This window comes from Microcystis sp. LE19-41.2A (genome assembly GCF_027530405.1).
GTDB classification, from domain to species: Bacteria; Cyanobacteriota; Cyanobacteriia; order Cyanobacteriales; family Microcystaceae; genus Microcystis; species Microcystis aeruginosa.
Window position 1 is genome coordinate 1 of record NZ_JAPZQJ010000175.1, and the last position, 47,835, is coordinate 47,835.

Annotated in this window: 35 protein-coding genes and 4 pseudogenes; 20 read left to right on the forward strand and 19 right to left on the reverse strand. The window is 43.8% G+C overall.

Going from position 1 to position 47,835, the window contains the following annotated elements; genetic code table 11:
- Positions 1-218: 218 nt before the first annotated feature.
- Positions 219-512: pseudogene (locus O9290_RS07570) on the reverse strand (DUF29 domain-containing protein); the annotation flags it as partial.
- A gap of 106 nt (positions 513-618) precedes the next feature.
- Here O9290_RS07570 and O9290_RS07575 point away from each other — a divergent pair.
- A complete protein-coding gene (locus O9290_RS07575; protein ID WP_288086853.1) occupies positions 619-1,767 on the forward strand; it encodes an IS4 family transposase in 1,149 nt (382 codons plus the stop codon).
- A gap of 12 nt (positions 1,768-1,779) precedes the next feature.
- On the opposite strand, the pseudogene O9290_RS07580 reads toward O9290_RS07575, so the two are convergent.
- A pseudogene (locus O9290_RS07580) lies at positions 1,780-2,532 on the reverse strand (ISL3 family transposase); the annotation flags it as partial.
- A gap of 413 nt (positions 2,533-2,945) precedes the next feature.
- Here O9290_RS07580 and O9290_RS07585 point away from each other — a divergent pair.
- From O9290_RS07585 to O9290_RS07595, 3 genes are all read left to right on the forward strand, one after another.
- Positions 2,946-4,190, forward strand: a complete 1,245-nt coding sequence (locus tag O9290_RS07585; protein WP_288058847.1) for a serine hydrolase domain-containing protein — start codon at positions 2,946-2,948, stop codon at positions 4,188-4,190.
- A gap of 97 nt (positions 4,191-4,287) precedes the next feature.
- On the forward strand, positions 4,288-6,402 hold the full coding sequence (locus tag O9290_RS07590; protein WP_288058849.1) for a PPC domain-containing protein: 2,115 nt from the start codon (positions 4,288-4,290) through the stop codon (positions 6,400-6,402).
- A gap of 91 nt (positions 6,403-6,493) precedes the next feature.
- Positions 6,494-7,243, forward strand: a complete 750-nt coding sequence (locus O9290_RS07595) for a hypothetical protein (protein ID WP_045357567.1) — start codon at positions 6,494-6,496, stop codon at positions 7,241-7,243.
- Positions 7,244-7,297: 54 nt separating this feature from the next.
- On the opposite strand, the gene O9290_RS07600 is transcribed toward O9290_RS07595, so the two are convergent.
- Positions 7,298-8,803 (reverse strand): IS5 family transposase, encoded by a 1,506-nt coding sequence (locus O9290_RS07600; protein WP_288058852.1) that lies wholly within the window; start codon positions 8,801-8,803, stop codon positions 7,298-7,300.
- A gap of 169 nt (positions 8,804-8,972) precedes the next feature.
- A complete protein-coding gene (locus O9290_RS07605; RefSeq protein ID WP_045357573.1) occupies positions 8,973-9,938 on the reverse strand; it encodes a sulfotransferase family protein in 966 nt (321 codons plus the stop codon).
- A 293-nt stretch (positions 9,939-10,231) separates the two neighbouring features.
- Here O9290_RS07605 and O9290_RS07610 point away from each other — a divergent pair, with 293 nt between their 5' ends.
- Complete coding sequence (locus O9290_RS07610; protein ID WP_288058854.1) at positions 10,232-11,722, forward strand: hypothetical protein; 1,491 nt, start codon at positions 10,232-10,234, stop codon at positions 11,720-11,722.
- 70 nt (positions 11,723-11,792) lie between these two features.
- On the opposite strand, the gene O9290_RS07615 is transcribed toward O9290_RS07610, so the two are convergent.
- The 6 genes from O9290_RS07615 to O9290_RS07640 all read right to left on the reverse strand — a co-directional run bounded on the left by O9290_RS07615 (position 11,793) and on the right by O9290_RS07640 (position 21,072).
- Positions 11,793-12,566 (reverse strand): SDR family oxidoreductase, encoded by a 774-nt coding sequence (locus O9290_RS07615; protein WP_288058856.1) that lies wholly within the window; start codon positions 12,564-12,566, stop codon positions 11,793-11,795.
- 31 nt (positions 12,567-12,597) lie between these two features.
- Positions 12,598-13,356 (reverse strand): SDR family oxidoreductase, encoded by a 759-nt coding sequence (locus O9290_RS07620; protein ID WP_002751234.1) that lies wholly within the window; start codon positions 13,354-13,356, stop codon positions 12,598-12,600.
- A gap of 67 nt (positions 13,357-13,423) precedes the next feature.
- On the reverse strand, positions 13,424-14,308 hold the full coding sequence (locus tag O9290_RS07625; RefSeq protein ID WP_108936703.1) for an alpha/beta fold hydrolase: 885 nt from the start codon (positions 14,306-14,308) through the stop codon (positions 13,424-13,426).
- Positions 14,309-14,419: 111 nt separating this feature from the next.
- Positions 14,420-16,018, reverse strand: a complete 1,599-nt coding sequence (locus tag O9290_RS07630; RefSeq protein WP_002760561.1) for an alkaline phosphatase family protein — start codon at positions 16,016-16,018, stop codon at positions 14,420-14,422.
- A gap of 69 nt (positions 16,019-16,087) precedes the next feature.
- Positions 16,088-16,390, reverse strand: a complete 303-nt coding sequence (locus tag O9290_RS07635) for an acyl carrier protein (RefSeq protein WP_002751229.1) — start codon at positions 16,388-16,390, stop codon at positions 16,088-16,090.
- A gap of 98 nt (positions 16,391-16,488) precedes the next feature.
- The gene (locus O9290_RS07640; protein WP_288058859.1) at positions 16,489-21,072 is read right to left on the reverse strand and encodes a type I polyketide synthase; all 4,584 of its coding nucleotides are present in this window, start codon (positions 21,070-21,072) and stop codon (positions 16,489-16,491) included.
- A 539-nt stretch (positions 21,073-21,611) separates the two neighbouring features.
- On the opposite strand from O9290_RS07640, the pseudogene O9290_RS07645 reads away from it, so the two are divergent.
- A pseudogene (locus O9290_RS07645) lies at positions 21,612-21,792 on the forward strand (hypothetical protein).
- Here O9290_RS07645 and dgt read toward each other — a convergent pair.
- Complete coding sequence (gene dgt, locus O9290_RS07650) at positions 21,752-22,315, reverse strand: dGTP triphosphohydrolase (RefSeq protein ID WP_288086855.1); 564 nt, start codon at positions 22,313-22,315, stop codon at positions 21,752-21,754. The pseudogene O9290_RS07645 and the gene dgt overlap by 41 nt on opposite strands.
- Before the next feature lie 6 nt (positions 22,316-22,321).
- Positions 22,322-25,606, reverse strand: coding sequence for an Eco57I restriction-modification methylase domain-containing protein (locus O9290_RS07655; RefSeq protein WP_288086857.1), 3,285 nt, complete (start codon positions 25,604-25,606; stop codon positions 22,322-22,324).
- 259 nt (positions 25,607-25,865) lie between these two features.
- Here O9290_RS07655 and O9290_RS07660 point away from each other — a divergent pair, with 259 nt between their 5' ends.
- Together O9290_RS07660 and O9290_RS07665 are read left to right on the forward strand one after the other, a co-directional pair.
- Entirely contained in the window at positions 25,866-26,798 is a 933-nt protein-coding gene (locus O9290_RS07660) for an ATP-binding protein (RefSeq protein WP_288086859.1), read from the forward strand.
- A 78-nt stretch (positions 26,799-26,876) separates the two neighbouring features.
- Positions 26,877-27,527 (forward strand): Uma2 family endonuclease, encoded by a 651-nt coding sequence (locus tag O9290_RS07665; RefSeq protein ID WP_288086860.1) that lies wholly within the window; start codon positions 26,877-26,879, stop codon positions 27,525-27,527.
- Between the two features lie 175 nt (positions 27,528-27,702).
- On the opposite strand, the gene O9290_RS07670 is transcribed toward O9290_RS07665, so the two are convergent.
- Positions 27,703-30,585 carry a plasmid replication protein, CyRepA1 family gene (locus O9290_RS07670; protein ID WP_288086862.1) on the reverse strand — a complete coding sequence of 961 codons (2,883 nt, stop codon included), beginning with the start codon at positions 30,583-30,585 and terminating at the stop codon, positions 27,703-27,705.
- An 857-nt stretch (positions 30,586-31,442) separates the two neighbouring features.
- Between O9290_RS07670 and O9290_RS07675 the strand changes: the two genes are divergently transcribed.
- The 6 genes from O9290_RS07675 (at position 31,443) to O9290_RS07700 (ending at position 38,440) form a co-directional block, all read left to right on the forward strand.
- Complete coding sequence (locus tag O9290_RS07675) at positions 31,443-32,474, forward strand: metal-dependent hydrolase (RefSeq protein ID WP_288086863.1); 1,032 nt, start codon at positions 31,443-31,445, stop codon at positions 32,472-32,474.
- Positions 32,464-33,561 carry an ATP-binding protein gene (locus O9290_RS07680; protein ID WP_288086865.1) on the forward strand — a complete coding sequence of 366 codons (1,098 nt, stop codon included), beginning with the start codon at positions 32,464-32,466 and terminating at the stop codon, positions 33,559-33,561. The genes O9290_RS07675 and O9290_RS07680 overlap by 11 nt, the downstream gene beginning before the upstream one ends.
- Positions 33,554-35,059: a hypothetical protein gene (locus tag O9290_RS07685; RefSeq protein WP_288086867.1), complete on the forward strand. Its 1,506-nt coding sequence runs from the start codon at positions 33,554-33,556 to the stop codon at positions 35,057-35,059. Before O9290_RS07680 ends, O9290_RS07685 begins: the two co-directional genes overlap by 8 nt.
- The gene (locus tag O9290_RS07690) at positions 34,992-35,645 is read left to right on the forward strand and encodes a TolC family protein (protein WP_288086868.1); all 654 of its coding nucleotides are present in this window, start codon (positions 34,992-34,994) and stop codon (positions 35,643-35,645) included. The genes O9290_RS07685 and O9290_RS07690 overlap by 68 nt, the downstream gene beginning before the upstream one ends.
- Positions 35,646-35,962: 317 nt before the next feature.
- Complete coding sequence (locus O9290_RS07695) at positions 35,963-37,699, forward strand: IS1634 family transposase (protein WP_288086869.1); 1,737 nt, start codon at positions 35,963-35,965, stop codon at positions 37,697-37,699.
- Between the two features lie 564 nt (positions 37,700-38,263).
- Positions 38,264-38,440 carry a hypothetical protein gene (locus O9290_RS07700; RefSeq protein ID WP_184891208.1) on the forward strand — a complete coding sequence of 59 codons (177 nt, stop codon included), beginning with the start codon at positions 38,264-38,266 and terminating at the stop codon, positions 38,438-38,440.
- Positions 38,441-38,792: 352 nt separating this feature from the next.
- On the opposite strand, the gene O9290_RS07705 is transcribed toward O9290_RS07700, so the two are convergent.
- From O9290_RS07705 to O9290_RS07720, 4 genes are all read right to left on the reverse strand, one after another.
- On the reverse strand, positions 38,793-39,500 hold the full coding sequence (locus tag O9290_RS07705) for a matrixin family metalloprotease (RefSeq protein ID WP_287768043.1): 708 nt from the start codon (positions 39,498-39,500) through the stop codon (positions 38,793-38,795).
- Positions 39,501-39,512: 12 nt separating this feature from the next.
- Positions 39,513-40,115 carry a TerD family protein gene (locus O9290_RS07710; protein WP_002760097.1) on the reverse strand — a complete coding sequence of 201 codons (603 nt, stop codon included), beginning with the start codon at positions 40,113-40,115 and terminating at the stop codon, positions 39,513-39,515.
- A 14-nt stretch (positions 40,116-40,129) separates the two neighbouring features.
- Positions 40,130-40,705 (reverse strand): TerD family protein, encoded by a 576-nt coding sequence (locus O9290_RS07715; RefSeq protein ID WP_002760098.1) that lies wholly within the window; start codon positions 40,703-40,705, stop codon positions 40,130-40,132.
- A 526-nt stretch (positions 40,706-41,231) separates the two neighbouring features.
- Positions 41,232-42,311, reverse strand: a complete 1,080-nt coding sequence (locus O9290_RS07720) for a hypothetical protein (protein ID WP_288086871.1) — start codon at positions 42,309-42,311, stop codon at positions 41,232-41,234.
- Positions 42,312-42,436: 125 nt separating this feature from the next.
- On the opposite strand from O9290_RS07720, the gene O9290_RS07725 reads away from it, so the two are divergent.
- The 3 genes from O9290_RS07725 to O9290_RS07735 all read left to right on the forward strand — a co-directional run bounded on the left by O9290_RS07725 (position 42,437) and on the right by O9290_RS07735 (position 43,760).
- Positions 42,437-42,748 (forward strand): helix-turn-helix domain-containing protein, encoded by a 312-nt coding sequence (locus O9290_RS07725; RefSeq protein ID WP_288086873.1) that lies wholly within the window; start codon positions 42,437-42,439, stop codon positions 42,746-42,748.
- Between the two features lie 197 nt (positions 42,749-42,945).
- Positions 42,946-43,560 carry a hypothetical protein gene (locus O9290_RS07730; protein ID WP_288086874.1) on the forward strand — a complete coding sequence of 205 codons (615 nt, stop codon included), beginning with the start codon at positions 42,946-42,948 and terminating at the stop codon, positions 43,558-43,560.
- A 2-nt stretch (positions 43,561-43,562) separates the two neighbouring features.
- The gene (locus O9290_RS07735) at positions 43,563-43,760 is read left to right on the forward strand and encodes a hypothetical protein (RefSeq protein WP_288086876.1); all 198 of its coding nucleotides are present in this window, start codon (positions 43,563-43,565) and stop codon (positions 43,758-43,760) included.
- Between the two features lie 94 nt (positions 43,761-43,854).
- Here O9290_RS07735 and O9290_RS07740 read toward each other — a convergent pair whose 3' ends face one another.
- Positions 43,855-44,046: a hypothetical protein gene (locus tag O9290_RS07740; protein WP_045356703.1), complete on the reverse strand. Its 192-nt coding sequence runs from the start codon at positions 44,044-44,046 to the stop codon at positions 43,855-43,857.
- Between the two features lie 322 nt (positions 44,047-44,368).
- Here O9290_RS07740 and O9290_RS07745 point away from each other — a divergent pair, with 322 nt between their 5' ends.
- On the forward strand, positions 44,369-44,719 hold the full coding sequence (locus tag O9290_RS07745; protein ID WP_288086877.1) for a hypothetical protein: 351 nt from the start codon (positions 44,369-44,371) through the stop codon (positions 44,717-44,719).
- A gap of 114 nt (positions 44,720-44,833) precedes the next feature.
- On the opposite strand, the gene O9290_RS07750 is transcribed toward O9290_RS07745, so the two are convergent.
- Positions 44,834-45,052: a hypothetical protein gene (locus tag O9290_RS07750; protein WP_288086878.1), complete on the reverse strand. Its 219-nt coding sequence runs from the start codon at positions 45,050-45,052 to the stop codon at positions 44,834-44,836.
- A 479-nt stretch (positions 45,053-45,531) separates the two neighbouring features.
- Here O9290_RS07750 and O9290_RS07755 point away from each other — a divergent pair.
- Positions 45,532-45,711, forward strand: a pseudogene (locus tag O9290_RS07755) (DUF433 domain-containing protein); the annotation flags it as partial.
- A 234-nt stretch (positions 45,712-45,945) separates the two neighbouring features.
- Positions 45,946-47,454 (forward strand): serine/threonine-protein kinase, encoded by a 1,509-nt coding sequence (locus O9290_RS07760; RefSeq protein WP_288026851.1) that lies wholly within the window; start codon positions 45,946-45,948, stop codon positions 47,452-47,454.
- Positions 47,455-47,835: the final 381 nt, after the last annotated feature.

A 47,835-nucleotide genomic window follows, 5' to 3' on the forward strand; every position in this document is an offset into this window, starting at 1 on the left:
TTTGGGGTGTTTGGGTGTTTGGGTTGGGGGTGGGGGGGTGGTTTTTGGGGTTTAGGGGGGTTTGGGGTGGGGGGTGGGGGGGTGGGGGTTGGGGGGTGTGGGGTGTGGGGAGAATAAATAAAATAATCTCCTGCCTCCCGACGACCGGCTACTGACGACCGGCTACTGACTCCTAACTCCTATATCCTAACCCCACTGACAAACTTTTAAAGATAATTTTATCGCCAAACTTTTTTCTGTAAAATCTGACTAATTTCTTGGGAAAAAGGACAATCATCGGGAAAGTTAAAGGATTGATAATCGGGGTTATCTCGCAAGCTTTTTAAAGCCGTGGCATAGCAATCTAAAAATACTTGATCCCAGTAGGGTTTTAAACTAGGAGAATCCCTCAAAAGTTCTTCTAGTTCCCGTTGACTGCGCCTAATAGTTTCTTGCCAACCTCGATAATCCTCAACGTAATCAGTATAGCAAAGTTTGAGGCATTGTTCTAAGATGGTGGTTAACCGGTTGCGCTGACAGGGGGACAAACAAGCTGAAAAGCTTATGTAGCATAAAATACAGACACAGACTCCAAAAAAAGATAAGTCATATTTACCATATATGACCTAAATAACGAAAATGATAAGTGAACTATACCAGAAAGTGCTAGAAAATGAACTGGGACGAGCCAGATATCTACTGTTGTTAATGATAGTTGGAACCTTGCAAATACTAAAGCAAGCTAAGTTAGAGATATTAGCTGAAGCCTTACCAATACCAATCCTGTTTGAGAGTCGGAGAAAAAAACTAAAAAGATTTTTAAAGCTGGAAATTCTGAATATTGAAAAAATCTGGTTTCTCTGCCTAAAAGAGATGTTAAAACAGCAGCAGAGATTCACAACAAAAGGATTAGCGTATATTGCCATAGACCGGACAAGTTGGGGAGCAATAAATATCTTGATGGTGAGTCTAATTTATGACAAGAGAGCCATCCCAATCTATTGGGAGATATTGGATAAAAAAGGAAGTAGTAATCTCGAAGAACAGCAGCGAGTATTGGGGAAAATATTGAAGGTGCTATCAGGTCATAAAATCGTGGTGTTAGGAGATAGAGAATTTTGCTCGGTCAGTCTTGGAAAGTGGCTTCAGAAGCAGAGTTTATACTTTTGCTTAAGACAAAAAAAAAGTACAAATGTCAAGACAAAAGAAGGAATTTATCAAGAAATGAGAGAGTTAGGTTTAAGTCCAGGAACTCAACTATTTTTGAATGATGTCAATATTACAAAAGAGCAGGGATTTGGACAGTTTAACTTAGCTGGTAAGTGGAAAAAAACCTATCGGGGTTTTCAAACAAAAGAACCTTGGTATATTCTGACAAATTTTGGGGATTTAGAGACGGCAATAATTGCCTATCAAAAAAGATTTGATATTGAGGAGATGTTCCGAGATTTTAAGTCGGGAGGCTATAGCTTAGAAGGTTCTCAATTAGCACCGCAATACTTATCAAAGCTGATAATTGTTATAGCTATCGCCTATACAAGTGCCACACTGCAAGGTAAAAAAATTAAGGATATGGGAATCCAAAAATATGTCACAAGACCTGAAAAAAGATATAAAGGTCAACGCAGACACAGTAGTTTTTATGTGGGTCAACATCTCTATCATTGGCTCCAGCTACATCAAATGTTCCAAAAAAATATAGAAGAGTTAATGCAAATTAGCCGCTATCGGTTGAAGGATTACATCAAAGGACAAAGAGCGATATCGCTTGCCCTATCTACCTTCTAGCTCGCTTGTCCCCCTCTCAGGAATGTACCTCTTGTGAATCAGAAACGCTATAATTTGTTTCATTACATGGAATCTATCGGCGACTACCTCGGCCGATGGCATCAATTCTTTCACCAAATTTTTATAGGGCAACCAAAGGTCTATGCTCACTTCTTCAATTTGCTCTAACACCTCTTTTCCCCACCCTGTAAGCGTTTTACTCAATTCTTCTTGTGTTCGCTTCTCTAGAATAGCTATTAGTTTTCCCGTATCTAAATTTACTAAAACCGCACAGTAATTTTTTTGTCCTTTGACTAGAGCGATTTCGTCAATTCCTAGTCTTTTTAATTTCGATAAGTCTGGCTCTGTAATTTCTTCGGCGATGTCCTCTATCATTCTTTGAATCTCTTCTTCCGTTACGTCATTTCTTCGACTAACATTTAAAATATCTCCTTCTTTTAATTGTTCGAGTATATTCTCGGCTAGTCTTTTCGTATAGGTTCGTTTCTTGGCGACAAAATCTAACTCTTCGCTAAAGGGTTTCTGACAATTACCGCACTTAAATTGACGACGATTAACTTGTAGGTACACTGGTTGACCTGAGATTGGTAAATCTTTGACTAAATGTCGATGATTTTGGTGGAGTTTATCGCTCTCTAACCCACAACGAGGACAGGTTGCTTTTTTATTTTTCGATTCGATTCGGCAAACTATACCGATATTTTCTAGGTGTAGATAGCCTTGAATAGACGTTCCTTTTAGGTTCAAAAATTTGTCAAGCATCATAAGTAAAATACTCGGGTTTTTGGCTATTATATCAAATCTTAACTCAATTGTCTATCTTTTGGTATTAACCCTTTTGTGCCTCAAGTCCCTCCCTGTATGAATTTCAGCTACTTTTGAGCTTAGGTACTCTCATCGAATTTTATTTTAAGTTAATTATTTGCATAACAATTCCCGAAGAGCCAGAGTTGTTTTGGTTGTTGCAGGATTGGCTTTTTTAGTTCTTCCGTACTTTTCGATTTTCTAAGCTAAGACTGAGTAGGGACGAGTCGGGGAGACTTCTCCCACAAAACCAATGCTACTAGCTGCTTGACAACCATCCTGAAAGGTACTGAACGGTTACTTGACGTTTTTGAGTAATGTGGAGTACAATTGAAATGCCGCAAAACCAAGGAGACTAAAAGGAGACTAAATTGATGCTGCCTTTATTTTCATTTCCGTCGGCAGTTAAAATCACCGCTAACGACGGACAAGCATATAGTGCTTTTCTGTCTCGCTTCACAAGACGGCAACACACTCTTGCTAAGAAAGTTAAGGAAGACAGCCGTTTCGATGATACCATCAGGCTCAATAGCAGCACAGATGTGGCAAGCTCTGAAAATAGAGGTTATGGTTCTATAAAAAAGAACACATTAATCAGCATATTGTTTAGTCTTCTATTCTATCACTGTTTAGAATTGGCATTGCTTCAACCAGTATATGCTGGCTGTCAGGAAGCAAGAGAATACAGTCGAAAATATCAAGGCACTTCTTTGCTCGTGATGTATGATGGGAAAATTGTCTGTGAAGCCTACGATAATGGCGGCGCAGCCAACCAGCCTGTTGAATTAGCGAGCGGAACGAAAAGTTTTACAGGCATTATTGCCGCATCCGCTGTTCAAGATGGCTTGCTTCAATTCGATGAGAAAGTAGCTCGGACTATTAAAGAATGGCAAGGTAATCGGCTCAAAGAAAAGGTAACTATCAGACAATTGCTCAACCTAACGAGCGGCATTCAGACTCCTAAAGCAGCAGGGAACCGCGCCTCTATTAACATTAGTTATCAGCAGTCTATAGCCATGCCTGTATTAGATGAACCAGGTACTAAATTTGCTTACGGACAAGTACCATTCCAAATATTTGGAGCAGTGATGTTGCGAAAACTGAAGGGGGAAGACCCGGTTTCTTACCTCAAGCGTCGAATTTTAAGCCCTATTGGTATTAAAATAGGAGGTTGGAGAAAAGCTGCTGATGGTCATTCATTTATGGCTCATGGGGCGCAACTAACTGCTAGGAATTGGGCGTTGTATGGTGAATTTATCAGACAGATGGGAGTCTGGCGAGGACAGAAATATTTAGAAAGTTCTTTGTTAAAAGAATGCTTTGAGGGAAGTAAGGTCAATCCTGCATATGGATTAAGTTGGTGGTTAAATAGGGATATGCCTGATAGTATGAGAGCAATGATTACCCCTTTAATAAGAGGAACGGATGTTCGTCCTATATCTGGACTCTTTCCACCAGATTTAGTGTTTGCAGCGGGAGTAGGAGCTCAACGTTTGTATATTAGCCGACTTGAAAAATTAGTCGTAGTCCGCCAATCAAAAGGAATTCGAGATTCTTTACTCAATAGAAGAAGATCTGGTTTTTCTGACAGAAAATTTTGGCAAGCTTTAAAATCTTAAGAATCACCTTAGATCCTTCAACTAAGTTATTCTTAGATTTAGTTGAAATTCACTTAATCACTTTACCCACTAGCTTAGTTTGATGAGGTTAAATTTTATGATTAAACCAAGAATTGATCTACTTGATACCACTCCTTTCTCTCAAGTTTTTTCCAATTTGCTGAGTCAGGGAGATGAACTAGATTTTGACAACTTTGATTTACTATCAAATAGTCAATTTCAATTAAAGCTCGGTGAAACGACGGCGGAGGTTAATGTCTTCTTGCTAAATTCTCTAGGTCAGGTAATTAATTTTTCTGTCAACGAGGGGAATGAAGAGGAATCCCTAGCTCAAAGCTTAGATTCAGGAACTTACTCTATCTTGGTTCGACCCAATCGAAATCTATCAATCTCCACTGATTATAATGTAGCCGTTTCTCCTACCTACATCGTCGAGCCAAAAGTTGTTCTTCCTGGGTCAGAATTCGATTTTTTAAGTTCTCAAGCAATTTGGCAAACCAATGGTGTGGTAAAAGACCAAGAAATTCTCCAGGTGGCTTCCATCGAGCCTAAAACTGGTTTTCTGGTTTTAGATAACCCACAAGCTATCAATAATAGTTTATCCTCATCGGGAAAAATTGGAAATAACTCTACATGGGGTTACGGAAACAGTAATATAGATAAATACAGTTCTGATGATACGCCAGAAACTGCAAAAAAAATTGGTTTACTTGATGCCACTCCCTTTTCTCAAAGTTTTTCCGATTCGGTTAGTCAGCAAGATCAACTAGATTTTTACAACTTTGATTTACTATCAAATAGTCAACTTCAATTAAAGCTCAGTGGAATGACCGCTGATGCTAATGTTTTCTTGCTAAATTCTCTAGGTCAGACAATTAATTTTTCTGTCAACAAGGGGAATGAAGACGAATCTCTAACTCAAAGTTTAGATCCAGGAACTTACTATATCTTGGTTCGATCCAATCGAAACCTATCAATTTCCACTAATTATAATCTAACCGTTTCTGCCACCTACATCGTTGATGATGTCCTTGTTTCTAATCCAGAAGTTCCTCTTCCTGACCCAGAATTTGATTCCTTAAGTTCTCAAGCAGTTTGGCAAGCCGGTGGTGGGATAAACGACAATGGAATTCTCCAGTTGGCTCCTATCGATCCTGAAACTGGTTTTCTGCTTTTAGATAACATAAAAGCTCTGGATAATGGTTTACCCTCATTAGGAAAAACTGAAAATGGCCCTGAATGGGCCTACGGAAACAGCTTGAAAATCGTATATAATAAGACGGTTAATGGCAAGATTGTTTTTAACAAGGCTGAATGGACCGGGACAACCTGGAAGAAAGGATCGATCATTGATTCACAGGGAAATCCCCTTGAAGGAATTAGTCCTCTAACTCATCTGGATAAAAATTTTGGCTTGTTAAGTTATCTGAAAGATATTGAAGTAGGAAACACAACCGTAAGATTGTCAGCTTGGGCAGATTTAGACAATCAGGGTATAGGCGGTATCTTACCCGGAGAACGCAGGAGGTGGGTGGAAGGTGAACGCTCCATTTTGCTAACTCAAGAAGTTGCTGGTTATGAACAACTTTTTAAGTTCAATATTGACACTAATAGCTTGGAACAACTGACCTTTGATGCGACCGACAAAGTTGGGGATGCTTTCATGTTTCGAGCGCCAGAATTTAACAATGAGTTGATCTTTTTTGTCGCAGAGACAACGATAGATAATAACTTCCGTCCCAACCAACATTCAGTTTATCGTAAAGTAAATGGACAGTGGACCAAAATACAGACGATTGTCAGTCCTGTACCTGAATTGCCTATCATTACAGGACATGAACCTTTTACTATCAATGGCCACTCCTACATTGCATTTAATATCAGCAAAGGTGGACCTAAGGGAGAGCGGGTACTAGATGGTAGTCAACAGGTGTGGTTCTCAGGTGTAGGTCCAAACGAAGAAGACGGACTCGTGAAATTACGTCGAGTTAGTAGCGATAATGGAACGATAAACTCAAACAAAATTCCCGATCCTGAAGCTTATGTAACTCAGGCTCAAGATAAGGCGTTTATTTATTATTCCACCACTGAAGTAGTGGGTGGTGTTTCAACCATTCATCGAGCTGATACAGGACTGGGAACCAACTCAGTATTAGGCTCTGAAATACAACCAAATATACCTGTTGTTGATAATTTTAATTTGATCGGATGAAAATGAAATAGATGAAATATTTTAAATTGTTTGTTTCAGACTAAAATTAAATTAATGGCATCAACTATCTATTACCAAAGAGGAATCTATAATGTCTAACTATCCTACAAGAAAAAAACCTTCCCTAAAGACTAAAGAGTTAGTAAGTGTTTACCTAATTTCTGGATTAATTTTTGTTTATGTACTTTTCACCTTTGAGGTTGCTGGTCAAGTTGCTCAACAACCTAATCTTGCTTCTCAACTAAATATTGCTATTATGATTTTGATGTCTTTGGTAATAGCTATTGTAGTTGGATACCTAGTTTATCGGCTTAAATCAATGATTCACGACCAGTATTCTCAAGGTATAAAGTGGCTGCAATTCGAGTTAACCAAAGCTACAGAAGATGAAAATAGAGATATAAATGTCGATTTAAATCTACCAAAAGAGTTAATACATTTGGCATTTAGTTGGGTTGACATCAAGAAAGTTTTTGCCGAAGAACGTAAACAATTTCTAGAAAATATTAACGATCTACAACAGGAAAAGAAATTATTACAAGAACAAATTAGCAAACTAGAAACTGCCCTCCAGAAGTCAGTTGATACTCCAATTTCTACAATTACAGAAAATGAATCAAATGATAATGATTACTCCGAAGATCAAGTTAGCGAATTTATCGCTAAAATGCAACAGGATTTTGAATCTGAAACTCATTCTGTGGTTTGTTTAACTTCAAGTACACCTGAAGAGATTAATCGTTACAAAGAACAATTAGAATATCGAGTTTCTTGGTTACAGGTATTACTTCAAGAAGCTGAAAAAGAGCTTAAATTGCTTCATATATTATTTACTAATTAATTCAGTAATTAATTAGGGTTTGCTGAAAAAGTAAAAAACAAAAACTCTCAAAAATCAGCCCGAATTTAAGATAAGTTTTTCTGTTGAGAAATCAGCTTTTTTATCATCTTTTCTAATCAAAGAGGGATGAATAAAGCTAAATTTAGATGTATAAAGAAATAGGGACAAAAAAAGACAGTTAACCTGTCTAAGCAGGTTAGAAAGATTGATGACTAAAAAAGTAATGGCAAGGTCAGTTTCTGAAGTTTTATCAAGTTTTGTCATGATACAATCAAGACTATATCTTCTTTTTGCTTGACCAAATTTACCTTCAATTGCATTCCGAATTCCTTCATCCTCAAGAGCTTGTTTTTTAGTTTCTTTACTAATATTTTTAGGTGGTCTTCCTAGAGGAACTCCACTGATTCTAATTCCTCTTTCTTTACACCAAGCTAGATTTTTTCTAGTTCGATAAATTTTATCAACATGAACTGATTCTGGATAATATCCTGTGAATTCTTTATACTCTTCTACTTGCGCTTGTAAGTCCCCAGATTCATTAAAATTATCCCAACTTAAATGGTCTAAAAATACATAACTCTCAAAACAGCTTACTGAGATTTTTGCTCCAAATTCAACTGGTTTTCCTGCTTTTCCTCTAACGATAGGGCGGATGTGTGGTTGGGTTATACTCACAATTCTATCATCAATTCTCGATGATTTATTTTCCCACATCCACAATTGTTGACGATAAACTTCTGTCACCACTAACAACATTTTGTAGTTTCTTTTGCTGAGACTACTTAACTCTGATCCCCCCTCGATTAATTTCTCTATTTGAGATAGATTTCTTTTGATATATTGCAGTTGCTTCTTGATAGCTTCTCGTCTTTCTTTTTGAGAACAACGACGTTTTTTGGCTACTTTTAAATAATCTTTTTTCGCTCTTTTTCTATAAGTTCTTGGCTTTTTCTTCAGCTTGATTCTCAAATTTTGATAGAGACAATCTAGAATGTTTTCTGTTTTCTTTCTTGCTTGATTTAATATCCCTAAATCCTGGGGATAACTTAGATCAGCAGGGGCGCAACTTGCATCTAATATTAATTTTCCTTTATTTTTTATTTGACTCTCTTTTTCTTCTTCTTTTCTTTCACTTTTTTCTGCAATTTCCTTCTTTTTTCTCTCTCTCATCACCATTCTTTTATTAATTTTATTGATTAAATTCTTACTGATTCTTTTACGAAAATTAACGAACATTGTCGCATCAAATAGAGCTTCATTACTATAGGCTGACATCCCTAGAAAATACTGTAAATAGGGGTTTTCCTTGATTTGCTCTATGGTTTCCCTGTCGCTTGTTTTTAATTTTTCCTTAATAATTAATGCTCCTAATGCCATCCTAAATGGTTTGGCTGGCGCACCCATTTCTTCGTCAAAATTTTGGGCATATTCTTCTTCAAATTCTTCCCAGGGAATTAACTCTGCCATTATTATCCAGCGATTATCTGCTGATAATTTTCCCTCAAAAGGCAACTCAAAGTTTTCTGGGGCAATTGAAGACTCGTTCGTTTTTCGGTACATCTGTTCTTGTCGGATAAGTGCAAGGGTATTTTAGCAATTTTAGCCGTTTTCTATCCCTTTTTCTTGACTTTTTGGGAATTTAATATGGCTGTAATCCTTATATCATAAGTATTTCACAGTTATTCAGCAAACCCTAATTAGTAAATTTTGGAAAAGCAGTACCAAAAATTTACTCGTATCCTAACTCTCTGGCTAACTCTATAACTTTGGGAGCAAATCCTTTGCCATCACTTCGCCAGGGAAGACTACCTTCTAGTTTAGGAATTTTAATATTTCTTGGTCTGAAAACTGGATTTTTCATAAAATTAGGGTCGTTGCCAAACTGCGCTCCTAGGGGGCCAGGCGAAGAAAAAGGAGAGTCTTCTGGATGCAACATAGCTTCATAGGCCGCGTCGCTCCAGGAGATTTTCAACCAATTAGAAATCATTTCAAAGTAATGGGGGGGATTACCTAAAATGTCCTCTCCTCGCAAGCGCATTTGTCTTTCGGGGGGAATGGTTTTCATAAATTCCATAATTCTATACTGCATACGATACCAAAGAAACTGATAATCAAGAACTGGTTTTTCTTGTGAAGTATCTAATGTATTAATCATAGTGGGGTTAACCGTTTTCGTATCAGAGATACTAAAAACTTTTTTAACTATGATTTTTCCATAGCGAACATTCGGCATCAGGTTCATGACAGATTCTCCCTGAGCTCTAGGATGGCGAACTAGATGTAAAAAATAAGCATCAGGAAAAGTTTCTCGAATGCGAACAAGACTTTCAGGAAACAGAGAATAAGCGGGAGATTTATCAACAATCCTGAGAGGCTGTACTTTCTTACATAATTCCCAATAAATATCTCCATTGCTCCAATGGTAGCGATTCATCAACCACCGATGAGCCAACTGAATAGATTCAATGGTCTGTTCTCCGGCAAAAAGTTGAGCAATGACTCGATGTAAGCCGTGAGTCCTTCTGAACTGTCCCTCATCTCTAAATATTTGCAAATAATTTTTCACATTATCAGTATAGAATAGATTGAGTTCTGCCACTCCATATAAATCTGGGTGTTGACCTAACATACCGCAAGTCAATGAAGTAAAAGAACGGGGAGAAGCGAGAATAAAAAGAGGCTGTAAGACTGACATAATCCAAAAGCAAGTGCAGTGGTGGACATATAAGAAAAGAACTTCTTAGACTAATCCAGCCTATCACAATTGTCGTGAAATTGTCAGGGATCGACTCAGTGACTCCAGTCCCATCGTCCCAACCCTGTTCTTTAGAGCAAGCCTTGCTCTGGATTTTCCCTGTTAGGGGGATTTTTGCCCCCCCGCCACGATAGTTACCCAGATTGTCGATGGTACTGGCTGATTGACACTCGCTGAGCGGTTGCTTAATATGATGTTGTCAAGCTAAACATTAATTAACTAGATTTAACAGTATGGTTACTGCGGTCAGACAACGTCCTTTCGATCCATCTCCTTCTCCTGGACTTAAATTTCATAACTTCTCACAGATCTGCGAAAATGGTTTTGGCGATGGACACAACACCCATGCCCATTCAATGGCCTGGTTTAACAATCATTTATTTGTCGGCACAACGCGCTCCCTTTTGTGTGCCCTCAAGTTACATCGCTGCATTGAAGAATGGGGGCTTGAGGTCTGGCCAATTGAATGTCCCGATGATGTGGAGGGCTTATATGAGCAAGTAGATCGACGCTCCCAAATCTGGCGTTACAATCCCGTGACCGAAGAATGGCGATATGTGTACCAATCTCCAATGGTAATGGGCAGTGAGGGGGGAATGGTGCCGAGGGAGATGGGCTACCGCCACATGATGGTTTTCCAAGGAGAATCCGATTCCCAGCCAGCCCTGTATGTGGCGAGTACCTGCCCTGGCCGAGCGCCTGGAGCTTTAATCTTACGGTCTGAAGATGGAGAGACTTTCCAGCCTGCTTCTGAATATGGTATTGTCGGCCTGCCGATCACCAGCATCAGGTTTTTAGTTCCCTTTCGTGGTAAGCTATATACTTCTCCCACTGGCTCTCGCAACAGTAAGCACAATACCTCAGACTACACCATTATTTACGAAAGCAGTGATCCTCTGGGAGGGAAATGGCAGCCCTGTAGCCTTAACGGTTTTGGTGATCCGACCAATGAAGCCGTGTTTGCTGTCTGTCCTTTTCGAGATCAGCTTTACGCCGGTACTTTCAATTGTACTGGGTTCCAAGTTTGGCGGAGTGACTGTCTGGGCCAACCCCCCTATAAGTGGGTAAAGGTGATTGACCAAGGAGCCTATCGCGGCCCGCTCAACCAGATTGCAGCCTGCATGATGGTTTTCAACGATGCCTTATATGTGGGGAGTGCGATTCAAAACTCTGGGTATGATATTATCAATCGCATCGGACCTGCACCTGGGGAATTGATCCGCATCTTTGCGGATGATAGTTGGGAGCTAGTGGTGGGCTCCCCCCGTCAGACTCCCCAAGGCGAAAAACGCCCTATTAGCTATCTACAACCAGGATTTGGCAATTTCTTTAATGGCTATTTTTGGCACATGGGAATTCATGACGGTTGGCTTTATTTAGGAACTTGTAATGGTAGTGTTATTCTCTCTTGGTTCGATCACACTAAACTGGAAGAGCGAGCGCGGCGCTATCTGGATAAAGTGGGACTAGAAAATCTCATCAAAAATCAAAGTGGGTTTGAATTGTGGCGAACTTATGACGGAGAAAACTGGCTGCCAGTGGAGCAGCATGGGTTTGGCAATCCCTACAATATTGGCTTGCGAAATTTAGTTTCGACTCCCCACGGATTTTTTGCGGGTACGGCCAATCCTTTTGCACCTAAAATCGCCGTGAGGGAAAATGGCAAGTGGGTCTATACTGACAACCCGCGAGGAGGGCTAGAAGTCTGGCTCGGTAGGCCGTAGTAACCTTTAACTTACTGTTAGCAGAAGTCCGCCGATTTATCGGCGGGAGTATCAATTTTAGGCCAGTCCGTTACTTAATCTTAGTACGTTTTTTGCGGCTCTTAAAAGCCATCAGGACGGGATTGAGCAAGAAAGTATCTCTAGGTAAACTCAGAAGATAGCTAATAAACTCAGCCACCCTTTCTGGAGGAAGAGCGTAAGTTGGTTTAGGCACACTTGGGCCATTTTGATTCCACAGAGGTGTATCAATAGCATCTGGTAAAATAGTCTGTACCCGCACTCCCCAAGCGGAAACTTCTTCCGACAGGGATTCAGACAGTCCGATAATGCCAAATTTGGAAGCGCAATAAGGGCCATCGAAGGGCCGACCTTGACGACCAGAAACTGAAGAAATATTAATAATATCCCCTTGTTTCTGTTCAATCATAGTGGGGATAACGGCTCGATTGCTCAAAAAAGTCCCAGTTAAATTAGTTTCAATCACTGCCCGCCATTCCTCCAAAGAGGTTTGCCAGATTGTTTTCAAATCTTCTCCCACTCGCAGAATACCAGCGCAAGCAATGAGGTTGTCAATCCGCCCGAAATGAGCTACTGTCTTGCTGGCCATTGCCGCCATATCATTTTCATCACAGACACTAAGTACCAAGCTGAGAATTTGCTCTGGTGGAGCAATTGTAACTAATTCTTCGACGGCACTAGCCAATTTTTCTGGATTGATATCTACTAATACCACTTTATGGTGTTGGTTCAAGAGTCGCTTGGCACAGGCAAGACCAATGCCTCCACTAGCTCCTGTAATAATTGTGACTTGATCGGTTAAATTAGACCCTGTTTGCTGGCTCATAATTGAATCTTCTCCTTGACAATCCCCTCGATTATCTTTCTAAAACAGGAAGTAGGTGGGGGTGGACAATTACAGTATCGTCTTGCTGTTGAGTTAAATAAACAATAATTGCTGCCACATCTTCTACTGTGAGCAGTCCACCATAACGACGGGCTAACGCAGTTTTAGCAATCATGCCAGTTTCTACCAAACCAGGAAAGATTGCTTGCACACGAATACCATAGGGGCGCACCTCTTCAGCAAGGGATTCAGTTAATCCTACCACGCCAAACTTGGAGGCACAATAAGCGGGAGCGTAAGGTTCCCCCCTTAAGCCATAGGGTGTTGTTGACGAGCAAATATTCACAATCTGACCCGATGCTTGTGAGATCATGATCGGCAAAACGGCACGATTGCTTAAGAATATTCCTGTTAGGTTAACTTCCAAGAGATCGTGCCATTCATCTAAGGAAAGTTCAGTAGTCGGACGGGGCAGTGAACGATCTGATCTGACTTTTTTCCCCAATCCAGCACTGGCAACAAGTAAGTCAATGTTACCAAAATGGGCGACTGCTTGGTTGACCATTTCCTCCATATCTGCTTCCTTCCTAACATCTAGTGCTAGTCCGAGATGGGAAGCTGGGGAAGGATTGCATTTATCATTGATTAAGTTGAGAGTCTGCTCAATGCGCTCAGGGTTGGTGCCGACGACGACAACAGAAAAGCCTTGCCCAGCAAGAGCTAAACAAGTCGCTCTACCAATGCCTCGACTGCCACCTGTAACAATTGCCACTTTCTGCTGATTAGACATGGACTGTTGGTTCCCAATTTTCTCAAGTCATGACGGAGATGCTGTTGTAGAAAAGCAGTAGTTATCACTATTTTTCTAAAGCTGGACTGACCAACAACTTTCTCTCTAAAAACCGATTGTCCTTCTGGCAAAAATTCAAGATCACTTGCACAAATTGATCGGGTTTAATCACGGGAAAAAAGTGTCCTACTTCTGGAATAATTACCTCCGAACAATTGGGAAGTAAGTTCTTTAACTGGGAGCAAGTCGGCAGACAGTGAGACTTCTCTCCATAAATTGCTAGAGTTGGTTGAATAATTTGTGACAATTTAGCCGTCGTTATTTCAGTTTCCTGCTCAAATTCTTGCTTGGCAGCAGTTGCCATCAATTTTTGCCATCGCTCCTTTCCTTTTCTGCCCATATCACGGTTTTTTAAGGAAGGTTTGGTCAGTTCATTGACAGTTGTATTCAACTGGTCGAGCAGGTGAAAATCAATAATCTGATCTTCTGACGGCAGGGGTGCTCCTTGTTCTAGAAGTTTTTGTCGCCAACTCTGCCAATGAGGCCAATCCCGCAGCCGCATCTTGGCTTGCAAGCATTGTAATTGAGTATCTGCTACTGTCAGAGACTTAACTTGCTGAGCATGGGAAATGCTATAAAGGAGAGCAACCCTCGCTCCAAAACTATGCCCGACAAGATGAACTTTTTCGACTTCGAGATACTCAAGCAGCACTCGCAGGTCTTGTACCATCCGAGTCAGAGTATAGCCAGAGTCAGATATTGTACTTTTGCCATGGCCTCTGAGGTCATAAATAATCACGCGGTAGTGCTGGGCCAGGGCAGAAGCGATACCGGGATACCAAAAAGCTAGGTTAGCTCCTAGCCCATGGATAAGCAATAAATCTTCCCCTTCTCCCAAGCACTGGTAGTTTAAGGATATCTGGTGAACTGGATCAACTTGAACTGTAGGCATTGTCTTTAAAGGGTAAAGTTGAGAAAGTTAGATTAGACATCTCCGGAAACTGGGATTTTAAATCGGTATCATAACGGTTATAACCCAATTCTGGGAGATGTTTAATCAGATTTATTCCATATAACCCAGTAACTGAAGTTGATGGAGAAGAGCCTCCTTTTCGGTCTCAGAAATTTCTGCTTCCTCTTCGTCACTTTCCTTCTCCCAACTGTCAGAGAAGTCTTGATAATTAATGGGACGAGCCTTAAGAACTTCAGGTTTGAGAACTTCTTGGGGAACTCTTCCTTCTAGATTAGTGGGAATTGGCAGTTGCAAGCAGTATAACAACAAAGGCGTAATATCGAGAATAGATAGAGGTTGTAAGTGTTGGCCGCTGACAAAATCAGGACCAGAACCGATGAAAATTCCAGCCGGACGGTGAGTTCCATCGGGTTTGACTCTAGGCCTGACCACCTCTGTGGATTTCAAAATGGAAACAAAGCCCCCATCCCGCAACCTGACAGTCATGTCAGGGGAATTTTCCGCTTCTGGTCTTCCAGCAAGTTTAGCTCGGTTTAAAGTGACTTCAAGAAAGATCGGTTCCCCGTCGGCTGGATTTCTGTAGTCAAGAAGTTGTCGCTGCAAGCTTTGGCAAAATTGCCGGTAATCTTCTTTTTTAACACCATGATTGAGAGGAGTCTCTTTCTTAATGTAAATTCCATTACTGCTAGGGGTAGGGCAATAGGCGATGGTCTTCTGCCAGTCAATCAGCATGAGATGATCTTTCATCCTGTCTGCTGTTAACTTGCCGTCCGTATCCGTCCGGGCTGTTTCCCCCCAAGTTAGGTATCCTTGGCGGGCCAGCCATTCATTGAGATACACAACTTCTGTTGTCGTGCCGAATCCATGGTCTGAGGTCAGAAGGACATTAGTTTCAGGTCCTGCCAACTGCACCAACTGCTCGATCATGCCGTCTAAATCTCGATAGTGCTGAATACAGAGTTCGCGAATTTGGCTCTCTTTTGGATCGGCATCAGTCCCCATCAGTGGAGGATAGAGATAGCGCCAGAAAAAGTGTTGCAGCTTGTCGGGACTGTCCAAGACAATGGCAGTTAAATCCGTGGGATCGTTTGTCATCAGATAAGCGAGTAAATCAGCCCAAGTTTTCGTTCTCTGGGAATGAATGGCGATCCAATCTTCGTATTCTTCTTCTGGTATGCCTTGAATGGTTTTCTTTTCTTCCGTGATATCCATGCCTAAATGTTTGTAGTCAAAATTAGGCAAGTTTTTGATGGTATCAATTAGTTGAGAGGGGTGGGTGGCACTCCGTAAATGCTTCCAAGTGACGAAACCAGAGATGGAATAGCCGTCAAGAGGCGGGGGAGGAGCCATGCCAAAAAAGTTCAAAGCCGTTACTCGTTTGCCATAGCGATTGGCCATCGACCAGATTGTTTCACAGCGAACATTGCGGGAGTCATTGACCTTGAGAAAGATTTGTTCGCCAACCTGTTCAGGATACAAAAAATCATGGATACCGTGAGCATCAGGACTCATGCCAGTGATCATCGATACCCATCCTGGCGGGGTGAGGGGATTAGGGGTTGACATTAAATCTGCCCACACTCCCTGCTTGACAAATCGCTGCAAGAATGGCATAACACCATCCTCCATCAAAGGATTCAAGAGAGAGAAGGTCGCTCCATCGAGTCCAATCATCAAAACTTTATTCATAAAAATCCTCTTTCAAAGAATCCCACGCGTTTACCCGTGGGAGTATCAAGTTCCTATTAGTTGTTATAGTTATTGTAGATTTTTGTGCAGGAACTCAACAATCTCTTTCACTTCCAGTTCATCAACGTAGTCTCCATCCCTCATAAACAGTTGTTCAAAGGGTAATCCCTTGCGCTCAAAGTTCTTTTCTAGTGCTACTACCAACTGCACCACATCGATCGATTCAAAAGCCAAATCTTCCATTAGGCGAGTTTCTGTATCTATTTTGCCGCCATCCTCCAATTCCCAATCGGCCGTCATATTTTCTAAGACAGCAATTACTTGGGCTTCGATATCTTCTTGGCTAAAAATTAAACTTTGTTTCCCAGACATAAATTAATTAACCTCACTTTTCAAAAACAACAACTGAACAAGAATTAATGTTGTGTTTACATTATAGTCACTTAGCCGCTCTTGTCAAACGCTGCCTGTTAGTTTTCTTGATTATCAATACTTGGTTCAACCGCAGCGGCGACAAAAACGTTCTGATTCTGGCTGATTGAAACCTCAGGCACTACTCCCATCCTCTCCAGTGGAGGGCAGTACACTTGCAAGTTACCGCTCTCGGTGGGGAAGAGTTGCACGTCTAGGGGGCCCAGAGCCAAGTCAAATTTTTGCAAGGCAAACTGGCGAATAGTTTCCTTGGCCACCAAACTCCCTAAGAGCCACTGCTTACGATCGGAACCCTGCTCTGGTAAACTGTACCAAAATTCTCGCTCTGATTGGGTGAAAATCAGGTGAGCGATGATATATTTAATCACCCCTCCCAATTCGTCTAAAAAGTTGACGGGAACTAAGGTCAGCCGACGGGAGAGCATACCTACTTCCTCTTGCCAAGGCTCGGACCAGTAGGCCACTTGCGGCTCCCGGCGGAGTTGATGATACTCCAGAGGGACACGAATAAAGATTTCCAGTAATCCGAACACGCGAGCAATAACAAGGTCTTCGCTGTTGAGAAACTCAAAATTACCTTGAAGCTGTCGCTCGCCGTCAAAGCTTAACCAACCACGACAGGAGATGGGAGTTCCGGCAGGCAAGGGAGGAGCATATTGCTCGAAAACCCTAACACTGAAAGGAAAAGTATGAAAATTCACCCCAAAGAACTCCGAACCCCAGTAGGCCACTAACTGGGCGGCCGCATCCAAAAGTGGCGCATCAATCTGAAAGATGGGTCTGGCAATATCTCTAAAAAAATTATCGACGCGCATCACTTCTAGATCAGCTTCAATCCCTTGCTGGCTGACCTGGCGAATATGCTTGACCCCCTGGAGTCGCGGTCCGTGGAACATACCTTCCGTATAAAGTTGCTCGTCTGACCAGCGTGACGGTTGGGAGTCCTGCCACTGGCAAGGGGTTGCTGGTGGTGATGGATTTAGTTGAGAGGTGAGCCTGACATCACCCTCAAAGACTAAACGGCGCTCGCTGCCCCGCGACGGCTGAAACAGTTGGACGTGGACATCCCAAATATCTGGTGCTAATTGCTCTTGCAGTTGGGCAACGATGTCGAGAACCAAGTATCCCCGTTCCAGAGCCAGCCAGCGATAGCTACGCACGTTGTCAACCTGACTGACCCATTGCTGTCCATCACAGAGAAAGGCAGCAGCTTCTGCGATAATTTCCATGCTGACGGTGAAGGGAATCACGGGCAAGGGAAATTCCCTAGGCTGCCGATGGGACCAGGGGCCCCCTAGCATATGGTCATAAATGAAGTCATCCCAGTGGAGATCGAAATGTCGCCGGCAGTAGAGGTAGCCTTCGCCCTTCTCAATAATCTCCCCTAGGAAAGGCCAAGCCTCTGAAAAGCTGAGGGGAACAGATTCTACATCAACCCAAGGCAGACCAACCGCTTCTTGCTGCTGATGGGAGAATGGGTTTGTATAGAAACTGCTGATCGTCCTAGCTTGACTATTGAGGAATTCTTCCATCAAATCCAAGTGACTCAAGAAGACAGGAAGACGAATATCGGGGAAGCTGGCAGAGAAACTGGGGGAAGAAATCTGCTCTTGTAAAGGGGGCTTCTCTGGGGGGGAAACCGGCAAAGTTGAGGTTAGTTCAATATTCTCCTGGACTTGGCCCTCTCTACCCGTTGCCACTGGCGGCACAGAGGGGAACTTCTGCTCAAGGGTGTGGACAAAAGCTGATGTAAGTTTCATCTTGGGCATGGTCAAGTCCAAGAGCCTTTTCTGCCTACCGTTGCCTGCTGCTTCTAGAGAGGCAGTCTCTAGGTTTACTAGGTCCACTTGCCGGTATTGGTAGAGAGGAGCAAAATTGAGGGCGCGACCGTTGACAAATAACTGGGCTAACAGATGTTGAATTTGTTCGAGACTGGAACGACGTTGGCTGTTGCTTGCCAGAACCAAGCAGTCTTGCCCGGAGAGAATATCTCTAACGAAGTTGCTAAGGTTGCTCGACGGACCGACCTCGACAAAAGTTCTGACTCCCTGTTCATAGAGGTGGCCAATCGTTTCCCGGAAGCGCACCTGGCTCGACCACTGGCTCAGGGCCAATTCTCGAATTTCTGGTGGTGTTGGCGGGAAAGGAGCGGCCGTAGCGCAAGTGTAGAGTTGGGTATGCCCTGGTCCAACGGTCAACCCCTGATAGTATTCCCTGAGAGCTTCTGCCACTTGGTTAAACAAGGGCGTATGGTAGGCACGATCAAAGGGCAGACGGGTACAGATTCCCCCTAATTCCCTGAGTTGATTGGCCGCTTGCTTGATGGCCTCTTCATTACCAAAGAGAACGGCTTGGTTAGGACAGTTGTCCATGGCTAGGTAGAGTTGCCCCGAAGATTGGGCGACCATCTCCGCCAAAATGGCAGTTTCGACAGCGCCAACAGTGAGCAGAGTCCCTCGGGGAATGCGGTCTTCTGCTGTCAAATCTAGGTAAATTTGGTTAAGTTCAAGAATTTTCTGCCCCATTTCTTGGCGGCTGGCCAGTTGGATAGTTCCAGATGCAATCAGGGCTGTATTTTCTCCCGTACTGTGACCAACCATCACGTCACACTGGATTTCCATATCTTTGAGCAGTTCGTAGAGAGCCATACTAGCAGTAAAGACTGTCTCCGTTGCCAGATCTAGGTTATACAACTCTTTGGCTGCTAGGAGGCGTTGCTCCTCGCTCAAGCCTGTGGGCGGCGGAAAAATAAAGTAACTTGGCGGATAATTCCTATTTTTGCCAAATATATCATCTAAAAAGTCGAACCAAGCCCGCACTTTCGGGAAGTGGAGACAGAGATCTGAGAGCATATTGGGGTACTGAGATCCCTCTCCCGGAAATAGGAAAGCGGTTTTACCTACTTCGGCTTCTGGATGTACCTGAGCGTAGTAAATGCCACTGCGAGTCTGGAAACGAGTCCGTCCAGGTTCTGCTAGTTTTGACTTGGCCAGTTGGAGTTTGGCTTGTAAATCCGTCTTCTCGCTGGCAACTATAGCCAGACGGTGAGGGCTAGGATTACGGTTAGCTAGGGTATAAGCTAAGTCAGAAAGGAGCAGATTGGGGGATGACTGCAGCCGCCGCTCTACCTGTTCAACTAAATCAATGAGATTGGCTGTCTCCTCTCCCGAAAAAATGAACAATTCTGTGGGCCATGAACAGGGCAGCTTCCTCTCTGGGAGATCAGGGGAGCGATCGTATTCTTCCAAAATGGCGTGAGCATCGATGCCCCCAAAACCAAAGGCATCAATACCAGCACGACGGGGTTCTTTGCTCTGTCCGTTAATCCAAGGACGGGCTTCTGTATTGACGTAAAATGAAGTCTTTTCTTCCTCTAGACAGGGGTGAGGCTGCTGACAGAGGGTAGGAGGTAAGACTTTATAATAAAGAGCTAAAGCCATTTTAATCAGACTGGCGGCTCCGGAGGCGGGAATGCAGTGGCCGATCGCTGATTTAACCGAACCAATGGCCCGGTGGGGCATCTCCCCTTGACGTTGGCCAAAGATGTGGGTGAGGGACTTAATTTCTGTCCTATCTCCCAAGGGCATCCCCGTGCCGTGAGCTTCCACAAGAGTAACTGTGTCTGGATCAATGCCGCTATTCTCGTAAGCTCGCTGGATGGCCAGTACCTGCCCTTGCCAACGGGGAGCTAACAGTCCCAAACCTTTGCCATCGCTGGCAGTGCCAATACCTTGAATAACTGCGTAGATGCGATCGCCGTCTTTTTGGGCATCAGCTAGGCGTTTGAGCACTAAAATTCCCAAGCCCTCACTGAGAAGAGTTCCGTCGGCAGACTGGTCAAAAGGCTTGATGGTAGAACGGGAGAGGGCATCGAGTTGGCTGAAGACCATGTGAACCTGGGGTGGTGTAGAGGCTTGGACTCCCCCCGCCAGCATCATGTCGCAGCGACCGCTCAACAGTTCTTGGATTGCTAAATCAACGGCAATCAAAGAGGAAGCGCAAGCTCCATCCACTAAGTAGTTAGGACCCATTAAATCGAGGCGGTTGGCAATGCGTCCAGTCACCACATTAGGGACTAATCCAGGGGACATCTCGGCATTAAAGGGGGGCAAGCTGGCCTTTAGCTCTTGGCGGATCTGGCCCAAGGTTTGGGCATCGAGAGTGGGGACGATTTGCTGTAACAGTTCTATGGTTTGATCGGCGATCAGACCATGTTGGATGACCGTGCCAAAACCCCGATTGAAGTAAGTGCCGCGCCCCAAGATAATGCCAGCTTTTTCCCGGTTGAAAGGGCGATCAAGATAGTCGGCATCTTTCAAAGCATCCCGGGCAATTTTCAGGGAGAGAAAATGATCGGGATCGCCCCCCTCAATGGAGTTGGGCATAATGCCAAATTCTAGGGGATCGAATTCGGCTATATCATCAAGAAACCCCCCTTTACGGGTATATAAGCCGCCATTGTCATCGCTAGAATTAGCAGGATTCCAGTCATCAGGGGCTTCTCGAATGGCGCTGACCTTACTGAGAATATTTTGCCAGTAGGTAGCCAGATCCTTGGCGCCTGGGAACAGTCCAGCCATGCCAATAATCGCAATCTGAGCAGGTGAGTTTGCCGAATTCATCAGAAAAATTGGGTGGGAAACCCCGTGCTAGAAGCACGGCTTTACATTGACACTCTCACCGTCACAGCGTAGCTTGACGGGAGATTCTTGTTTCATCGGGTTTGTCTAGTCCCAAGTCATCTCTGTCTTGAAACCCCGTCCAGATTCCCCTCCACAAGCATCTGTTTTAAATCCACTGACTGCCCGGCAGCAGATAACAAAACTTGATTATGTTGCGATTCCTCATTTACAAACGATGTCGCCCTTGTTGTCAGGTATTTTACTTTGGTCAAGCTTTTTGTCTGGCGAGAACCACCAATTCGCCCATCTTGGCACACCTGGGTGCGTTGGCTTTTTTATTCTAACATCAGTTTTAATGAACGCTGTATTGATCGAGGGTGGACTATTGCCGCCCAGGTGCATCGGCGGCTTCGATGCTACGGTATAGATGTCTCCCGTGAGTCGGTTTTTATGTTTAGTCGTTCTCATAAAATGGTTCTCGACCTATCAGAGTTTATAGTTAACCATATAATATACTATGCGGCTCTTCGGTTTGTGTTATGCAATGGACGGGGGTTATAAGGGATGGACCCCTTATAGAGAAAGGCATTGCTTCGATTTTGGCCAATTGTTTTCTATCTAGAGCGAACTAATCAATTAAATCTCTTGCCAGATAAGGATTTAGTCGATTTATGCCCCCCTATCGAACCATACCAAGTCCCGAAGAGCCAAACTTTTTAGGATTTTTTGCTTTTTTGTAAAAGTATTTTGTGACCCCTAAAAGAGTTCTTAGTGTAAGATTTAGTCCAGGATAAGCATAATGTTTTTTCTCTAAATGGCGAAAAATTCTCAAAGTTTGAGCATTGCCTTCATAACCCCCAATGTCTTGAGACAATTCATTTAAAACCCTTTCACCTGCATGACCAAAAGCCGGGTTGCCTAAATCATGTGACAAGGCACAAGTTTCAGTAACAATAGGATTTTTTAATCCTAAATGTCTAGCTATCCCTCCAGCAATTTGAGCAACTTCTAAGCTATGAGTTAATCTGTTTCTATGAAAGTTGGTAGGATCTATTCCTAATAATTGCATTTTGCCCTGTAATCTGCGAAATGAGGAACAGTATAAAACTCTGGCATAATCTCGTCTGTATTCGTTTCTGTTCTTGCCACGTTGATCATTAGGCACTTCGTGTTCCCTGTCTTGAAAATTACTAAGTTTTTCCTCTAAATGTTGAGCAAACTGACATAAATCTTGGTCATACATAATCAATTACTCCTCCCTAATAATTTTCATTTCCTTATCGGTCAGCCCATATAAGTGAGCAACTTTATCGTCTATCTCTGCCTCAAGTTTTGACACATCAGCAGTTTTATTATTGTACTTTATTGTCAAGATTTTATCTACCAGTTCGATAATCGGCTTCTGCTGCTCTGGGGTGGCTTTAGGAATAGGCAGTTTTTTCCAGTCATCTGGATATAGATCAGTATTACTCTTACGAACAGATTGAAGAAACTCAAAAGCAATAGAAGAGTTCATAATTGCCATAAGGAATTTAACAGCAAAACTCCTGCTAATTTTTTCTAATTCTTCACGCTTTGGTAAATTAGCACTTGATGGTTTTTCATAAATATATCTAGCGGCTTTTTTTAAAGAATTATTTTTAACATCCGATAAATTATGCCAAGAAAGGCATACTATCACTGTATGATTTGATAAAGTTTGTGCATGATCATAACATACTCGAATTTTTTTTCCTGCAATTCTTAGTATTAGTAATTTTTCATCAGCTTCATACAGTTCTGGAAAAGTAGGTCGGCGAAATAATGCTGGAGCGCGTTCAGAAGCCCACTCCAACCATTTGTATCTACATGGTAGCCAGCGATCAAGGTCTTTGCCTTCTACGAAGCGTTTAGAATGCAATTGATCTTTTGTATCTGAAACTAAATCATGTAGTTTAAATAAACCTTGAGCTAATTTTTCATGGGAATTAACAACCATGCCTACGCTTAGATAGCAAATATCTCCCAATGGTATTACGTTTACAGAGAACTGATTAGTCTGCTTATCTTCAGGAAAAAAAACTCGATAATCTAGATATTCTTGCTTAGTAGTTGATAGAATGTTAACTTGTCCAAATTGATTATAATGAACCAAACGCTCAGGTTTATAAACTTTCCCGTCTGATTTTTGAAAAAAGAATATTATATTTTTAACGGCTGCATCAAAAAACTGGAGTTTACTGAGAAAATCAAGCCTTAATATTTTACTATTTTTTACATACCATGTTTGAGCTTTCTGGGCATATTTAGCATGGCAAAAACCATCAGAAACAATCATAGTTATCAAGCCATTTTTCTTAAGTAACTTGTATCCACGCTCAATAAAGGCTACATATAAATCCCATTTTTCCCACAATGTTTCGTAGTCACCACTAGCCTCAATTTCTTTGCGCGTGGCTAAATGTTTCTCTCCACAGTCAGCCCTCACATAAGGCGGATTGCCAATCACCACATCAAACCCGCCCTTAGACTCAAATACATCTCTAAAATGGAGATGATACTGGAAGAAATTAAGCGATCGCTCTCCGCTTTCAACCTCAGATGCAAACTTAGCTAAATTAGTTAACTTATCGGCAATTTCCTTCCTTTCCTTTTCCTGAGTTCTAGAAACCTTACCTTTCATAGTTTTAATCTCGGTTTCTAATTCTTTCTGCTTACCTAACCAATACTGCTGCCGATCGCTTACCGCCACCCGAAACACATTGGCCTCAGCTTCAAGTATCTGTTCCCGTAGTCGATGACGTTCTTCCGTCTGGACATCAAAATATCTTTTTTCTAGCTCAAGTAAAGGAGCGATCGCAATCTGAATAGGAGTAACGGCTAACATCCCCTGCTGAGTTTTGGTAGGGTCTGGGATTAACTGTTCCCCGTGAATGGTAGAGATGAGGGAATCCCCACACATCAGCTTGTAGTCTAGGTTAGGCAAGGGTTCCACATCTTCTATGTTGGGGATGTCCACTACCAGAGACAGCCACATCCTCAATTTAGCGATTTCGATCGCTTCTGGTTTGATATCGACACCGTAGAGATTATTGGCAATAATATCCCGTTTCCATTGGCTGATAGTGAGACTTCCCCTAGAAACTTTCATCCCTTCCCGTCTGGCTACGGCCTGTCTCACGTTCAGGATTACCTGCATCATACCGAGAGGGAACGCACCCGAACCTACGGCAGGGTCAAGCACTTTAATGGAAGCGATCGCCTGTTTTAGACTTTTAGTCTGTTGAGGAGTCATCAACTGATTGAACTCTGAATCGGGTAAGTCAGGGTCATAATCAATCAACTTCTGCAAAACTTCTAAGCTCATCCCCGTCTCATCAGCGAGGTAACGGGACAACACCTCAGAACACATGAACTGGACGATGCCTCTGGGGGTGTAGAACGTCCCCGATTGTCCCCGTTCGTCAGCGGCCAGCATATTCTCGAATACTTTCCCTAACATCTCCGGGTCAACCGCCACGTCTTCATCCCCCGCCACGTTCTCGGCAATGGTGAAGTTGTAACCATTAAAAAAGCCGAGAATACTATCCGTATTCCCCGGGTCAAACAGCCCATTAGGTAAAATGATGGTTTCCGGTGTCGGCCGCCCCGCCGTGTCCCTAATTCCCGGACCATAATCTCGATCGAATAGACCGCCGTTGAGATAGGGAATCTTACCCCATTTTGAATCGAGATTGGGACGCTGTTGGTTCAACGTCTGGAAAAATAAGGGTTCGAGGACGCTAGTGTAATATTCTGTGTCATCGGGGTCGGGTCTTAGATGTTTGTATTGGGTAGTGAGGAAACGACGATCCCCCGCCAAAAACTCTTTCTTCTGGAGAAAGTAGAGGAACATCAATCGTCCCAATAACCTTTGGGAGAACTGGTGCAAACGGTCTGAGTCCTCAAAATAGGGGTGGTCATTGTGCAACTTTACTGCCTGCTGAACCTGATCAAACAGTTGTTTATATCCCCTATAGAAACTCTTAGTCAGCTTCTCAACATCAAAGGCTTCACACTGTACCTTGTAGAGTTCCTGCGGTGACTTATCCCTGACAGCGATCGCTTCCAATCGATCGAGGTCGTAAGCGGTAGGATTGGTACGGTCAATTAAAAGTTTTCTGATGCTGGCCTTGAGGTTCATCTTATCGTCAAAGCTCTTGCGGGGATTGACCAACATCAATTGGTTATAGTCTTTGGTTGCCAATAAGAGAAACTCGGTATCACGACGACCTACCTGAGAAGCGATCGCTTTCATGCGACTACTGGCAACACTGGGGGAAGACCACTCCTCCGGCTGCAATTGGAACAGCAACACCTGTAATCCCCCATTCCCCTGATCGGCAATCAGGTAGGCATCATAGACAGCTTCGGCACTTCTGGAAGTTAACTGCAAGTCCTCTAGGTTTAGAGGTTGCGCTTCGGCATCGTAACCTAACCGATGGAATAGGGACGCTACCCCATCGGGGCTAGTTAAAGTCTTTAAATCGTCTAGTCTTAGTAATCGTTCCGGCATTTCCCCAACTTCCAAAACTGATTTCGATTATTCCTCTTAAGCGATTGCCTACCCGCCCTTTGACAATGTATAGAGTAAATCCAACAAAACCATCAATTATTATCAATGCAATTGTCAAGGTTTACCACCTATCTCTAGGATGCCACGAATGGCGGTCAATACTTCACTTTCTCTCACTGGAAGTAAAGTAGTACAGAGTTATCCCCTAGTAAAGATTGGGGGGAACTATAGTTAAGAAAGGGAACTGGGAATCGGAACGATGATCGAGCGACACAGAAGGAGATTGGCTAACGGGGAGGAGCGGGTCTATACCTACGGGGTTGGAGCGGACGGTGAGCGTCAGTCTTTGTCGATCCGTTCCGTTGATGATTCCCTTTCAATCCCCTGCTATAGACGAGCAGAAAAAGAGCGGGTGGTGGCCGCCCTACTAGCCAATGCCAGTTTGTTGGTGGTGGGGGAAGCTGGTGCGGGAAAGACCTTTTTAGCGGAGCGGGTGATCGAGGACTTGTGGGGGCGGGGGTTTCCGGTGGCCGCCCCTGCCATCGGCACGGTCAAACAGATGCTTCTGGAAATCGCCGGGGATTTGGAGGTAGATACGGAGACGCTAGAGGGCAAACCGATGACGGCACAACAGTTACAGGAAACCATCGCCGAATGGTTAGAGGGTAACGTCGCTTTTCTGGTCATGGACAATGCCCACAGGTTCCCCGTTTCCCTGCGTTGTTGGTTGGAAAAACTGCATTTACAGGGACAGCCGATATTATTGTTGGCTACTTACCCCCCGGCCCGAGATATTTTTTTGAAGCTTCCCCGCATCGAATTGGAAGCTTTACCAGAAAAGGCGATCCGCGAAATCATGGAAGGGGAAGCAAACGATTTGGGATTGCAGGTGACACCGGGTAAACTGGCCGATTGGCAACAACGGGCGATCGGTAATCCCATGTTAGCGAAACGGGTGGTCAAAGAGGAATATTTAGGATTGGAGGGTAATAATTACGACCATACTCAGTGGATCGACGGTACTCCCCTACTAATCGCTGTTCTCATGGGTTTTATGATTCTCAGATTCTTGGGACTCGGTTTCAATAACACCAGTCTTTATCTGATCGGCGGGATACTGACCGTGGCGGTGGGAATCGTCAGGTTGATGATTTATTCGTTACCCCGACAGTCTAACCGTTTGGGACGCTGACTTCATCCTACCTTAGTAGTTTGGTCTGTCACATATAGTTCCGCTAAACTGAAAGAGTTGAGCTTAATCAACTGACCTATGACCATTGCGATCGACCAACCAATAGAACAAAAGCAACTCAGCTTTGACGAGTTTCTCGCTCGATTTGCCCTGAGCTACGTCGAAGGGTACGGTGACGATAATCGCTACGAACTAATCGATGGAGAGGTGTTCGATTTGGAACCGACGGGTTTGCATGAAGAAGTCGCGGCTTGCATTACCACAAAGGTCTGTGTCCAGATCGATAAAACAAATTTACCCTGGTTTGTTCTTCAACGGGGATTATTGCGTCCTTCCCACCTTAGTATGACGGCATTTCGACCTGACGTTGCGGTTGTGGATCGAGATGAACTTAGCAAAGAACTACTTTGGTCTAACCAGTCGATTCTAACGCTGGGGAGTTCGATTAAATTTGTGGCGGAAGTTGTCAGTAGCAACTGGCAAAACGATTATGCCCGCAAAGTTGAAGATTACGCCGTTTTAGGCATTCCTGAATATTGGATTGCCGATTATGCAGGATTGGGCGGGACTCGACATATTGGTAAGCCCAAACAGCCCACTCTATCCATCTGTACGCTAGTGGATGGAGAATATGAAATTCAGCAGTTTCGAGGCAATCAGACTATAACTTCCACCATTTTCCCGGTGCTGAAATTAACGGCCGAACAAGTGTTAAGGGCTGGTGGATAAAAAGCCAGAGATTTATCGAAAAATTGGGTTTAAAGCCTGCCCCTTTTAGGACGGCTTTGTGTTAAGTAAGCGGAAAATCAGATGTGTGTGATACGCGAACTTACCGTTGGACAAAAGCTAGTGTCACCAACCTATTTCTGGTTGCTAAACCTTAAATAGGGCAATTAAGCTTTTTTTAGGCGGCCGCAGAAGTATCAACATAATTTATAGACTCCGTGGACACGCCCTTATTGTCCCGTTCTAACCACCGACTAAAAATCTCGTTGCGTCCGTCAAGGTTTAGCCCTGCCAAACTGTAAACCCGACGGCGATCGAGTCTTGACCCTAACCGACCACAGCAGGAAAGTTTAAGCCCGAACTTCCCTAGCACTCGTTGTAAGAATCTGATAGGAGTATCCTTTTCGCCTATGGTTATTCCTAAGCAGGTTCTAATATCCTTTTTGTAGGGGATAACTAAGGTTTCGTACCATTCTTGTAAGTCTTCATTGGCGAACGTTTGATCGGCATCTAAAAACTCTGGAATTCTGATAATTTCTAAAACTAACAAGGCAGGGATTAAGCTTTTAGTGAAATCGGGAAGAAAAACACGACCGTCCGAGTTCTTTCCTAATTTCTCCATTCTTTTCTGTTCTTTGTGCTTTATAAAGGGTTTTCCAACGGTCAGGTAATAATGAAGGCTTAATTCGCTAAACCATCCTTCTGAGTCCCTTTTGATGTGGGTAGTGGTAATGTTTTCCGTAAGGTATCGCCGGCATAATTGCCCTTTTCTTAGCTGATAGCGCTGATCGGCAGTGCGATCGCTTAGATTACTCAATTTTTCCAGTTCATCATCGCTAGGGTTAGGGGCGGCGGCGATCATTTCTCGTTCCGTTTCGAGGGCTTCCTCTCTTGTTAGGGTCATCATTAAAGATACTTCATCCGTTATCGTGGGGTCGTCATCGGGATTGTCGCCGACGGGGAATTGATAGCCTTCGCCGAGTAGTCGTTCTACAATGGCATCCCTATATCGCCATGCTTCGCTATTACAGGTTATCGCATAATCGACCCAAGTTGCGATGAGAATGGCATTTTCCCCCTCAAACAAGGAAATATGATCAAGGTCGCTTAATTCCTTGAAAATAACGGTCGCTTTTCGTTTTTCACCTCTTAACAAGTCCCTAGCGTTAGAACTGCCGTTCCCAGTGAAATTCGCATGAGTTTTGGGAGCGAATAAATGTCTCGGAACGTCGGAACGAACCCGATCAATTGCCTGACAGACTCCATCGACCGACTGACTACCCGAAGAAAAACACCAAACAGAATCAAAATCGCTACGGTCGATGCTTATCCCAGTTTCTAAAATCGGGCTAACTATGGGAATGTCGATCTCTTGGAGCAATTCTTTAAGGTTGTCTTCTATCCTGTAGGCTTTATGATTGGGTTCGGCTGTTGTCTCGGAGTCGATCGCTACAGGTTTTCTGACTGGACAATGTTGAGAAATGATCGTTTGCAAGTTTTTACTACTGGTCTTAGATGCGGCCGTTTGGGAGCCGGTGATGATGTAGGGACGGCCTCCCTTGTGGATGTGGTCCAGCAATACGGCCAGCATTTTGGCTTTAGACTCATAGACTGCCAGTGATCGAGGAGTTTCCCTGATATAGGTATTTTGTACTATCCAACTCTCTACTGGTATCCCTAGAAGCTTCTGAATAAAAATGATTGATCGCTTAGTTAAATAAGCATCGCATAAAATAATTTTCCCACCGCCAGCGATCGCTTCCCTGAGTAAATCCCTGAAAGTCTCTAGGATAGCTACCCGATAACGTTTCAAGCCGTCAAGGGAGCTATTAAGCAGGTAGTCTAATGATTGTTCAATCTCATCTAAAGGAATATAAGCACCGTGCCAATTTTCAGGCTTAAATGGTGGGTTAGCTTGAGAATGTAAGCTATTAAAGCATAAAGCATAGCCTAGATAGCTTTTGGTATCGCTTTTATCAGTTCTGTAGTCGATCCCCAAGCGTTGGCATAATTCCGATAGCAATTTAACCCGATGGCCGATAGGGAGAACCGCTATTCCTTGAGAGCTTGCCCGCTCTGCGATCGCTCGTAATATCTCGGTTTTTCCCGTTCCTTTCCCTGATTTAATGCAGATAATTTGAGCATTTTCAGGGATTTTAAGGTCTTCTAGGGTTAAAAACTGCTGATTAAGCGATATATTGACTATATCCGATATATCTCTCTTATTTTTTCCCTTCCAAGTATCAAAAGGAATAGCGTTATCGAGTATTTCTAGGGCATATTCCCGGCCTTTTTTGGCATGAATATCATCGATCCCTTTTCCGTTTTTTGGGTCCCAGACAGCAACATGAGGATGCCCGCCAGCCTTTTTGATAGCGATCGCCAGCTTATAAATTCCAGACTCAACCTTTTTAATGGTTGAGGGTTTCAAGTCGCGGTCAAAGGCTATGTTAACCCGTCTCCCTTTGACATAAAGCTGCAATTCAGGGAGCAAAAATAACGGTTTATCTATTCCATTCTCATCCTTATTTTTTGCCCCGCATTGGCAGCCGTATAAGCTAATCGCCGGTTGGTTAAGGGAGACGACTGACAAGGCTTTTTTCCCCCCTTCTGTCAGGGCTAGGGGTATTTCAGGATGATCGAGAAACCATTCCCAGAAAGTCTCATCCTTACCCGGCGGGGTCAGATTATGGGATTGTGCGATCGCTCTGGCAATGCGATCGGGAACAGGGGAAAAGTAGGCCTTATCACCTATTCCTTTTGGGGCCAAGTATTGGCCTGATTTTTTCCCGTCCTGGGCATCCCCAAAAATCTTAAGTTGCCAGGCCTCACCGGTTTCTTGCCGGAATACGGCCGCTAAAAGGTTTGGTTTAGCCTGATCGGTAAACCGGGTGTAGCGATACCCTAGAAGATCGGCGATCGGAGTTCCCAAAACCTCGCGGGTAACGTCATCGATTAGTATGTCCGGAATAATCTCGATCGCCGTGTCGAATACGTCAAGAGCGATCGCACTACCTTCTAAAAATTCTTGTCTGATTTCAGAGAGATAGGCTTTAAACATGGTGGCCTCCCATCATTTCCCGATAGAGGGTTAGGGGAGTAGTCCCATGATATCCATTTGTCGAAAAAATCAAAAATAAGTTTTTTTCGGCTATAGTCCGCTCTAGTAAAGGGGTTGAGCTACAATTGCGGGGGGAAGAAAAAGGCTTGACAACGGCAGATGTGCTGCACAATAGCCCATTTTTAGTTAACATTTAATTGTATTTAATGTTTTTGGTCCCCCTGCGTCTCCAAACGTTGGGGGTTTTTACTGATCAAGAGAAAGTCCCTAAGCTATATCGATTATACCGTCAATGTTTCGGGATGAGTTGCCTATCAGCTGGCTGCCGAGAAAACACCCGTTCTAATTCTTTTCCCGAACTTGAGACCTCACCACCGTAAACCTCAAGACTTTTCACTGGCTCAACTGGTCGTACAAATGTTCTAAATTAGAAGCAAAGGGTGAGATCGTCGCTTGACAGATCGGCTTCTCAAGGCAAGGTCTTCCAGAAAAAATCTGGCAATCAGCCCACGGAAAAAAAGGTTGAGAAACTGGGTGAATTAAACGGTTAACTTTGGGTTTTAGATTCGGTCGGGTTATCAGTTAAGTACCTAAGCAAAATTAATTACACATTTCGATAAAGCTTTTGCCTCTTGCCTATTGCCTCTTGCCTGTCTTCACTAGGAAATTTATTTTGCATGACTACTTATCGTAGTTGTCAGTTTACCTATTACCGATCACAGCCAAAAACCAACCTTTGCCGCTCGATAATTTAATTATAATTTACAATTCTCACTTCCCAATTCAGAACTGATAAACTATAATTTGTAATCTATAATTCACAATTTATAATTCATAATTTATAATTCATAATTTATATGATGAGCGTCACTCATATAGCCTTTTCGGTAGCTTTGACGAGTATAACGTTGGGAACCGCCAATCCGGAGATATTGGGCATAGCGGCGATGGCGGCCTTGTTGCCAGATATTGACACGGGCAAAAGCTCGATCGGAAGGCTCTTGTTTCCCGTCAGTGGTTGGCTAGAAAAGAGAACGGTTCATCGGGGCATAACCCACAGTTTCTTCGCTTCAGGTGTCGTCACCCTTGCGGCTTATCCCCTGTCCCTACTGGGTTATAGTCAACTCTGGTACGGTCTGATTCTCGGTTACTTTTTCGGCTGGTTTGCCGATGTTTTTACTAAGTCGGGAGTGCAGGCGTTTTATCCCGGTCGGGGAAGGATGATCATCCCCAGAAATCCCCGTTTGAGGTTGGCCACGGGCAGTAATGCAGAGTGGTTCCTGCTGTTTATTCTTGTGGTCGTCTCGGTTCTGAGTATTTCTATCAACAGTGGTGGTGGTCTGATTCGCGGGTTCAATCAGGCATTGGGTTTGCCGTCGGGAGCGATCGAGACGGTGAACGAGGATGCTTCCCGCTATCTGTTGCGGGTTAGGGTTCAAGGGAGAAATGCCATTACCGAACAGCCGGTGGATGCCACCTACGAGGTAATCGAACCGTTGACCGTTAGCGATCTGCTGGTCAAGGACGAAGGGGGAACGGTGTACCGACTGGGTTCGAGTCAGGAATCTCAGATCATCGCCTCCCGCCTTCGGGTGGAACGGGTCGCACCAGTCCAAGTAAAGATCGAAAATATCTTCTTGGAAGATGAATATTTAGATAGGCTCGCTAATTTAACGGGAAGGGTATATTTAACGGGAACGCTGACCATTGCCGATGGTTCGGGTCTGAGTTTGCCCAGTCAAGCCGACCGTTTCGATACTATTACCCTACAACCGGGTAACATCGCCTACGCCCGACTTACCGCCGCTAGTCCCCAGTATGCGATCAACAAATTGGGAGAATACAGCGTTTCAGGTCATCTCATCGCTAGGATCATAAATGTTCAATAAACAGCAGAAACCACTACCCAACGCCGTTTTACGGGCCCCCAATTCTCCCCTATCGGACGAATCATCGCCACCGTCTGGCATCCTTCTGGGGGATAACTGTTATTGGAATCCGGGTCATCTCCCCAACGGTCACATCGTCGCCATCGGTGCATCCGGTAGTGGCAAAACCCAGACCCTCAAAGCGATTGCCTATTCTCTCCGACAGACCTATCCCGATATTCAGTTATTTATCATCGATTTCCACGGTGATCAGGAGATTATCGGTGAAACTTGTTATCCCCTGCACATGGCCAGTTCTCACGGCATCAATCCCCTGATTGTCAATCTCGATGCTGAAGGGGGTGGTCCCCATCTACAGGCGATTGCTGTCACCACCACCCTCAAACGTTCTTTGCAGTTGGGACCCAATCAGGAGGGTTTACTGTTGGAAATATTGCAATTTTGTTACAACCGGCGGGGTATCAGCCAAGAACAACCGACGAGTTGGACAAGGGAAGCGCCCAATTTTACCGATTTGCAGCAGGAGATCGAGTCGCGGGTCGAGAGCGGCTGTAAGGAATCGCAAAAACTGAAACTGAAACTGATAGCCACCTTCACCTACGGTGTCTTCTGCCGTCCCCAACCCGACTTCACCGAGAAACATATCCGCATCGACCTCTCGAAATTACCGCCGGAGATCGGGGCGATTGCCGCCGAATCCTTGGCCTGGCAATTGATGAACCGACACCGCCTCTTGGGAGAAATCGAAGGGAAGTTACCCCGTACCTACCTATTCATCGATGAGGCCAAGGAATTGCGGAAAAGTCGGGCCTGTGACCGCATCATCGCCGACGGTCGTAAATACGGGCTGGGTTTGGTGTTGGCATCCCAATCGGAACGACATCTCAGCGACGACGTGATCGGTAACTCCTCTACCAAGATCGTTCTGCCAGTGGACCAATCGGAAGTAAAACGGGTGGCCGCCAAATTCCGTTTCGCCGAGAAGAAAGTAGCCGAGTTAGTACCCTTGACCGCCCTATGTCGTTTCGGCAAACAGGCAGAAATGACCAGTATCTTTCCTTATCACCGGAGGGTAGAAGATGGTTAGCACTCTTTCTAGGTCAAAACCCCACCAGCGACGCACTGAGACGGTTTTCGCTATCCTTGACGACGCACCAGCCGGTACGACCTACGAAGGTCTGATCTCGTTGGTACGGGAGAAAACGGGTAAGGGTTGTTCCCGCAAGCTGATTAGTCGCTGGAAACGCGAACGCACGGGAGAAACCGTCTCGGAAATCCCGACCGTTTTAGAAATTCCAACTGTCTTGGAAACCCCGACCGTTTTGGAAACGATCGCTTCTCAAAAAACACTTAGACAAAGTTCAGTGTTTACCCTGAGAGAAGCCGATACTTCCCCCATTGTCCCCATAATCGAGAAACACAGCGAGAAAACAAGCGAGAGTGTTGCCCTGAAAGAAGCCGATACTTCCCCCATTGTCCCAGAACTCTTATATTCCCCCCGTCCTGATTTCTTTCGTTATCTGACCGTTGCCGCCGCCGTCATCATCGCCCTAGTCGGTTGCAGTTACACCACCGCCCAAAAAACCCCCAGCACCCCCGTTACACCTGTTACCCCTGTTACCCCTGTTACCATTCCCTCCTCTCCGAAAAAAACCCACTCCAACGTACCGAGAGAGATCAAAATCCGATTGACCCTTACCACCCCCGCAGATCTGCGGGTCAAACAAGGTTCTCGGATCGTTGCGGGTCAGATACTAAGCGATCGCATTACCGAGAGACAACGACTCCAAACCCAACGTCAACAGTTGGAACTCTCCCTAAAAAAGTTACAGATTCCCTTCCCCGAACTCACCTTACCTTCACCACCCCCAACATTAAATAAACTTCCCCCCGTTTCCTACCGGCAAGAAATCGCTCATATTACCCTGAAAACGGGAGAATTCAAACAGATAGAGACTAAAATAACCCAACAAAAACAGAAAATTTCTCAATTACTAGCCCTTCCCTCTGCCCCCCTTATCAAGGGGGGATTAAGGGGGGATCCCGTTAATGTCGCTTCTCTACCCACTTTTGTTACTATCGACTCTCAACCTTTACCCCCTTATCAAGGGGGCCAGGGGGGATCCGTGGAGACGATCATCGAGCATGAACGGGCGAAACTCTCCCAAATGGAAACGGAACGGGAACAGGCAAAAATACAACTGGAAATCGCCCGTGCCGCTTTATCAACCGCCAAGGAAAAGCGTCTTCAGGAAGAATACCAATTGGCTCTAGAAGAAAACCGACGGGCGATCACCCTTCAGAACCAACAACTAGAAGTGGAGAAACAGAGGGCGGTTCGCGCCGCACAACTTCAGGAACGGGAATACAACAAAGCGGTGATCAGGACGAGAATACAGGAGATCGACGATGCACTGGTTCAATTGGCTACGGTTAAGGCTCCCTACCCCGGAACGGTCAAACGGCTTAAATGGCAGGGTCAGGATGATCGCCTTCTCACTGTCGAGCTTACTGTTGATGTTGACCCTGAGCGAAGCCGAAGGGTTGACTCCCCTACAGGCCGCTCCGCTTCCCTGTCTCGATAGCGGTAACGATTGTCTCCGTACCCTCACCGAAGCGGCGATCGAACGTTCCCCTGAATTGCAGACCCTCGACGAGCGCATCGCCCTGATCGATCGCCGGTTACAGTTGGCTGGACAACGTATCGACCAAGCCAACGCCCGACAATGGACAGGTTATCTCACCACCGACCCGATCGCCATTCTGCAAAATATCTTTGGGGGTGGTCAGGTACAACAACAGAGGATGGCCATCACCGACCTCGAAATCAGGGCGGCCGACCTAGAGGCGGCCAAGGCTGAATTGGAACGTCAACGGGCTGCCAAACGCTCTCAACTGGGAGAACAGGTCTTAACGCTGGTGATCGCCTACGAAACCGCCGGCGATCGAGAACGGGCGATATTAGCCCAACTGTCCAATCACGACCTCTTGACCCGAATTACCGAGATCGATTACCGTCTGGGCGGTTCATCCACCGAAACCTATCTAACAAGAATCGCCCAACGAGAACAGTTAGAGATTCAGTGGAACCGTTACCGTCTCGAACGGGAAACCGCTAAACGACAACTTCTATCCCTGACCGGGTTTTCCGCTCCTGAAACCACTGGGTAATGGGTTGATATTGTGAAATTGTAAATTTTTGTGGAGAAGTGCGGTCAGAACTAGAAATCATCGCTAGTCTTTTACAAGAGTTCCGTTATTTTAACTTACTGTCAGGAATTTAGTTAAACAAGGTTTTTGGCAATATGCTATGGCTAACACGCTTTTGGGCGTGATATAGCTGAACTTCCCCCATACATATATACCATAATAGCCGAAAACCCTTATCCATCAATGGATGCACCCCCTTAACTTTTCTTAATGTACCCATGTAATTTTTAATATTTCTTAATGGACAAGAATTCTCTCCATTTGCTAAAATAGTGGTCATGTATATAGAAAAAGTTCCTAACCGTAATTCCCCCCCCGCTGTTCTTCTTCGGGAGTCCTACCGAGAAGGAGATCAAGTCAAAAAAAGAACCCTGGCCAATCTCTCAAAATTACCCGATGATATTATCGACAATCTGAAACTGGCTCTTAAAGGGGCAACACTGTCCATGAATGAAGGCATTCCCAATCATTTTGAAGTGATTAGAAGTCTTCCTCATGGTCATGTGATGGCTATTTTAGAGACGATTAAAAAATTAGGTTTAGATAAAATAATCAGTGAAAAATCCTCACGAATCAGAAACTTAGTGGTGGCGATGATTGTGGCAAGAATCATCAATCCTAAATCGAAACTAGCCACAGCGAGAGGGTTTAATAGCGAGACTGGCAGTCAGAGTTTAGGACAATTGTTAGACTTAGAGAAAGCCGATGAAGACGAATTATATAACGCCTTAGATTGGTTATTAGAAAAACAAGAGAAAATTGAGAAGCACCTAGCAATTAAACACTTAGAATCAGGAACATTAGTCTTGTATGATGTCACTTCTACCTACCTAGAAGGAAATGGTTGTGAACTGGGAAAATATGGTTATAATCGAGATAAAAAGAAGGGGAAAACTCAGATAGTTTTTGGGTTGCTCTGTTCAGCCAAGGGTTGTCCGATAGCGGTAGAAGTATTTGAAGGAAACACCTCAGATGGTGCTACTTTAAGCGGACAAATTGAGAAAGTCAGAAAGGGTTGGGGGATTGAGAATGTTGTCTGGGTAAGCGATAGAGGAATTTTAACCAACTCGAAAATCAACGAATTAGTAAAACCCATAGAAGGATTAGACTATATTACTGGTTTAACTAAGCCTCAAATTCGGAAATTGGCTGAGGTAGAAGTGATTCAATTAGGATTATTTGATCAGGTAAACTTGGTGGAATTTGAGAGTGAAGATTATCCCGATGAAAGATTAATTGCTTGTCGTAATCCCTTCATTGCCCAGAAAAATCAACTACAAAGAGAGGCATTATTAGAAGCGGTAGAGAAGGAACTAGATTTGATTGTTCAGGCGACTCAAAGGGAGAAAAGAGCTTTAAAGGGTCAAGATAAGATAGCTTTGAGAGTGGGCAAGATTCTTAATCAGTTTAAGGTCAATAAATACTATAACCTAGAGATAACAGAAGAAGGCTTTTCTTATCAGCGTAAGCTGGAATTAATCGCTCAAGAAACGGCCTTAGATGGTGTGTATGTGTTAAGAACTTCTCTGGAGTCAACTTTGATGGATGCAGCGACGACGGTTAAAGCTTATAAAAGTTTGTCTCAAGTGGAGGAGGCATTTCGCTGTTATAAGTCAATTGATTTAAAGGTACGTCCTATCTATCATTATAAGGGTGATAGAGTCAAAGCCCATATCTTTTTATGTATGTTGGCTTATTATGTGGAATGGCATTTAAAACAGTCTTTGGCTCCTTTGTTATTTGAGGATGAAGAAATTGATGATAGTTCTCTGAATGTGATTAAGGCGAGTCGCAGTGAATCGGTGCAATCTAAAGAGAGAAAAAAACGGAATCAAGAGAACTTTCCTGTGCATAGCTTTCGGACTTTGTTGGAAGACCTGGGGACAATTTGCTTGAATACAGTAGAATGTACGATTAGGGAGGGAAGTTATCGTTTTTCTAAGATAACTCGACCGACCCAACTGCAACAAAAAGCGTTAGATTTATTAGGGGTTTCCCTGATTTGTACCCACTAACGGGGCGGCGGAAATTCTCTTAATCCCTCCTACAGCTGGACTTCCCCCGTATAAACATACTAGCTATGGCCAAAAGTCTTACAGAGCCTGAGTTAAAGCAGTATAATACTAATGGACTACTGGACACAAAATCCTGAAGTCCTTACGCTGATAGGGTTTGAGGCAAAAATTTTCAAATTTGACCTTTCGACCATTATAGCTTGTTTCGGGGCAGAAAACCATCAAAAACATGGCTACAGAGGGAATCGCTGACTCTAGAGATTAATGACACCATCTGTTACAATGAGGTTAGCGATCACTATACAGCCAACTCTAGGTCATCGCTCTACTCCAGATACAGTCAACGGTACAGCCATTTTCAAGCGAAAAATGTACCCAGTAGCCTCTTTTCAATTTTTTCTGAGAAGCGACCTGCGGTAAGGGTTTTGTTAATTTTTTAGTATTTCTGTATGGGGGAAGTCCAGTTATTACATCTGGTTTAATAAAGCTATTTGATGTAAATCAAATTCTTCAACACGAGAACGACCCAGAAATTTTGGATATGCTTCAAGAGTACGGCTATTCATGAAATTTGTACCGACTTCTATTTACCACCTCACCTCAACCGTGGCACTGGCATCATTGCCGAACACATCGACTAACCGGACAGCGATCGCTGCCCATATCCCTAACAACTGCATTTGGAGCAGTATCGATCGCCGGTTCGACTGGGAAAAAATCGCTAGGGGATGCGATCGATAGAACAAGGGGAAGCGAAATCTAGGTTAGCTTTCCCGTCACGTTTTGCTTTTCTGGTTTCTGTGTGGAATTAATTTCTAGCTTTCTTGTTTGTGGCTTAGTAAGGTTGAGAATTAGTAGGCTAATTTCAGAAGTAATAGAAAGGGAGCAATCAGGGGAAGTAATTGACGTTATAATTAGCCATAGTTTTCCGTCAAAATTGGATTTTGTCTCTTGAAACTCTGATTAATCGGTTTTTAGAGCTAATTTTGACTATTGGTCTAATCTGCCGCTATTCTTTGCTGTGACTGACTTATAAATTTTTGGAGATGTCTATTATAACCAAAAAAGCGATCGTAATATATAAGTGATCTCACTAACATTGTTCTTCAGTCTTATATCTGCGAATAGCACTGTTCATCAGGTTAATCTGCTCTGCGTGAAATGAAGGGGGCATGGCACCATGAGTCGTGTAGTCTAATCCATCGTGCATGACATCTGTTGGTAATTCAGAGTGATCTAAACCTAAGGTATGACCAATCTCATGAGCAATCGTGTTGGCAATTAAATTAGATAGACTACTAATACTAAGATTGCCTCTACAAGAAGCATAAAAAACTTGATCGATTCTGATAATTGCATGACCAGTAACTTTACCTAATAAGAAGCTCGCTACTCCTAAATAATCTACTGGCTGACTGTCAGCAAATACATAAACATGAGTAAATTTATCTTGCCATTCCTGACTGTTAGGTGGTTCTGTAGTAAGAAAAACCTGAACACCTCTGAATGCACCATACAGTCTGGAAAAAGCTTCCATAAAAATTGCACTCATGGTTTCTTGATATTCGGGTAAGACTGCCATATTTGAAATATCTATCCAAATACAATGGCGACTTTTTTCTGAAAAATTTCGCAAGGGAAAACCGCAGTTAGGACAAAATTCCCATTCTGCTTGAAGGCGCAATCTACAAGATTGACACCTGAGTTTAATTGGTCTAGTGAGATCTATACGCTGAGATAGAGATTGTTTGAGCTTGCGGTTGTATTTAGTTAAGTCGAGTCGTTCAAATAAAGATGACATAGCTTTCCTTTACTAAGCATAAGAACCGACAATTTCTCCTAATCCGTTGACACTAACTCCATTTCCAATTGCAGCTAACTTCCACTCGTCGTTATGTTGGTATAACTCTGCCATAATCATTCCCGTAGCACCTTTGTATTCATTTCCTGATAGATTGTAGCGAGCAAGCTCTTTGTTGTTAGACATATCTACTAATCGTACAAATGCGTTTTTTACTTGGAAAAAGTCTTGTTTTCTGGCTATACAGTCATAAATATTGACTGTAAAAACCAGTTTGGTAATTCGTGATGGCACTAAGGAAAGATCAACAATGATTTGCTCATCATCTCCCTCTCCTGCCCCCGTCAAGTTATCTCCTAAGTGAGTGATTCCTCCCGATCGATGCTTGAGATTGCCAAAATAAACTATATCGTCCTTGTCTCCAACTTTTCCGTTACTGCCCAAGCAGATTACTGAAGCATCTAGGTCGTAGTTCGGTCTGTTACTAAATGCGCCGAACAAGCCACCCCCAGTTTGTTCCACTACATCCCATCCTAGTCCACAAATAATTTTTTTCAGACCAGGTGCCTCTTTTGTCAGGGAAATACGTTGCCCTTTCTGTAAATTGATGGCCATAATTTGAACTTTCCTTAGCTATAACGATCTAGCAATGCTTGCAGCCCTCCTTGATAGCCAGAACCCACCGCGTTGAGTGACCATTGCCCATCTTTGCGATAGAGTTCTGCCATGATTAGGGCGGTTTCAATAGAATAGTCTTCTACTAAGTCGTAGCGTACAGCCTCTTGTTTGTTCTGAGCATTAACGATACGTACAAAAGCGTTTTGTACTTGTCCAAAGTTTTGGCGACGTTGCTGTGCCTCGTGAATCGTTACTGTAATAACAATCTTCTTAACTTCTTCTGGTACTTTCTTGAGGTCAATTTTAATAACTTCATCATCCCCTTCACCAAGTCCTGTTAAGTTATCCCCAGTATGTTGGACTGATTTGTTTGGATCAGGGCTGAAAAGATTGTTGTAGAAGATAAAGTGTTTATCTGAGATTAGCTTTTCATTAGCTCCCAACAAAAACACCGACGAATCTAGATCGAAGTCCGATCCAGTGTCAGTGGCTTTGACATCCCATCCCAATCCTACAAATACTTCTGATAATCCAGGAGCAACTTTTTCTAGCGATACTCGTTGTCCTTTTGTTAATGAAACTGCCATAAAATACTCTCCTGGTCAATTGCGTATTGAATGAACTTTACAGTTAAGTCGGAGGGATTTTTCCTGATTTGTCAAGACCTAGTTGGTCACAAAATAAACCAGGACTAATATTACTTTACCCCCCTGTTTTTGTCAAGTGTAAACCAACAGAAATTAACAAAAATTTACATAGAGAGCAGGGTTTAACTGAAAATGGTGGTTATATTGAGCCGCAGGAACAACCGAAGCATCCCGATGATTTACCGTAGTGACTTCATTATAAACTTCGGGAGCATCTCACCTTTGTAACCCCTAAATCAGGTTTTATGTCAAGCTATTTTAAAAGCCTTGCTAGAAACCAGTTTTAGGGACAAGTATAATTACTCACTTGCATAAATGAGATGCTCCCTAAACTTCTTGGGGAATGATAATTTAGCCAAAGAGTTTTTGGAGTAAGTTAAGTTGACCAACTTTGCCTTTTTCTCATACTCTCAAATCCCTAGTAAACCCTGAAACCCGATGCCAAGCTTGCCCATCTTCTTCTATATCAACGGGCATTATATCCTTCCAAGAACTCCAATAACTTTTCTTCCCAAGGGTTCAGGTAGGGACGTTTCAAAGAACCCAACGTTTCTAGAATAGCCCTCACCGTCTCCTCTTCCCCTAACGACCGGAGATGAACCAGACGATCGCTCAGTTGTTGCATCTTTTGCCGGTGGTCGGGGGAATACTGCAAATCCCTTAAATTCTCCTCTCTAACGGTATATTCACCGTTCCAAGCCCGCACCAGACAGGAAAATTCTCTCACCTCGATCACGATACACCAACAACCACCCAATCCTCTCAGTTCGGGGTTATCTTTGATCAGGATTTCGCAAACATCACCGACCCGGTAGGGTATGGGAATTTTGGTTCGCTCCCGGATGCGCTGTACAATATCCTTGACGATGCGACCAGACGGCACTTTACCACCAGCAGCTTCTACCGCCTGCTGCCACACTTCTCTCTGTTGGTCTGGTTCTAGTTGGATCAAAGGGCGCACTTGTCTTTCATTCGTCGGTAGAACTTCCACCAATGGTGGAACTTTATCACTAGAGTCACCCAAAAGTTCCACCATTGGTGGAACTTTTGCTAATAGATTGTCAACCACACCGGTAGCCTCGATCAGTTGGTACGAGCGCGACTGTTTCATCCCGAATCGGTCTTGAACGTACTCCTCAAAAGTCTTGTGGGTAGAACGGTACAGTCGTCTATCCCGCAATTCCTTCAAGGCTGTTCCCGCTTCGTAGAAAGCCCTTTCTACCTTGCGTTCCCAGAACAGACGTTGACGTTCCTCTTCTGGTGTCAGGTCATCGACCACCTCTACCCGTACCGATTGCGGGGGAAATAGATCCAGTTCTAAGTTGACCGCCCCTTCCGGTTCGGGTGGCAGCCGTTTACGGTTCTTTTTAGCCCAATCATCCAGCCACGCCCGGGGCGAGGCGAACTTGGTGGTGGCCTTAACGGGAATATCGAGGACAAAACCGTTCGCACTGACGGTGCGCTTGGCACTAAAAGAATTGTACTCAAAACGCCACTCTAACCCGTAGGCTGTCCAGATTTGCGGAGAGCGAGACCAGATGCTCACGCCGTTACCTCCCGACTACATTACTATTTACAGTCGCAAAGTTTGTTTTTTTCAACCAGTGATATTAATATTATAAGTGATAAAATAGACGATAACAATAGTTTTTCTGAGAGGTTTTGGACGTGGTGAAACAGAAGAAAGCGGTGATGATTCCCGTCGAGATGGTCGAGACTATCTCATGGTCCGAGGAATCGGGATTGAAGTTAAAGGAGATTCGGGAGGGACAGGGACTATCTCGAAACAAGTTGGTAAATAAGATTAGGGATGCCGGTCGGGACATTTCACCCCAGCACATCCAAAAGTTGGAGACTGGTTTCAAGGCGATAACAGGAGAAAGTCAAACGGCCAAGAGTGTCGGCACGGCTACCCTCCGAGCGATTCTCGACGCTTTGGATTACCCGATCGATCGGTTCCTCACCGAAATCGGTCACAAGTAAACCTAATTTTGCCTTTTTAATCCCCGAACTAAACCGACGATAACTTCCGAAATTCTCTTGGTTCCAATTGAAGCCTTTTTTTAAGGGACTATACTGGATTTATCCGTTAGTTCCGCATACCCTTCAACTATTCCAGCTTTTTGTCCCCTCGATTCGGTATTTATTTTTTATTCTTAACCCCTCGGAGATGAAAAATTATGCAAAAAGCCGCCTCCTTACCCGATCGCTACCGAATAGGAAAAACCCAGTTTTACGAACGCCGTCAGCACCTGATCCGCTTGGGTTACGCCATGGAAGCCGAGAAACACGGTCGAAACAGCTACTACAGTGATGAACAGGTGCAAATATTCGATGACCTAAACACCTACTATAAGAAATGGGGTACTCTCGAAGGTTTTCCGAGTGCTACCCCCGAAATCGCTGATAAACAGACCAAAACCGAGAAAAATTCCCCCGTAACTAACGCCCAGACGGGATTAGTTCAGCGAGAGAGTGAAAAAGTCATAAACGATTCCGTCGATACCGAAGAAATCTTCGTTGATACCAATCCCTTAGAGGACATTCAAGAGGATAATTTTCGTCGTGTGGATGAGGCCGCCCAGTTTGCCGCCGCCCAGAATCTCGTCGCTTTCAACTACCTGACCGTAAACTATATGAAAGAACGCAATTTCAGCGTCCCCGGTCTAAGTTCACAGGTAGAAAAATCCGGTCGTGTGGTCGAGGAGTCCCTAGATTCCCTCAATCAATCCCCAGAATTAATCGCAAAGAAGCTGATCCAACGTACCAAGAAGGAACCAGAACAGATGACCTAACCTTGATCCTACAGGGTGCGATCGATCGAGAACGCCGTCGTCTGTTACATTGGTTTCTCATCTGTCAGATCACGGGTTTGTTATCTGGTGGGGTCATATCCATTTCTCTTAAAGGTGAACCCCTATCGGGAGCGGGTTGGGGATTGGGCATCGGTAATCTCCATTTCGGGGTGTCCGTCGGTTTTCTATCGAAAAAATAGTCGTCACCCGATAATCACGCTTAAGGTTGCGACCACGCAGTTGCCGTGAGACTTCAGACGTTCGTTTTGTCGAACGTCCGATCACCTCACCCCGTCATATCATTTCCTTACCACCCGGCCCGCTTTCAACAAAATCGAGTATGTCTTCTGGATACGGAAAGTCTTCTGGGATGCTGGCCAACAATCGATCGAGCGTTGGATTGCATGGCTTCTCTGTGAGTTCAACGATTGAATTCTCGTCAAGTCCGAAGTTTTCAGCAATCTTGTGGGGAATTTCGATATCCATGATCTTCTTGTCCGATAAAGTTAGAAAATTAACCTTAAATACTTATTTAATTCAGTTATCGGTCAGATAAGGGGAAATAACTGCAATTTTTCCCTTAAGTAATCGCATTTAGACCTTTTTTCTCCACCAGAGACAGCAGTTTTAATGCGGGTCCGGCTGGATGTTTCTCTCCTCTTTTAAGCTCCTTTTTTTTTCCAGGCTATGAGGTAACGACGATCAGATTTTCAGTCATTTTTATTTCTATTCTATCATCACCGTCAAACATTGTTTAACAAAAAGATAGAATGGTAATGTCAAACAATGTTTAACGGATTGTGGAACCATGAGATCGAAATCCATCGGGGTGAGGATTCCGGACGCGATCAACGAACGCTTTGAGAGTTACGGACGGTGGCATTTTCCCAAGGGGGACAGTTTCGACAAGACAAAAACCGCCCTCGACCTCATCTGCAAGGGATTGCAATGTTCTCCCGACCAAGAGAACGATATTGAACAAATCGTCAAACGAATCGTTGAACAAGAAATGAGAACAGTAATCGAGGAGGTGACGGCGACGGTTGCCGGTCTCAACCGGGAAATTGAAACCCTGAAACGGTTAATCGATCGAGAGGATACAGAGGAAGATTCGGGAATGTCTCGCTCGACCCTAGCCCCGATTTTCGAGGATTTTTGAGAACCAGTCATTCTCTCCTCGGTCGCTCGATCACCCTAAAGAAAATTTAAGTTATCTATTAAGCTACTGATAGAGGATTATCTTGCTGCCAACGAATAATACTAACTAGATACATCAGAAGATGAGAGGAGACCATTTAAGTACCGAGTAAAAAGAGTTAATCTTTTTACTCATAACTAATCCCATGACAGCATCTTCACTGCCATAAACATTTTGTAATAAAAAACACGCTTCGGTAATGACAGCTTCACAGCTAAAGAATGGATAGGACAAATTAGCAGTTGCTTGAGTTGCCCATTGGTGAAAAGCTTCTCGACGGTTGACTATTGCCACTAAAAGTCCCGTATCTAAAAAATATTTGACTTCATTTGCTGCCGATAACTGGAAGATAGTCTTTATTACTGGCTAAATCTCCCGGCCTCCCATCCAACCAATGTATTCCTCGGCCGCTTCAGAAAATGAAATCGGTTTTTCTTTCTCTGAAATTTCTGTTTTCTGTGCCTTAAATTGCAAGAACTCAATAAAATTTATTATCTCTTGCTATTGTTGCGGGGTAAGAGCGTGCAGTTTTTCTATAATCATTTCTGATAGGAGAGTTGCTTTATTCATGAAAATTCTAGGCTGGTTTTTTTCAGTATTATATCTTATCGCTTACTTCTCCTCAACGAAAAAAATGATAAGAATTAAACCGCAAAAGCAAGATTCTGTCAGGGCGTGAAAATTAAGTTTTTAGTCGATGAATTTTTAATTGGGTCGATTTGAATGAATTTGTGATACAATAAAAAGGCTGAAATACTTAATAATTTTAGATCATGAATGCGACGACAATTGAAATTGGCACTTTGATTGATCGTTCTCCTAAAATTCGAGGAGGAAGACCAACAATTGCGGGGACAGGAGTGACAGTGCGCCGCCTCGTTTCTTGGTATAAATTAGGGCTGACTCCTGAAGAAATTTTAAACCGGATGGGACATCCCCATTTAGATTTAGCGGTTCTTCGGTTTTTGTTATGCAATGGACGGGGGTTATAAGGGATGAAACCCTTATATAGAAAGACATGGCTGCGATTTTTGCCAATTGTTTTCGATCTAGAACGAGCTAATCAATTAAGTCTCTTGCCAGATAAGGATTTAGTCGATTTATGCCCCCTGCTCGAACCAGACCAAGTAACGAAGAACCAAAACTCTCTCCACCAGACTCACTATAATTCACACAGTAGCCTAGCTATGTCGGCAGAATCTAGACATCGGAGCTTACTTGCCAATCGATACCAACTGGTCGAGTTGATCGGTAGCGGTGCCATGGGACAAGTATATCGAGCAGAAGATAAACTATTAGGTGGCGTAACCGTCGCCGTCAAATTCCTCTCGCAAACTCTCCTCAACAACAGAATGCGCGAGCGCTTCGAGCGAGAGGCGACTATTTCGGCACTTTTAGGCGAAAAAAGTATTCATGTTGTTAAGGTTCGTGATTATGGTGTAGATGACAAGGAAGTCCCCTTCTACGTCATGGAATTTTTGCCGGGGGAGAGCATGAGTGAAATCATCAAACATCAGCCGCTGCCCCTCCCGCGCTTTCTCAATCTCACCCGTCAGATTTGTTTCGGCCTGGAATGCGCCCATAAGGGTATTATCTTCCAAGGGGAGATGTGTCCGATTATTCACCGGGACATCAAACCAAGCAATATTATGGTGATTCAGGACTCAGGATTAGGGGAATTGGTGAAAATTCTCGATTTTGGCATCGCTAAACTCATCCAATCGGGAGAATCCCAAACCCAATCGTTTATGGGAACCTTAGCCTATTGTTCCCCGGAACAGATGGAAGGTAAAGAACTCGATCATCGTTCCGATATCTACAGTTTTGGGATTATGATGTACGAGATGATCACGGGAGAAACGCCCGTTTTTCCCGATAATCCCTCCTTTGGCGGTTGGTATGAGGTTCACCACTACGCCGAACCCCGTTCCTTTAATTCTAGCTTGCAATTACCGCCAGAATTAGAACAGTTAATCCTGCGCTGCTTGGCCAAAGCACCCAGCGATCGCCCTTCAAGTGTTACAGATATACTACAACGTCTCGAACGACTTGAACCCCTAGTCAAAAATGAAATCGTCAAAAAAACCGACGATTACACCCGCAAAATCAAAACCCCTCGTGATTTAAATCAAACCATTGTTTCTGCTGCTAATGCGAGGGATATCTGTGTCAAGTCCAGTTGGCCCGAGGATAAACCGCGCCAAAAAATTGTCTTCTCACGCTGTCTCCAGGCTGCTGACGGCGTTTTTCCCGGTTTATGGGTAATGTTGGATCGAGAAGATATCGCCGTCCGGGTTGCTAGTGTCCGTTATAATCAATTCCTCTTTTTACCCACACCTCACCCGATGATTCTCTGGATTACTGTCCTCTATCATCGTCAATGGGGCCCCCGCTGGTTGCCTTGTTATTTGGACTTAAAAACCCCTCAAGGTCAAAAAATGACCAAAACCCTCGCCGAAGCCGGTCAATACTGGATTTTATTTTTCCCCCTCGAAGGCAGCAACATCTGTGAAAATGTGATCAACGCTAATATTCCCGCCAATCAATGCCAAATTTTGCAGCAATGGGTGACAGATAGTCAATCGGGCCAGGGTGGCAACCCGCAAATTAGCAAGCGGATGTTAAAACAGAAAATCGAGCAACTTAAACCCCAGATTCTGGCCAAATTAGAGTCAGAACTGGCCGGGCAGCCCTAAAAAATCAGGGGGGTATGATGAGTTGCTGAAACGGATGTAATTTTGGGGTAATCGATGAATATGCCCCATAACAGCGCAGTCGAGCGGACAGCGGACGGGACTAATATTTGTGTATATTGCCAAAGCTATCTGCCGCTCTTCACTTTCGCTATTAGCCATCATCCATTCCCAATGCCTACTTCTGTATTATAAGTTGGGTACTATTTTTGTAGATAGTGCAGAAATCTACAGGAGATCAAGTATTGACATCCTCGCCGCCCTAAAAGTGCGGCGATTCCTAAACCTCACGATTTAAGTTTCTGCTTCCACCACCGTCGCATACCACAGTTAAAAAACCATGTACTGTCTTACACAGAGTCCACAGACTTTCGCCCCATTTCA

Bases quoted from the DNA above. Each gene is read 5' to 3' on its own strand.
- O9290_RS07575 (WP_288086853.1), top strand. From the start codon at position 619: ATGATAAGTGAACTATACCAGAAAGTGCTAGAAAATGAACTGGGACGA.
- O9290_RS07585 (WP_288058847.1), top strand. From the start codon at position 2,946: ATGCTGCCTTTATTTTCATTTCCGTCGGCAGTTAAAATCACCGCTAAC.
- O9290_RS07590 (WP_288058849.1), top strand. From the start codon at position 4,288: ATGATTAAACCAAGAATTGATCTACTTGATACCACTCCTTTCTCTCAA.
- O9290_RS07595 (WP_045357567.1), top strand. From the start codon at position 6,494: ATGTCTAACTATCCTACAAGAAAAAAACCTTCCCTAAAGACTAAAGAG.
- O9290_RS07600 (WP_288058852.1), bottom strand. From the start codon at position 8,803: ATGTACCGAAAAACGAACGAGTCTTCAATTGCCCCAGAAAACTTTGAG.
- O9290_RS07605 (WP_045357573.1), bottom strand. From the start codon at position 9,938: ATGTCAGTCTTACAGCCTCTTTTTATTCTCGCTTCTCCCCGTTCTTTT.
- O9290_RS07610 (WP_288058854.1), top strand. From the start codon at position 10,232: ATGGTTACTGCGGTCAGACAACGTCCTTTCGATCCATCTCCTTCTCCT.
- O9290_RS07615 (WP_288058856.1), bottom strand. From the start codon at position 12,566: ATGAGCCAGCAAACAGGGTCTAATTTAACCGATCAAGTCACAATTATT.
- O9290_RS07620 (WP_002751234.1), bottom strand. From the start codon at position 13,356: ATGTCTAATCAGCAGAAAGTGGCAATTGTTACAGGTGGCAGTCGAGGC.
- O9290_RS07625 (WP_108936703.1), bottom strand. From the start codon at position 14,308: ATGCCTACAGTTCAAGTTGATCCAGTTCACCAGATATCCTTAAACTAC.
- O9290_RS07630 (WP_002760561.1), bottom strand. From the start codon at position 16,018: ATGAATAAAGTTTTGATGATTGGACTCGATGGAGCGACCTTCTCTCTC.
- O9290_RS07635 (WP_002751229.1), bottom strand. From the start codon at position 16,390: ATGTCTGGGAAACAAAGTTTAATTTTTAGCCAAGAAGATATCGAAGCC.
- O9290_RS07640 (WP_288058859.1), bottom strand. From the start codon at position 21,072: ATGAATTCGGCAAACTCACCTGCTCAGATTGCGATTATTGGCATGGCT.
- dgt (WP_288086855.1), bottom strand. From the start codon at position 22,315: ATGTATGACCAAGATTTATGTCAGTTTGCTCAACATTTAGAGGAAAAA.
- O9290_RS07655 (WP_288086857.1), bottom strand. From the start codon at position 25,606: ATGCCGGAACGATTACTAAGACTAGACGATTTAAAGACTTTAACTAGC.
- O9290_RS07660 (WP_288086859.1), top strand. From the start codon at position 25,866: ATGATCGAGCGACACAGAAGGAGATTGGCTAACGGGGAGGAGCGGGTC.
- O9290_RS07665 (WP_288086860.1), top strand. From the start codon at position 26,877: ATGACCATTGCGATCGACCAACCAATAGAACAAAAGCAACTCAGCTTT.
- O9290_RS07670 (WP_288086862.1), bottom strand. From the start codon at position 30,585: ATGTTTAAAGCCTATCTCTCTGAAATCAGACAAGAATTTTTAGAAGGT.
- O9290_RS07675 (WP_288086863.1), top strand. From the start codon at position 31,443: ATGATGAGCGTCACTCATATAGCCTTTTCGGTAGCTTTGACGAGTATA.
- O9290_RS07680 (WP_288086865.1), top strand. From the start codon at position 32,464: ATGTTCAATAAACAGCAGAAACCACTACCCAACGCCGTTTTACGGGCC.
- O9290_RS07685 (WP_288086867.1), top strand. From the start codon at position 33,554: ATGGTTAGCACTCTTTCTAGGTCAAAACCCCACCAGCGACGCACTGAG.
- O9290_RS07690 (WP_288086868.1), top strand. From the start codon at position 34,992: ATGTTGACCCTGAGCGAAGCCGAAGGGTTGACTCCCCTACAGGCCGCT.
- O9290_RS07695 (WP_288086869.1), top strand. From the start codon at position 35,963: ATGTATATAGAAAAAGTTCCTAACCGTAATTCCCCCCCCGCTGTTCTT.
- O9290_RS07700 (WP_184891208.1), top strand. From the start codon at position 38,264: ATGAAATTTGTACCGACTTCTATTTACCACCTCACCTCAACCGTGGCA.
- O9290_RS07705 (WP_287768043.1), bottom strand. From the start codon at position 39,500: ATGTCATCTTTATTTGAACGACTCGACTTAACTAAATACAACCGCAAG.
- O9290_RS07710 (WP_002760097.1), bottom strand. From the start codon at position 40,115: ATGGCCATCAATTTACAGAAAGGGCAACGTATTTCCCTGACAAAAGAG.
- O9290_RS07715 (WP_002760098.1), bottom strand. From the start codon at position 40,705: ATGGCAGTTTCATTAACAAAAGGACAACGAGTATCGCTAGAAAAAGTT.
- O9290_RS07730 (WP_288086874.1), top strand. From the start codon at position 42,946: ATGCAAAAAGCCGCCTCCTTACCCGATCGCTACCGAATAGGAAAAACC.
- O9290_RS07740 (WP_045356703.1), bottom strand. From the start codon at position 44,046: ATGGATATCGAAATTCCCCACAAGATTGCTGAAAACTTCGGACTTGAC.
- O9290_RS07745 (WP_288086877.1), top strand. From the start codon at position 44,369: ATGAGATCGAAATCCATCGGGGTGAGGATTCCGGACGCGATCAACGAA.
- O9290_RS07760 (WP_288026851.1), top strand. From the start codon at position 45,946: ATGTCGGCAGAATCTAGACATCGGAGCTTACTTGCCAATCGATACCAA.